Source organism: Streptomyces sp. CLV115, from assembly GCF_038448545.1.
GTDB classification, from domain to species: domain Bacteria; phylum Actinomycetota; class Actinomycetes; order Streptomycetales; family Streptomycetaceae; genus Streptomyces; species Streptomyces sanglieri.
Map to the genome: position 1 here is coordinate 1 of NZ_JBCEWQ010000035.1, position 57,671 is coordinate 57,671.

The window sequence follows — 57,671 nt, forward strand, 5'->3', positions numbered from 1 at the left end:
GGGCCCGTCCGGTCCGGCCAGGGCGGTCTCCCGGACCCAGCAGCGCAGCAGATTCTCCGCGCCCGCCGTGTCGGCGGCCCGCTCGTCCTGGAGCAGTCCACCGTGCCGCGCCAGATGACGGCACCGCACGACGAGTGCCGCATCACGAAGTCCACGGCCACCGGCGGGGCACCGGACGACCCGCTCGACCATCCGGACCCGCTGCGGGCCGCCGACACGGCGGGCGCGGAGAATCTGCTGCGCTGCTGGGTCCGGGAGACCGCCCTGGCCGGACCGGACGGGCCCACACTCCGCATCCCCCTCCCCGCCAGCGGCACGGCCCTGCTCGTCCCCGTCCTCTACTGGTCGGCCACGGGCTGGCACCGCTTCGGCCCGGCGGCCCTGGAGGGAGCACCCGAGGGGGCACCGCCCGCCGACGCCGTCACCATCGCCGCCCTGCTGGGCCGCGAGGCCGGCCGGGACGAGGGGGCCGACATGGTGGCCCGGGTGGCCGACTCGGTGCGCCGTACCGCCGGATTCATCGCCGAGCGGCGCCGCGCCCCGCACGCCCCGGCCGGAGCGGACCTCTTCCTCACCGCCGAGCAGTCGCTGCTGCTCGGTCATCCGCAACACCCCACCCCCAAGAGCCGCGAGGGGCTCTCCGACGCCGAATCGCGCCTCTACTCGCCCGAGTCGCACGGCTCCTTCGCGCTGCACTGGATGGCCGTCGACCGGTCCGTGCTGGCCACCGACTCCGCCTGGACCGACGGAGGCCGTCCGGTGCCGGCCACGGAGCTGGTCACCGCGCACGCCCCGGGGCTGCGTCTTCCCGACAACACCGCACCGATTCCGCTCCACCCCTGGCAGGCCCGCGAACTCGTACACCGTCCCGAAGTCGCCGCGCTGCTCGACGCCGGACTCCTCCACGACCTGGGACCGCACGGCGAACGCTGGCACCCCACCTCATCCGTTCGCACCGTGCACCGGCCCGGTGCCGATGTCATGCTGAAGCTCTCCCTCGGCGTTCGCATCACCAACTCCCGCCGGGAGAACCTCCGCAAGGAACTCCACCGCGGAGTGGAGGTCCACCGGCTGCTCCGCAGCGGGCTCGCCACCCAGTGGCACGCCGCCCGTCCGGGCTTCGACATCGTCCGCGACCCCGCCTGGCTGGCCGTCGACGGCCCGGACGGCCGACCCGTCCGGGGTCTCGATGTGATGCTCCGCCACAATCCGTTCGGGCCGCACGACGACGCGGTCTGCATCGCGGCGCTGACCGCCCCCCGCCCCTGGCCGGGCCGGGCGGGCATGCACTCACGCCTCGCCGAGATCGTGCTCTCCCTGGCCGCGGCCACCGGGCGGACCGTGGGTGCCGTCGCCGCCGAGTGGTTCCTGCGCTACCTGGACCGCGTCGTGGGCCCCGTGCTCTGGCTCGACGCCCACGCGGGCGTGGCCCTCGAAGCGCACCAGCAGAACACCCTGGTGATGCTCGGCCCCGACGGCTGGCCCGTCGGCGGCCGGTACCGCGACAACCAGGGCTACTACTTCCGTGAGTCCCACCGCGCGGCGCTGGAACAGCGGCTCGCCGGCATCGGATCGGTCAGCGACACCTTCGTCTCCGACGAGGTCACCGACGAACGCTTCGCCTACTACCTGGGCATCAACAATGTGTTCGGTCTGATCGGGGCGTTCGGCGCCCAGCACCTCGCCGACGAGCGCGTGCTCATCGCGGCCTTCCGCCGATTCCTGGGCTCGGCCGCCGCAGCGGGTTCGCCGCTCCCCACGCACCTGCTGGAGAAGACCCACCTGCGGTGCAAGGCCAATCTGCTGACCCGGATGCACGGCCTCGACGAACTGGTCGGCCCCGTCGACACCCAGTCCGTCTACGTCACCATCGCCAACCCCCTTTGTGCCTGAAGGAACATGACTACCGCCTGAACCGCCGAGAGGAGAGCAACACCGTGGCTCCCGCCGATGCGCACACCGACGCCGGGACCGGCCCTGCTCCGCAGGCCGACACAGCTGCCGAGGACACCCTGGACCTGGAGCTCTCCGAAGAAATCCTCGCGCTGCTCGGGGAGGACCCCCCGGCCGGCGAGGCGATGCGCCCGCTGCCCGGCGCGCCCGCGTCACCCGCGTCGTCCCCTCCGGGCGGCGCGGGCCCGGCGGCGGGCACCGGGCCGGTCATGAGCAGGGCGGCCGTCTCCGATCTGCTCGACCACCCGGCCGACTGGCGACCGGTCACCACTGCGGCCGGAGTCTTCCAGCTCGTCCCCGTACGGCTCGAACGCGATCTCGCCGTACTGACCCGCTGGATGAACGACCCCGCCGTCGCGGCCTTCTGGGAGCTCGCCGGACCCGAAGCCGTCACGGCCGCCCATCTGCGCCCCCAGCTGGAGGGCGACGGACGCAGCGTCCCCTGCCTCGGCGTGCTGGCGGGCATCCCCATGAGCTACTGGGAGATCTACCGCGCGGATCTCGACCCGCTGGCACGCCACTACCCGGCCCGCCCGCAGGACACCGGGATCCACCTGCTCATCGGCGGCGTGCACAACCGCGGACAAGGCGTCGGCACCACTCTGCTGCGCGCCGTCGCCGACCTCGTACTCGACAACCGCCCCCGGTGCGCGCGCGTGGTCGCGGAGCCCGATCTGCGTAATACCCCGTCCGTCTCAGCCTTTCTGAGTGCCGGATTCCGCTTCTCCGCGGAACTCGAACTCCCGGACAAGCGAGCTGCCCTGATGGTCCGCGAACGAATCCACCGTGCCCAACTGTGAACGAACTGCTGCCCAATTCACCCCGCTCGAACCCCATCGGTTCCACCCCGAGGAGTCCCCGTGCCGAAATATCCCGCGAGCCATGATTCAGCGGAGCCCGCCGAGCCGCTCAGCACACCAGAACTGAACCCGGAGGTCTGGGACAGGGCCGCCGCCCGGCTGCTCGCGAAGATGCTCGGTCAATTCGCCTACGAGGAAGTCGTCGAGCCGGTCGCCCAGGCCGGTCCGGGCAATGCCTACACCCTCGGACTCGACGACGGGAAATCCCTCGCCTTCACGGCCCGGCGGGGCGTGTACGGGAGTTGGCACATCGCCCCCGACTCGATTCTGGAGGTGCCCGGGAAGGATTCCGGGACGCCGGACGGCGATCCGGGTCCGGACTCCGAGCCGGACGCCGGAGCCGTGCCCTTCCGCGATCCGCTCCAGTTCCTCGTCCGCGCCCGTCGTCTCCTCGACATCGACGGCGCCACCCTCGGACACCTGATCCGAGAGATCACCACCACCCTCACCGCCGACGCCCGGCTCGACCACACCGCGCTCCCCGCGGCCCGGCTGGCCGACCTCGACTACGCCGAGCTGGAGGGCCACCAGACCGGCCACCCCTGGCTCGTCGCCAACAAGGGCCGCCTCGGTTTCTCCGCCGCCGACGCCGCCCGCCACACCCCCGAGGCCCGCACGCCCCTCACGCTGCCGTGGATCGCGGTCTCCACGAGGATCGCCGCCTACCGCGGAGTGGCCACGCTGGCAGGCCCGGAGCGGCTGTACGCGCAGGAGCTCGACCCCGAGGTCCGCGACTCCTTCGACGGCGTGCTCCGTGCCCGCGGCCTCGATCCCGACAGCTACCTCTTCCTTCCCGTGCATCCCTGGCAGTGGGACGAATGGATCGTTCCGGTCTTCGCCCCCGCCATCGCCGCCGGCGACATCGTTCCGCTCCACCCCGACGCGGACCTCCGGCTCGCCCAGCAGTCCATCCGCACCTTCAGCAACGTGGCCCGCCCCGACCGGCACACCGTCAAGCTGCCGCTGTCGATCCTCAACACACTGGTCTGGCGCGGACTGCCCACCGAGCGCACCCTCGCGGCCCCCGCCGTCACCGCCTGGGTCCACGGGCTCCGCGACCAGGACGCGTTCCTGCGCGACACCTGCGGGGTCGTCCTGCTCGGGGAGGTGGCCTCGGTGACCGTCGAGCACCCGCTCTACGACCACCTTCCCGAGGCCCCGTACCAGTTCAAGGAGATCCTCGGCGCGATCTGGCGCGAACCCCTCCAGCCCCGGCTCGCACCCGGCGAACGGGCCCGGACGCTCGCCTCGCTGCTGCACACCGACCCGCAGGGCCGTGCCTTCACGGCCGAGCTCGTCGCCCGCTCCGGACTGACGCCCACCGCCTGGCTGACCCATCTGTTCGCCGCGCTGCTGCCGCCGCTGCTGCACTTCCTCTACCGCTACGGCACGGTCTTCTCCCCGCACGGCGAGAACGCCATCGTGGTCTTCGACGAGCACGACGTACCGGTGCGCCTGGCGATCAAGGACTTCGTCGACGATGTGAACGTCAGCGCCCGCCCGCTGCCCGAGCACGAGTCGATGCCCGAGGACGTACGCCGGACGCTGCTCACCGAGGAGCCCTCCTTCCTCATCCAGTTCATCCACTCCGGACTCTTCGTCGGAGTGTTCCGCTTCCTCTCCCCGCTCTGCGAGGAACAGCTGGGCGTCCCGGAAGCCGATTTCTGGTCACTCGTCCGGGCCGAGATCCTGCGCCACCACGCCCGCTTCCCCGAGCTCAAGGAGCGGTTCGAGATGTTCGACCTGCTGACACCCCGCATCGAACGCCTCTGTCTGAACCGCAACCGCCTGCACGTCGACGGCTACCGGGACCGCCCCCAGCGTCCGCACGCGGCCATCCACGGGACCGTTCCCAACCCGCTCCACCCCGCCACCGGTGTCCGGGAGTGACTCTGTTGTCAGTGGCGCCCCGTACGCTGGTCGGGCTATGACGAAGCCATCCCTCCCCGAGCTCCTGCACGCCGCCGTGACCGCCGTCGGCGGTACGGAACGACCTGGTCAGGCCGCCATGGCCGGGGCCGTCGCAGAGGCCGTCGACGACAATTCCCATCTGCTGGTCCAGGCCGGTACCGGCACGGGCAAGTCCCTCGGCTACCTGGTGCCCGCGCTGGCGCACGGGGAGCGGGTCGTGGTGGCCACGGCGACGCTGGCGCTCCAGCGCCAGCTCGTGGAGCGCGACCTTCCGCGCACGGTCGACGCACTGCATCCCCTGCTGCGGCGGCGCCCGGATTTCGCCATGCTCAAGGGGCGGTCCAACTACCTCTGTCTGCACCGGCTCCATGAAGGGGTGCCGCAGGACGAGGAGGAGGGGCTCTTCGACCAGTTCGAGGCCGCCGCCCCGTCGAGCAAGCTCGGCCAGGACCTGCTGCGGCTGCGCGACTGGTCGGACGACACCGAGTCCGGTGATCGCGACGACCTCACCCCCGGGGTCTCCGACCGTGCCTGGGCACAGGTCTCCGTCTCCTCCCGCGAATGTCTGGGCGCCAGTAAGTGCGCCTACGGCGCGGAGTGCTTCGCCGAGCTCGCCCGGGAGCGGGCCAAGCTCGCCGATGTCGTCGTCACCAATCACGCCCTCCTGGCCATCGACGCCATCGAGGGCGCGCCGGTGCTCCCGCAGCACGAGGTGCTGATCGTCGACGAGGCCCATGAGCTGGTCTCCAGGGTCACCGGGGTGGCCACCGGCGAGCTCACCCCCGGCCAGGTCAACCGTGCGGTGCGCCGAGCGGCGAAGCTGGTGAACGAGAAGGCCGCCGACGCGCTGCAGACCGCGTCGGAGGGGTTCGAGCGGGTCATGGAGCTGGCGCTCCCCGGCCGTCTGGAAGAGGTCCCCGAGGACCTCGGCTACGCACTGCTGGCGCTGCGCGACGCAGCGCGCACCGTGATCTCGGCCATCGGCGCCACGCGCGACAAGTCCGTGCAGGACGAGGACGCGGTGCGCAAGCAGGCCCTGGCAGCGGTGGAGACGATCCACGGCGTCGCCGAGCGCATCACTCAGGGCTCGGAGTACGACGTCGTCTGGTACGAGCGCCACGACCGCTTCGGTGCCTCCCTGCGGGTCGCGCCGCTCTCCGTCTCGGGGCTGCTGCGCGAGAAGCTCTTCACCGAGCGGTCCGTCGTCCTGACCTCGGCCACGCTCAAGCTCGGCGGAGATTTCAACGGGGTGGGGGCCTCGCTCGGCCTGGCCCCCGAGGGCACCGCGGGCGACGACCTTCCGCAGTGGAAGGGGCTCGACGTCGGCTCGCCCTTCGACTACCCGAAGCAGGGCATCCTGTACGTCGCGCGGCATCTGGCCACGCCGGGGCGGGAGGGTTCCCGCACCGACATGCTGGACGAGCTCACCGAGCTGGTGGAGGCGGCGGGCGGGCGCACCCTCGGGCTGTTCTCCTCCATGCGGGCGGCCCAGGCCGCCGCGGAGGAGCTGCGGGGCAGGCTGGACAAGCCGATCCTGCTCCAGGGCGAGGAGACGCTCGGCGAGCTGATCAAGAACTTCGCCGCCGACCCCGAGACCTGTCTCTTCGGCACGCTGTCGCTCTGGCAGGGCGTCGATGTGCCCGGACCCAGCTGCCAGCTGGTGATCATGGACCGGATCCCGTTCCCGCGCCCCGACGATCCGCTGATGAGCGCGCGCCAGAAGGCGGTCGAAGAGGCGGGCGGCAACGGGTTCATGGCCGTCGCGGCGACGCATGCCGCGCTGCTGATGGCTCAGGGGGCCGGCCGGCTGGTCCGGGCCACCGGTGACAAGGGCGTGGTCGCCGTGCTCGACCCGCGTCTGGCCAATGCCCGGTACGGCAGCTATCTGCGCGCCTCGCTGCCCGACTTCTGGTACACCACCGACCGGAATCAGGCGCGCCGCTCCCTCGCGGCGATCGACGCGGCGGCCAAGGCCGACGGGAAGTAGTCCGCCACGGGCGCTCGGTGACATGCCGGGCGCACGGGGACATGGGCAGGGCCCCGGGATCGGCGCAGTGGATCCCGGGGCCCGGTCAGAACCGGCGAGCTTCACACCCGCCGCAGCACCGCCACCACCTTGCCGAGGATCGTCGCCTCGTCGCCCGGGATCGGCTGGTATGCGGAGTTGTGCGGGAGGAGCCATACATGGCCGTCCTCCCGCTTGAAACGCTTGACCGTGGCCTCGCCGTCCAGCATGGCCGCCACGATGTCGCCGTTCTCCGCGACGGGCTGGCGGCGCACGGTGACCCAGTCGCCGTCGCAGATCGCCGCCTCGATCATCGAGTCACCGACGACCTTGAGCACAAAGAGCTCGCCGTCACCGACGAGCTGCCGGGGGAGCGGGAAGACGTCCTCGACCGACTCCTCCGCGAGGATCGGGCCGCCGGCGGCGATCCGGCCGACCAGCGGGACGTACGACGCGGCGGGCTTGCCGGTCGTGTCGGTGGGCTGCGAGCTGGGCTGGTCCGAACCCCGGACCTCGTACGCCCGCGGGCGGTGCGGGTCGCGGCGCAGGAACCCCTTGCGCTCCAGGGCCATCAGCTGATGGGCGACGGAGGACGTGCTGGACAGGCCCACCGCCTGACCGATCTCCCGCATCGAGGGCGGATATCCACGCCGCTGCACGGAATCCCGGATCACCTCGATCACTCGCCGCTGCCGGTCCGTGAGCCCCGAGCTGTCCGCCCGGATTCCAGGAGGTCGACCGGGCAATGAGCGCGCTGGACGCGCGGGCTCTGGCCCCTCCATGTTCGTGACTGAGTCATTCATGGCATGCACCGGCTCGAATCGGCTCTGGGAGCGGTCCTGGGCAGTGATGGTGGCACTGTCAGCGGTGGTGGTCACGTCGGCCCCTCTCGAATGGTCTCCCTAGCTGGACAACGGTAGTAGCTTTCGAAAGGTTGCGCCAAACACACGTTCGAGTGAAAAACAAATAAAAGTCTGCCGTGTGTTCTCTGCCGGGTGTATGTGCGATGACCGAGGGGTCTGGGCCGCGCCGAGGGGGCTCCGCAATTCGGGCTTTTACGGTAGCGGCCGTCGGTGCGCCGCCGCCATGCGGGGTGGCCGTCGGGCCGTTGTTCGAGTCCGACAATCGGGGCCCCGTAATCCTGGCGGCCGGACCGTTCCCGTAACCTCGTACGCGGCCGTACGCTGCCTGCCGGTCGCTCGTGATGCGCGACACGCGGTAGGGCCGAATGCGCACCCAAACCCAAGATCTAGTGGTTGGATTGCTCCGGCCGCCCAGAAGTTGTGGTCCCCGGTCCGCCGGGGGTGTGGCCATCGCCTATGCTTGTGACAGCTTCGAGGGGCCCCGGCGGGCCCTGAAGAGGCTATTCAGTCGTGCTGTGAAGGAGGGTTGGGAGCCATGCACTGCCCCTTCTGCAGGCACCCCGACAGCCGGGTCGTCGACAGTCGCACCACCGACGACGGCACGTCGATCCGACGCCGCCGCCAGTGCCCCGACTGCTCCCGCCGTTTCACGACGGTGGAGACCTGCTCGCTGATGGTGGTGAAGCGCAGCGGGGTGACCGAACCCTTCAGCCGCACCAAGGTCATCTCCGGCGTGCGCAAGGCGTGTCAGGGCCGGCCGGTCACCGAGGACGCCCTCGCCAAACTCGGCCAGCGGGTCGAGGAGGCGGTGCGCGCCACCGGCAGTGCCGAGCTGACCACTCATGACGTGGGCCTGGCGATCCTCGGCCCCCTGCAGGAACTCGACCTCGTCGCGTACCTGCGCTTCGCGTCCGTGTACCGGGCGTTCGACACACTCGAAGACTTCGAGGCGGCCATCGCGGAACTCCGTGAGCGGCGGCCTCGCGTGGAAGGACGCGGGAGCGGAGAGATCCTTGAGGTCCCCGTTCCCGCCGTCGCCGCCGACTGATCGGCACCGGCCGACCGACACGGTTCCGTGGATCGGCGGCAGGGCGGCTTCATAGACCTGCTCCGGGCGCTCTGCGTGGCGTCCGAGGCATCAGAGACAGACTGTGCCCCGGGAAGTTCTGGGCACTTCAGGGTGTTTTTGCCCACATATGGGAGGCGGCATGACAGAGACGGCGAGCGGCCCGGCACGAGGTTCCCGCGCCAAGGGAGCCAAGTCGAGCAAGGGTCTGCGCATCGACCGCATCCACACCACTCCCGGCGTACATCCGTACGACGAGGTGGCGTGGGAGCGCCGTGACGTCGTCATGACCAACTGGCGCGACGGTTCGATCAACTTCGAGCAGCGTGGCGTCGAGTTCCCCGACTTCTGGTCGGTGAACGCGGTCAACATCGTCACCAGCAAGTACTTCCGCGGGGCCGTCGGCACCCCGCAGCGCGAGACCGGTCTGCGACAGCTGATCGACCGGATCGTGAAGACGTACCGCAAGGCCGGTGAGGACCACGGCTACTTCGCCTCTCCCGCGGACGCCGAGATCTTCGAGCACGAGCTGGCGTACGCCCTCCTGCACCAGATCTTCAGCTTCAACTCGCCGGTCTGGTTCAACGTCGGCACGCCCCAGCCGCAGCAGGTCTCCGCCTGCTTCATCCTGGCCGTCGACGACTCCATGGAGTCGATCCTCGACTGGTACAAGGAAGAGGGAATGATCTTCAAGGGCGGCTCCGGCGCCGGCCTGAACCTCTCCCGTATCCGCTCCTCCAAGGAGCTGCTCTCCTCCGGCGGCAACGCCTCCGGCCCGGTCTCCTTCATGCGCGGCGCCGACGCCTCCGCCGGAACGATCAAGTCCGGTGGCGCCACCCGCCGCGCGGCCAAGATGGTCATCCTCGACGTCGACCACCCCGACATCGAGAACTTCATCGAGACCAAGGTGAAGGAGGAGGAGAAGATCCGCGCCCTGCGCGACGCGGGCTTCGACATGGACCTGGGTGGCGACGACATCACGTCCGTCCAGTACCAGAACGCCAACAACTCGGTCCGTGTGAACGACGAGTTCATGAAGGCCGTCGAGGCCGGCGGCAAGTTCGGGCTGCGCGCCCGGATGACCGGCGACGTCATCGAAGAGGTCGAGGCGAAGTCCCTCTTCCGCAAGATGGCCGAGGCGGCCTGGGCCTGCGCCGACCCGGGCATCCAGTACGACGACACCATCAACGCCTGGCACACCTGCCCGGAGTCCGGCCGGATCAACGGCTCGAACCCGTGCAGCGAGTACATGCACCTGGACAACACCTCGTGCAACCTCGCCTCGCTGAACCTGATGAAGTTCCTCAAGGACGACGGCAAGGGCAACCAGTCCTTCGAGTCCGAGCGCTTCGCCAAGGTCGTCGAGCTGGTCATCACCGCGATGGACATCTCCATCTGCTTCGCGGACTTCCCGACCCAGAAGATCGGCGAGAACACCCGCGCCTTCCGCCAGCTCGGCATCGGCTACGCCAACCTCGGCGCCCTGCTGATGGCGACCGGCCACGCCTACGACAGCGACGGCGGCCGCGCCCTCGCCGGTGCCATCACCTCGCTGATGACCGGCACCTCGTACAAGCGCTCCGCCGAGCTCGCCGCGGTCGTCGGCGCGTACGACGGCTACGCCCGCAACGCCGAGCCGCACCAGCGCGTCATGAAGCAGCACGCCGACGCCAACGCCGCGGCCGTCCACATGGACGACCTGGACAACCCGATCTGGGCCGCCGCGACGGAGGCCTGGCAGGACGTGATCCGGCTCGGCGCGAAGAACGGTTTCCGCAACGCGCAGGCCTCGGTCATCGCGCCCACCGGCACCATCGGTCTCGCGATGTCCTGCGACACCACCGGCCTCGAACCCGACCTCGCCCTGGTCAAGTTCAAGAAGCTGGTCGGCGGCGGCTCGATGCAGATCGTCAACGGCACGGTCCCGCAGGCCCTGCGCCGCCTGGGCTACCACGAGGAGCAGATCGAGGCGATCGTCGCCCACATCGCCGAGCACGGCAACGTGATCGACGCCCCCGGCCTGAAGACCGAGCACTACGAGGTCTTCGACTGCGCGATGGGCGAGCGTTCCATCTCCGCGATGGGCCACGTGCGCATGATGGCCGCGATCCAGCCGTGGATCTCCGGCGCGCTCTCCAAGACGGTGAACCTGCCGGAGACGGCCACCGTCGAGGACGTCGAAGAGGTCTACTTCGAGGCGTGGAAGATGGGCGTCAAGGCGCTCGCGATCTACCGCGACAACTGCAAGGTCGGCCAGCCCCTCTCCGCGAAGACCAAGGAGAAGGAGAAGGAGGCGGTCACCGCCAAGGCCGAGGAGACCATCCGGACCGCGGTCGAGAAGGTCGTCGAGTACCGCCCGGTCCGCAAGCGTCTGCCCAAGGGCCGTCCCGGCATCACCACCTCCTTCACGGTGGGCGGCGCCGAGGGCTACATGACCGCCAACTCCTACCCGGACGACGGTCTCGGCGAGGTCTTCCTGAAGATGTCCAAGCAGGGCTCCACCCTCGCGGGCATGATGGACGCCTTCTCCATCGCTGTCTCGGTCGGTCTGCAGTACGGCGTCCCGCTGGAGACGTACGTCTCGAAGTTCACCAACATGCGCTTCGAGCCGGCCGGCATGACGGACGACCCGGACGTGCGGATGGCACAGTCGATCGTCGACTACATCTTCCGCCGCCTCGCGCTGGACTTCCTGCCCTTCGAGACCCGCTCGGCGCTCGGCATCCACTCGGCCGAGGAGCGTCAGCGCCACCTCGACACCGGTTCGTACGAGCCCTCCCTGGAGGACGAGGAACTGGACGTCGAGACCCTGGCCCAGTCCGCCCCGGTGCGGACGGAGCCGCTGAAGGCGGTGGCCGCGGTGCAGGAGGCGGAGAAGCCCGCCCCGAAGACCGCGCACACCTCGGCGGAGCTCGTCGAGATGCAGCTGGGCATCAGCGCGGACGCGCCGCTCTGCTTCTCCTGCGGCACGAAGATGCAGCGCGCCGGTTCCTGCTACATCTGCGAGGGCTGCGGCTCGACCAGCGGTTGCAGCTGACCGCCCGCGTGATCAGGCCGGTCGCGCCGTTGCGCATGATGTGTCCGGGTGGCTGAACCACAGCCCGGGGAGGGCGTCGACTTCCGGTCGGCGCCCTTCCGGCGTGCTCCGGGCCGGACCGCGCAGCGTGCCGTCCGGTCTGCGTGCGGCGGTTCCCGCGGTGTGGCACGATCTTGCAGATGACCAGCAGACCCGATGAGGCGCAGCGCCTGCGCGACCTTGCGCGGTTGCGTCGCGTCCGTGACCGGATGGACCGGGAGTTCGACCAGCCGCTGGACGTCGAGGCGCTCGCCCGTGGCGTGCACATGTCGGCGGGGCATCTGAGCCGCGCGTTCCGGCAGGCGTACGGCGAGTCTCCGTACGGCTACCTGATGACGCGGCGCATCGAGCGGGCGATGGCGCTGTTGCGGCGCGGTGATCTCAGCGTCACCGAGGTCTGTTTCACGGTCGGCTGCTCCTCACTGGGTACCTTCAGCACACGCTTCACCGAGCTGGTCGGCATGCCGCCCAGCGCCTACCGCCGCGAGGCCGAGCGGGCCACCGCGGGCCTGCCGTCCTGTGTCGCGAAGCAGGTGACCAGACCGATCAGGAATCGAGAAGCACGGCCTCCGGGCCACGATTAGCGTGACGTTCATGGACCTCACGATTCACACGAGCTTCCTTCCGCACGACGACCCGGACGCCTCGCTGGCCTTCTACCGCGACATCCTGGGCTTCGAGATCCGCAACGACGTCGGCTTCGGCGGGATGCGCTGGATCACGGTCGGCCCCGCCGGCCGGCCCGGCACGTCGATCGTCCTGCAGCCGCCCGCCGCCGACCCCGGTGTCACCGAGGACGAGCGGCGTACCATCGCCGAGATGATGGCCAAGGGCACCTACGCGGCCGTCACCCTGGCCACCTCCGACCTCGACGGCACCTTCGACCGGCTGCAGGCCGGCGGTGCCGAGGTCGTCCAGGAGCCGACCGAGCAGCCGTACGGGGTCCGCGACTGCGCCTTCCGCGATCCCGCGGGCAACCTCATCCGCATCAACGAGGCGCGCTGAACCGTTCGGCGACCGCGGCCAGGACCCACGCGGGCCGCCGCACGACGGGGCGTCGGCCGGACCGGCGCCCCGTTCCCACGCCGCACGAAGCCGGTGACGAGGCCGGTGGGATCCGGTGGCATCCGGTGACGAAACCGCTGACGAAACCGCTGACGAAACCGCTGACTACGAGCCGGGCGACGCAGACGGGGACCGCGACGGCGGCTCCGCCCGACAGATGGAGAGAAGATGAGCATGGCCAAGACGGACCCGCAGTCGCCTGCGCCGCACGCCGCCGACAGCCACGACCTGATCCGCGTGCACGGCGCGCGCGTGAACAACCTCAAGGACGTCAGCATCGAGATCCCGAAGCGCCGGCTGACGGTGTTCACCGGAGTCTCCGGTTCGGGCAAGAGCTCACTGGTGTTCGGCACCATCGCCGCGGAGTCGCAGCGGTTGATCAACGAGACGTACAGCGCCTTCGTGCAGGGCTTCATGCCGACCCTGGCGCGGCCCGAGGTCGATGTGCTCGACGGCCTGACCACCGTGATCACCGTCGACCAGCAGCGCCTCGGCGCCGACCCCCGCTCCACGGTCGGCACCGCCACCGACGCCAACGCGATGCTGCGCATCCTCTTCAGCCGGCTGGGCAAGCCGCACATCGGCTCGCCCCAGGCGTTCTCCTTCAATGTCGCCTCGGTCCAGGCGAGCGGCGCGTTCAAGGTAGACCGGGGTGCCGACCGGACCAGGACCGTGAAGCGGACCTTCACCCGCACCGGCGGCATGTGCACGCGTTGCGAGGGCCGGGGCACGGTCTCGGACATCGACCTCACCCAGCTCTACGACGACTCCAAGTCGCTCTCCGAGGGCGCTTTCACCATTCCCGGCTGGAAGTCGGACAGCTTCTGGACCGTGCGGGTCTACGCCGAGTCCGGGCTTCTCGACCCGGACAAGCCGATCCGCAGGTTCACCAAGAAGGAGATGCAGGACTTCCTCTACCGGGAGCCGACCAAGGTGAAGGTCGAGGGCGTCAATCTCACGTACGAGGGACTGATCCCCAAGATCCAGAAGTCGTTCCTCTCCAAGGACAAGGAGGCGTTGCAGCCGCACATCCGGGAGTTCGTGGAGCGAGCGGTCACCTTCACCACCTGCCCCGACTGCGACGGCAGCCGGCTCAGCGCGGAAGCCCGGTCGTCGAAGATCGCGAAGCTGAACATCGCGGACGCCTGCGCGATGCAGATCAGCGACCTGGCCGAGTGGGTACGCGGCCTGGACGACCCCTCCGTGGCCCCGCTGCTCGCCGCGCTGCAGCGGACCCTCGACTCGTTCGTCGAGATCGGACTCGGCTATCTCTCGCTCGACCGTCCGTCGGGCACGCTGTCGGGCGGCGAGGCGCAGCGCGTCAAGATGATCCGCCACCTCGGCTCCTCGCTCACCGATGTCACCTATGTCTTCGACGAGCCCACCATCGGCCTGCACCCCCATGACATCCAGCGGATGAACGACCTGCTGCTGCGGCTGCGGGACAAGGGCAACACGGTGCTGGTCGTGGAGCACAAGCCGCAGACGATCGCGATCGCCGACCACGTCGTCGACCTCGGTCCCGGCGCGGGCACGGCGGGCGGCACCGTCTGCTTCGAAGGCACCGTGGAGGGGCTGCGCGCCGGCGACACCGTCACCGGCCGCCACCTCGACGACCGGGCGGCCGTCAAGAAGACGGTGCGCAAGCCCGCCGGGGCGCTGGAGATCCGCGGGGCGAGCGCACACAACCTTCAGGGCGTCGACGTCGACATCCCGCTCGGAGTGCTGACCGTCGTCACCGGAGTCGCGGGCTCCGGCAAGAGCTCGCTGGTGCACGGATCGATCCCCGCGGGCGCGGAGGTGATCTCGGTCGACCAGGGCGCCATCCGCGGTTCGCGGCGGAGCAACCCGGCGACGTACACCGGACTGCTCGACCCGATCCGCAAGGCGTTCGCGAAGGCCAACGGAGTGAAGCCGGCACTGTTCAGCCCCAACTCCGAGGGGGCCTGCCCGACCTGCAACGGCGCGGGTGTCATCTACACCGATCTGGCGATGATGGCGGGTGTCGCCACCACCTGCGAGGAGTGCGAGGGAAGGCGGTTCCAGGCCTCGGTGCTCGACCACCGCTTCGGGGGCCGCGACATCAGCGAGGTGCTGGCGATGTCGGTGGCCGAGGCCGAGGAGTTCTTCGGCGCCGGCGAGGCGCGCACACCGGCCGCGCACCGGATCCTGGAGCGGCTCGCCGACGTCGGCCTCGGCTACCTCAGCCTCGGCCAGCCGCTCACCACACTGTCCGGCGGCGAGCGTCAGCGGCTGAAGCTGGCGACCCACATGGCCGACAAGGGCGGTGTGTACGTCCTGGACGAGCCGACCACCGGGCTTCACCTCGCCGACGTCGAGCAACTGCTCGGACTGCTCGACCGGCTCGTCGACTCCGGCAAGTCGGTCGTCGTCGTCGAGCACCACCAGGCGGTCATGGCGCACGCCGACTGGATCATCGACCTGGGCCCCGGTGCCGGTCACGACGGCGGCCGGGTCGTCTTCGAGGGCACCCCCGCCGACCTCGTGGCCGCCCGCTCCACCCTCACCGGCGAGCACCTCGCGGCGTACGTGGGCTCCTGACCGGGTCCGTGCGACGGGGCTTCGTGGCAGGAGTCCCGCGGCGCGGCTCCGTGGTGCGGCTTCGTGGTGCGGTTTCATGCGGGTGTCTCGCGGCGCACGTCGGTTCGTACCGGGGCCTCGCGCGGACATGTGACATGACCGCGCGAGGCCCGAAGTGGCCGTGCTCCCGCAGCATTCGGACGGGACCGGATGTCGTGACGTGTCACATGCCGGGCATACGGCTTCCCATCTTCGCGGCGAACGAATCGGGGTCGCCGTCGAAGCCCCGGACCGTGCCGTGGAACTCCCAGACCCCGGAGGCGGCCCGGACGAATTCGGCCACGGTCGCCGCGGTGGCCCAGCCGACCGCGGAGAAGTCGTCCTCCGACAGGTTCGTATAGCCCTCCCGGACCTGAACCGCGGTGCTCTCTATCCCGGCGAAGGTCTTGTAGCCGTCGCGCTGCTGGATGGCGACCCCGACGACGACCCGTGAGTAGGCGGTCGAGAGCCGGTTCAGTTCCAGCGTCATCACCTCGTCGAAGCCGAAGCCCTGACCGGTCCTGCTGTCGCGGTCGAGCGTGATGGTGCCGTCCGGCGAGCGGCTGTCGAAGTGCACGAGGTACGCAGGGCTGCCGTACGGCGCTTCGGCCGGGTAGGTCGCCGCGATTATGTCGAGGTCATGGGGCGGAGCACCATGAGGGCTGGGATCCCATTTGAGTCTGACTTCGACCTTCTCGATGTCTTTGTTGGGCGTGCTCATCGGACTTGCCTCCCTGGCTTTCCGCTGGGCCGTCGGGCCGTTGACATCACCCGATCATGTCCGTAACCGGGCGTGGATCCAACCGGCTTGGATTTCGCCGATGGATTCGGGCCATCGATGGGCCGGTCGACTCGGACCACCGGTCCGCCTGTCTGCCGGTTCACAGGTTCACCGGTCCGGCCGTTGGGCGTTCGGGCCGGGTTCAGTGAGGGATGCGGCGCGGCGGTCGCTGCCGGACCTCGTCCCGGAAGTTCTCGATGGCGCTGCTGACCTGACGGATCAGATGGGTGTGCTCGATCCGGTCGAGATAGCGGCAGTTGCGGGCCACTCCGTCCAGCTCGAACGCGAAGCAGAGGGTCATCAAGGGATTGATGAAAAGTTCGCTGCCACGGGTGCGCGACGTGAACTGGGCGTCACCGAAGGCGCCTTGGACGGCGGCGGCTATCGATCCGTTCACGATGCTGGGGTGGTCGGCCGTGTGGTGCTGGGCGTGCGCCACGGCATCGACGAAGAGCGCGCCCTCGCGCGTCGTACGGGACACGGAGAACGCGCCGAGGAAGGAACCGTCGCGTTCGAGCGCGGCGATGTTCTCCAGTACGAGACCGTGACTCACCCCGTGGTACGCGTCGATGCCGAAGCCGATGGACACGACGAGGCGTTCCGGAACGTCGAGCGCGGCGAGCGCGGCCACACTGGCCAGATCCTCCTCCGGGGTGCCGAGGCCGGATTCGTCCCCGCGCATCAGGATGTCCGTGCCGCCGTCGACCAGGACGACCGCGTCGATGTCGTACTTCTCGATCAACGCCCGGTAGGCCGCGCGCAGCGGCTGTACGCCGACCCGGGAGAAGGCGTGAACCGTGTTCGGGTAGCCGTGCAGCCCGAGCCACTGGGCGAGCGTCCGCTCCGGGAAGTACGCCTGGTGGAGGGCTGTTTCCGGGGTGATGACGGCGACGTCCGGGGCGAGCCAGGAATCGAGCGGCAGCCCTTCGAGGGCGCTGAACGACAGATTGGCCAGCTGTACGTGCTTGCCCTGGTGGAAGAGGGAGAGCGCGATGGGGAGTCCGGCGTAGATGTCGAAGCCGCCGCCGGCGCCCGTGACGAGGACACGTTCCGCGGATTCGAGCCGGGCGAACAGGGGGTTGATGTGCAGCGGGGCCATGGGATCATTCTGCCGTCAACGGCGTTCGCTCCGGGCGCACTTCACCGGACCCCGCCGGCACGTGACCCGCGCCGTGCCCGGCACCGTACGATGGCGCGGTGCTGGTCAAGTGGATTCGTTGCACCGTGGTGGACCGTCGAGGTTTTGAACGGGGGCAGCGGAAATGGGCGGAGCTGCCGGATGCGCCCGGGTTCAAGGGGCAGGGCGGCGGGTGGAGCCGCGAGCATCCGGACGTGGCCCACATCTTCGCCTTCTGGGAGAACCGGGTCTTCTACGACTCGTTCATGGCGCGTTCCCACGACGGACTGGCAGCCGCGCAGTCCGGTACGTACAGCGGCATCCAGGTCAAGCTGTTCGACTACCGCTTCGATGTGAAGACGGGCTTCGAACCACGCTTCACCGATGCGGACGTCGTCCGGGTGGCGCACAGCAAGGTGCGCGAGGACCGGGTGGAACACTTCGCGTTGATGCAGGAGCGGGTGTGGAATCCGGCGATGGCCGGATCGCCCGGCATGCTGCGCGGGGTGTTCGGGGAATCGCCGGGCCATGAGTTCCTGGTGTTGTCGATGTGGCAGTCGAGCGCCGAGCGTGGCAAGTACCGGGCGGGGAGCATCGAGCGGTTGTCGCAACGTACGCAGATCGACCACGACGTGGCGGAACTGGCCGGGGACGTCGTGCAGTTGGAGCCGTCGTGGACGGTCTGACCGGCCCGGCCGGACGGGTACGGCCTGAGGGCTGATCCCGAGCGCTGAGCGCTGAGTGTTGAGCCGGGGCCGGGGCCGATGGCCGGCGGTCTGCCCCCTGAACCGGGAGCCCTTGGCCGGGATCGCCGAGCCGGGTATGCCGAGCCTGGGTGGCTCAGGGCGGCCGATCAGGCGGACTCCGCCGGGGTGTCGAAAACTCCGGCGCGGGCGGCAGCCAGTGCCGCGTCGGCGGCGCGGTCGGCCAGCATCTCCTCCATGGGTTCGCGGGTGATGAACAGCCTGAAGAACAGGGGCGAGACCACGGCCCTGATGAGCGCTCCGGCGTCCGTGCGCCGGTCCAGCTCGTGCCGGGACACGGCGCGCGCGACCATGACCTCGCAGCGGGCGAACCGCACTGCGTAGAAGGCGCTCAGTGCCTCCGCGGCGCGCTCGGAATGGAAGGCCGCAGCGATGAACGCGGTCGGTGCGGCCGCTGCGGCGGGATCCTCGAACGACACGGCCGTCGTGTGCGCCAGAGCTCTCAGATCTCCTTGCAGGCTTCCGGTGTCGGGCGGTGTCCAGCTGTCCTCCCCGGCCAGGTCCAGGGCATCCGCGAGGAGTCCTTCGAGGTTGCCCCAGCGGCGGTAGAGGGTGGTCTTGTGGACGCCGGAATGCTCCGCGACGTAGTCGATGGTGAGGCCGGGGTAGCCCTGCTCCGCCAGGCCGGTGAGGACGGCGTCACGGACCGCCGCACGGGTACGTGCGGTCCTGCCGCCCGGACGGCGGGTGCCGGGAGCGAGCGGGGACGTCGGCAAGTCGGTCTCCGGTGCGACCCTCTGTCCAGTCAATTGCTACTCCTGTTGCGTTAGTGGACTTCAGTGTGCCACACTCGCCTTAATGCGACAACGAGAGCGTTAAGTAGCTTTCGCTCGACCTGACTCGGAGACGCCCTTGCCCACACAGATCACTCTGCGCGGCGTGACCATGTCCCGTGGCGACCGGCTGTTGCTCGACGATGTCTCGCTCACCGTGCGTCCGGGGGAGCGGATCGGCATCGTGGGGGAGAACGGTGCGGGGAAGACGACCCTGCTCCGGCTGCTCGCGGGGCTCGAACAGCCCGACTCCGGCAGCGTGTTCACAGCTGCCGACCGCGGCATCGGCCTGCTGGCCCAGACCCCACGGCTGCCGCCGGAAAGCACGGTTCAGGACACGATCGACGACGCGCTGGCGGAACTGCGCGCGATGGAGAGGGAATTGCGGGAGACCGAGGCGGACCTCGGCACGGCCGACGAAGCCTCGCTCGCCGCCTACGGAGAGCTGCTCACGGAGTTCGAGCTGCGCGGCGGATACGAGGCGGACGCCCGCATCGACAAGGCGATGCACGGTCTCGGCCTCGCCCGTACAGAACCGGACAGGAGGCTCGGCAGTCTCTCCGGCGGCGAGCAGGCCAGACTGGGCCTTGCCTGCCTGATCGCGGCGTCTCCCGAGGTGATGCTGCTCGACGAACCCACCAACCACCTGGACGAAGCCGCGCTCGACTGGCTGGAGAGCGCCCTCCGGTCCCACCCCGGCACCGTGATCGCCGTGTCCCACGACCGGATCTTCCTGGAGCGTGTCGCCACCGCGGTGCTGGAGGTCGACGCCGACCGGCGCACGGTCGTGCGCTACGGGGGCGGCTACGCGGGATTCCGGGCCGAGCAGAGCGCCGCACGGCAGCGCTGGGAGCAGTCCTACGTCGAGTGGTGCGAGGAGACCGCGCAGCTGGAGGAGTACACGGCGACCACCGCCCACGGCGTCGCCGCCGGCCGTGCCATCAAGGACAACAACAAAATGGCGTACGACCGGGCTGCGGGCCGGGTCCAGGCCTCCGTGTCCGGCCGGGTCCGCAACGCGCGCAAGCGGCTGGAGCGGCTGCGGGCGGAGCCCGTCCCCAGACCGCCGGACCCGCTGCGCTTCGCCGCCCTGCCCAGAAGCGGCGAGACCGGGGGAGAGCTGGTGTCCCTGACCGGCATGCGCGTCGGTGACCGGCTCTCCGTCGACCGGCTCACCGTGGCGGCAGCCGACAGACTGCTCATCCACGGCGGCAACGGGGCGGGGAAGTCCACCCTGCTCCGGGTCATGGCAGGCGTGCTCGAACCGGACGAGGGGCGCGTCGTGCGGCGCGGCGGAATCGGCTACCTCGCCCAGGAGGTGCCGGTGCACCGCCCGACGGAGTGCGTGCTCACGGCATTCGGCCGAGGGCTGCCGCTCACCGAGGACGAGCAGGAGGAACTGCTGCTCTCGTACGGACTGTTCCGTTCCCGGGACCTCCGGGTACCGGTCGGATCCCTTTCGGCGGGGCAGCGCAGACGGCTCGCCCTCGCCCGTCTCCTCGCGCGTCCCGCGGACCTGCTGCTGCTCGACGAGCCGGCGAATCACCTGGCACTCGGACTCGTACAGGAGCTGGAGGAGGCGCTGGCCCGCTGGCGGGGTGCGCTGGTCGTGGTCTCGCACGACCGGCTGCTGCGTCGCCGTTTCACCGGTGACATACGTCGGCTGGAGGCCGGACAACTGCTCGAATGAGCCGCAGCCGATCTAGGGTCGGTACATGGCACGACCGCAACGCATCGTCCTCGTCCGGCACGGGGAGTCCGAGGGAAACGCCGACGACACGGTCTACGAGCGCGAGCCGGACCACGCTCTGCGGCTCACCGCGAGAGGCCTGAGACAGGCCAGGGAGACGGGCGTGCGGCTGCGCGAGCTGTTCGACGGCGAGCGGGTCAGCGTGTACGTCTCGCCCTACCGCCGCACCCACGAGACATTCAGGTCCCTCGGCCTGGACCTGGAGAACGTACGCGTGCGCGAGGAGCCGCGGCTGCGCGAGCAGGACTGGGGGAACTGGCAGGACCGCGACGACGTGCGTCTGCAGAAGGCCTACCGGGACGCGTACGGCCACTTCTTCTACCGCTTCGCGCAGGGGGAGTCCGGAGCCGATGTGTACGACAGGGTCGGGGCCTTCCTGGAGAGCCTGTACCGGAGTTTCGAGGATCCCGGCCATCCGCAGAACGTCCTGCTGGTCACGCACGGACTGACCATGCGTTTGTTCTGCATGCGCTGGTTCCACTGGTCGGTGGCCGAGTTCGAGTCACTGTCCAACCCGGGCAACGGGGAGACCCGCACGCTGATACTCGGAGCGGACGGCCGCTACACCCTTGACCGGCCGTTCGAGCGCTGGCGTACCCCTGAGCCGTACGGCATCACCGGATAGAGTGGAAGGGCGATGACAACCGCTGACTCTGCTTCCGGCCAACGGGCCCTGCGCGCCCTGTCCAGCCTGCGCGGGCTCTCCGTGGGAGACGCACTGGGCTCCCAGTTCTTTGTGCCCGTCAACTATCCGCTGCTGAAGCGGCGTGAGCTCCCACCCGGCTCCTGGCAGTGGACGGACGACACCGAGATGGCGTGTTCGGTGCTGGCCGTGCTGGTGGAGCACGAGCGGATCGACCAGGACGCGCTCGCCCACTCCTTCGCCGGCCACCACGACTTCGACCGCGGTTACGGCCCCGCCGTGAACCGGCTGCTCAGACTGGTCCGGGAGGGCGGTGACTGGCGGGAGCTGGCATCCGCCCTGTTCCAGGGCCAGGGATCCTGGGGCAACGGCTCGGCGATGCGGATCGCACCGCTCGGCGCCTGGTACGCGGACGATCCGGAGCAGGCCACCCACCAGGCCGAGATCTCCTCGTACACCACGCACCAGCACCGCGAGGCGGTCGTGGGCGCGATGGCCGTCGCGGCGGCGGCCTCACTCGCCGCGGCGACGACCGGGCCGCCCACCCCGGCGGAACTGCTCGACGGCGTCATCGCACTCGTACCCCGCAGCGCCGTCGGTGCCGGGCTGCGCCGTGCCCGAGACATGCTCGACTACGGCGACGCCGGGACGGTCGCGGCGGTCCTCGGCAACGGCCGGCGTACCAGCGCACACGACACCGTTCCGTTCGCCCTCTGGTCGGCGGCGCGGAGCCTCGGCGACTTCGAGCAGGCCTTCTGGGTGACCGCCCAGGCGGGCGGCGACGTCGACACGACGTGCGCGATCGTCGGCGGGATCGTCGCGGCGGGCAGGACGGGTGCGCCACCGGCCCACTGGACGGCGCGCACGGAGGAGCTGCCGGACTGGCTCCCGCAGCGGGACGGCGGCAGCTGAGCCACCGACGAGCGGAGCGCAGGACCGGGCCGGCCGGACTGTCACGGTACTGACACAGCTCCCTCCCGCACGGCTCGCAACAGCGAGCGGAAGCTACTCTTTCGGCCACGCCGCCGTTGATGATCATTCAGACGGGCGCGCGCCGAAAATGAGACGCCGGAGTGCCTCGACCGCCGCCCTGCGGGCGGTGTACGCGGACCTCGGTGGGGGAGGGGTCCCATGTCCGATCACATGTCAGAAATACCCCGGCCGACGGATGGACCGCAGCCGTCCGAGCCGTCGGGGCAGCCCGGAACGTCCGAGCGGACCGCATCGTCGAAGGCGGTGCCCCCGGAGCCCCGCGACACCGCTCCCGAGCCGCCGAAAGTGCCCGGCTACGCGCAGCACGGCGGGCAGCATCCGCCCAACCCCTGGCGGCAGGGCAGCTCGCAGCAGACCTCCGCGCTGTCCGCACTGCGCCCGGCGGCGCCCGCCGCCATCCATGGCGCGACGCTCTGCTGCGTCGTCGTCACGGCGATACTGAGCGCCCTGCTGCTGGGCGACGGCCTCGGCGTGAACGCGCTGATCGTCGCGGTCCCCGCGACGCTCGGGGCCTGCTTCGCCGCACGGACGGCCGGCCGCCGCCTCCGCCCGTGGACGGCGCTGTGGGCGCTCGGCGGGCTGGGGCTCCTCGCCGTCCCGGCCCTTCGGGACGCGGGCTGGCCCGTCTTCCTGGCCGTCGTGTCCGCCATCGCGCTGGGATCACTCGCCCTGCACGGCAACCGCAGCTGGCTCGGGGTGTTCCTGGGATCGCTGGGCCTGTTCAGCGCCATCGCGGACGGTCTGGCCTGGGGCGGGCGGGGCGTTCGCGCCCGGATGACGGGCTCCCGCGGCCGGTTGGGGGTCGTTGTCCGCAGCGTCGCGGTGGCGGTCGTCCTGCTCATCGTGTTCGGAGCACTGTTCGCGAGCGCCGACGCCGCCTTCGCCGACGTGCTCGGCGACCTGATGCCCGATGTCTCGCTCACCGGCAGCCCGTGGCGGTTCTTCCTCTTCCTCGTCGGTCTGGTCGGCGCGCTCGCCGCCGCGTACGCCGCAGCCGCCCCGATCCGCTGGGACGGCCTCACGGTCCGTCAGGGGAAGGCCCGCGGGCGGCTGGAATGGGCCCTGCCGCTCATCGTGCTGAACCTGCTGTTCGCCGTCTTCATCGCCGTCCAGCTCACCGTGCTGCTCGGCGGATACGACAAGGTGATGGCCGAGACCGACCTCAGCTACTCCGCATACGCCCGACAGGGGTTCTGGCAGCTTCTCTGGGCCACGGTCCTCACCCTGCTGGTGATCGCGCTCGCCCTGCGCTGGGCCCCCCGCGGACGGGACGGCGACCGCACCCTCGTCCGGAGCGTGCTCGGCGCGCTGTGCCTGCTCACCCTGATCGTCGTGGCGTCCGCACTGAGGCGGATGGACCTCTACGTCGACGCGTACGGTCTGACCCGGCTGCGGTTGTCCGTGGCGGCCATGGAGCTCTGGCTGGGCGTGGTGCTCGTACTGATCATGGCCGCCGGGGTGTTCGGCGCCCGTATGCTGCCGCGTGCCGTGGCCGCGAGCGCGGCCGTCGGCGTCCTCGCGTTCGGGCTGATCTCGCCCGACGGCCTGATCGCGGAGCAGAACGTCCAGCGGTACCGCGACGACCACTCGATCGACATCGACTACCTCAAGGACCTGTCGGCCGACGCCGTACCGGCCCTGGACACGTTGCCCGAACCGTTGCGCTCCTGCGCCCTCACGGACATCGAACGGTCACTGCGCACCGACGACGCTCCCTGGTACGCCACCAGCTGGGGCGAGGCACGGGCCCGAGACATCCTGAAGCGGAATCCGGCCGGTCGGACGCAGTCCTGCACCGGATCGCGCACGGGCGTCGGCGGCAGCGACCGCGACGGTGACGAAAGCGATCCGTACGACCCGTACTGACCGGACCGGAGCCACGTACGAACGGGCGCACCGGCCTCGTGCACCGACGACGCACCGGCGTTGCCCACCGGCCTCATAAGCGCCCTCCGAGGCGCCGCGCCATATGGAAACGTCGGCCTCCACGGCCGCGCCGCGACCCTCGCCGGGGCCGTGTCGCAACTGCGTGGCGGCCGACGGGCGCCCCGGGGTGTTGCGGGCCGCCCCATCGGCGTACGCTGACAGGCGCCATGCCGTACGAACCACCCACGCACACCGTCGAGCGCTCACTGCGCGCCACCACCGGTGCCAGGACCGTCGCCGGCGTCGACGAGGTCGGACGCGGAGCGTGGGCGGGACCAGTCACCGTGTGCGCAGCCGTCACCGGCCTCCGCAGACCTCCCGCCGGACTCACCGACTCCAAGCTGATCAGCCCCAAGCGCCGCGCGGAGCTCGCGCCGTTGCTGGAGCGCTGGGTCACCGCATTCGGTCTCGGCGACGCCTCCCCGCAGGAGATCGACGAGCTCGGGATGACGGCCGCGCTGCGCCTCGCCGCAGTACGTGCCCTCGAAGCCCTGCCGGTACGGCCGGACGCGGTGATACTCGACGGCAAGCACGACTACCTGGGACAGCCCTGGCAGGTCCGCACTGTGATCAAGGGCGACCAGTCCTGTATCGCGGTCGCGGCCGCCTCGGTGATCGCGAAGGTCCACCGGGACACGATGATGGCCGAACTGGGCGCGGATTCCGGCGAGTACGCCGAATTCGCCTTCGGGGCCAACGCCGGTTACCCCTCGCCCGTACACAGGGCCGCGCTGGAGGAGTGGGGACCGACACCCCACCACCGTCTGTCGTGGTCCTACCTCGACGCGCTGCCCAGGTGGCAGCACCTCAAGAAGGTCCGAATCTCCGCCGAGGCGGCTGCACTGGAAAGCGGGGGCCAGCTCGGCTTCGACTTCTGATCGCGCACATGTACCCACCCGCCGACGCCCCGAGCGCCGACGTTTGATAGACAACCACCCATGCCTCTCATCCCCGAGGAGCCTCAGATTCACGAGAGCGCCCAGGGTCCCCGCGTCACTCCGGCCGCCGGCCGCACCGCGTCGACCCCCCGTCCCGTACCCGGCCCGCGTTCAGCGGCCACGCCGCGCCCCGGTCGCCCCGGGCCCGGCCCCGCGAGGCCCGCGCCCCCGGCGCAGCGCCCGCACCCCACTCCCGGCCGTTCCCGGACGGAAACGCCGGAGAATCGTTCCGCACCGCAGATCCAGCTGATCCCCGCCTCGGCGGCCGGCGCGCTCGACGCCGCCGACGAAGCGGTGGACCTGCTGCTCGACTCCGGCCGCGCACCGGGCGACATCCTGGTGCTCACCACCGGGGAGCAGCACCCGTGGGCCGCGCATGAACTCTCCTTCGGCGAGGCCGCCTACTGGGCGCAGCACGAGGCCGGCGAAGACGTCTTCTTCGCCGGTGCCGAAGCCGCGGACCGGGTGCGGACCCGTCCGGTGGTGATCGTCGCGGTCAACGGTGGCGACACCGTCGCCGGCGTGCTGACCGGCGCGCGGGAGCGCGCCGGAGCACTGCTGATCGTGTGCGGGGATCCGCAGCGGATCAACGCAGTGCTCGGTGCCGCGGCCTGATCCGCACGGCACCCACGACCGTGGCCGCTGGCCCGGCTGTCCGACAGGGCGGCCGGGTCGGCGGTTCGTGGGTCAGCGTGCCGCGGTGTGCCGAAGCGCCTGCGAGGCTCCGCCGCCGGTGCGCAGCGGAGCAGGATCCTGGTCCAGCGAGGCGTCGGCGAGAGCGGCCGGCCGCGACATGGAGTGGGGGCTGCGCCCGCCGCGGCCCTCGCCCAGTACCTGCCAACCACCGCGGGTCAGCGTGATGTACGCGCCGCATCGCAGTCCGTGCAGCGTGCAGGCGTCCCGCAGGCCCCACATCCACGCCCCGTCCTCCTCCGTCCAGGGCTCGTCGCCCTCACGGCAGTAGAGAAGCACCGCGGTACGGACGGGAGTGCGGCGGCGAAGGTCGTGCGGGATGACCCGGCGCAGATGCGCCAGCAACGCGTTGCGGAACTCCCAGCCGTCCGCGGCGATGGAGCGCCGGGGGAACGAAGCGCTGGCCGCGAGGCGTTCCTCGTGGTCGAGCACGGCGATCACAGCGGTCGCCGGGGTCGGCCGGTGCCGGGAGTGCAGGCCGCTGACGACCTCACGGGGGCTGCGCAGCAGCGGTATCCCCGCTTCGGCCCACTCGGCGGGTTCGAGCATCCTGGCGAGACGGTTGGCCGAGTCGGCGGACGCCGGCATCGAAGTGGCTGCGGACGGAGCGAATCCGAAGGTCACGATCCTCCCTTCGCATACGCGCCCATGGTGCGGGCAGGGTCGAGTGAGGGCGCACCGCGGCACAACCCTTCCGGGCCGCGAAAGGGACTGTGCGGGGAGCGATCCCAATTCTTCCTGGCCTATCGGCGGGCGGCAACGAGCAATTGGCACAGGTGACGGGAATCAGCCGAAATGACTCTGATATCCCTGCCCACGCAGTGCACGGATGATGCCTCCCCTCACATGTGAACGGCGAGGACCAGCGGAAACACCGATCCGAGCCGCTCGGCAGCCCGTCGGAACGCGGATGATCCCCGAGCGCTCCCCGTGCCCGGGAACACTTGGCCGACCGGTCCCCTGTGAGCTGTGTGTCACGTGGGGTGAAGTCGTCGATTGTCCGAGCCATCGGGTTGCATGGGGGCATGGAAACCCTGGAACTCCGCGCCGAAGCAGATGCCATCCTTGCCGAGCTCGTGGGTGCCCCAGGGGGTTCGGCGCGGTTGCGGGAGGACCAGTGGCAGGCCGTGGCCGCGTTGGTGGAGGAGCGCCGGCGCGCGCTGGTGGTTCAGCGCACGGGCTGGGGCAAGTCCGCGGTGTACTTCGTCGCCACCGCTCTGCTGCGCCGGCGCGGCGCCGGGCCCACGGTGATCGTCTCGCCGCTGCTGGCCCTGATGCGCAACCAGGTCGACTCGGCGGCCCGGGCCGGCATCCGGGCGCGCACCATCAACTCGGCCAACCCCGAGGAGTGGGACACCATCTACGAGGAGGTCGAGCGCGGCGACACCGACGTTCTCCTCGTGAGTCCGGAGCGCCTCAACTCGGTGGACTTCCGCGATCAGGTGCTGCCCAGGCTCGCGGCCACCACCGGTCTGCTGGTGGTGGACGAGGCACACTGCATCTCCGACTGGGGCCATGACTTCCGCCCCGACTACCGCAGGCTGCGGGCCATGCTCGCCGAGCTGGCCCCCGGCGTTCCGGTACTGGCCACCACGGCGACCGCGAACGCGAGGGTTACCGCGGACGTGGCCGACCAGCTGGGTACCGGAGCCGGCGAGGCCCTGGTGCTGCGCGGCCCGCTGGAGCGGGAGAGCCTGCGGCTGGGTGTGGTCCGGCTGCCGGACGCCGCGCACCGCCTGGCCTGGCTCGCCGAGCACCTGGACGACCTGCAGGGCTCGGGGATCGTCTACACCCTCACGGTCGCGGCGGCCGAGGAGGCCACCGCCTTCCTGCGCCAGCGCGGTTTCCGCGTGGCCTCGTACACCGGGAAGACGGAGAACGCCGACCGGCTGCAGGCCGAGGTCGACCTCCAGGAGAACCGGGTCAAGGCGCTGGTCGCGACCTCGGCCCTGGGCATGGGCTTCGACAAGCCGGACCTGGGCTTCGTGGTGCATCTCGGCTCGCCGTCCTCGCCGATCGCCTACTACCAGCAGGTGGGGCGTGCGGGGCGCGGTGTCGCACACGCCGATGTGCTGCTGCTGCCGGGCAAGGAGGACGAGGCGATCTGGCGCTACTTCGCCGATACCGCCTTCCCGCCCGAGGCTCAGGTCCGGCAGACGCTCTCGGCCCTCGCCGGCGCGGGACGGCCACTGTCCGTGCCGGCGCTGGAAGCCGTGGTGGATCTGCGGCGCACCCGCCTGGAGTCGATGCTGAAGGTGCTGGACGTCGACGGCGCGGTCAAGCGGGTGAAGGGCGGCTGGACGGCCACGGGAGCCGAGTGGGTGTATGACGCCGAGCGCTACGCGTGGGTGGCGCGGCAGCGGGCCGCCGAGCAGCAGGCCATGCGCGACTACGCGAGCACGTCCCGGTGCCGGATGGAGTTCTTGCGCCTGCAGCTGGACGACGAAGGGGCGGCCCCGTGCGGCCGCTGTGACAACTGCGCGGGGGCCTGGGCCGATTCGGCCGTCTCGGCGGACACCCTGATGGGCGCGGCCAAGGAGCTGGACCGGCCGGGAGTGGAGATCGAGCCGCGCCGGATGTGGCCTACGGGGATGCCCGCTCTGGGCATCGAGCTCAAGGGCCGTATCCCGGCCAAGGAGCAGTGCTCCACCGGTCGCGCCCTGGGCCGGCTCTCGGACATCGGCTGGGGCAACCGGCTGCGTCCGCTGCTGGCCGAGAACGCGCCCGACGGACCGGTCCCCGACGACGTCCTGCAGGCCGCGGTGGCGGTCCTCGCCGACTGGGCGCGCTCCGCGGGCGGCTGGGCGCCGAGTGTCCCGGACGCCACTGCCCGGCCGGTCGGGATCGTCGCCGTACCGTCCCTGACCCGCCCGCAACTGGTCGGCTCCCTCGCCCAGGGGGTCGCGACGATCGGCCGCCTTCCCTTCCTCGGCACCCTGACGTACACCGGACCGGACGGCGCGCACACGGCACGCCGCAGCAACTCCGCCCAACGCCTCCGGGCGCTCTCCGGGGCGTTCGCCGTCCCCGAGACGCTGGCCGACGCCCTGGCGCGCACTCCCGGTCCCGTCCTGCTCGTGGACGACTGCACCGAATCCGGCTGGACCCTCGCGGTCGCCGCCCGGCTACTGCGCCGGGCCGGCAGCGACCAGGTTCTTCCGCTGGTCCTTGCCGCAGCAGGCTGAGGCCCTCTGGCTGAGGCCCTCTGGCTGAGGCCCTCTGCCGGTATGCGCGACGGGTGGGGCACATACGGAACCGAGGAGGCACTGAGAGCTGCGCGGGTCGAGTGCGTCATGCCTCCATGCAACCCGCCGGGTACGGCTGACCGCCAGCACCCCGTGCCCCCTGTGGACAAGTTATCCACAGGGGGTCGCGAGATTCGGCTTCTCGCGGGACGGTCATGCCATGAACCAGCACCACGAATCCACCGGTCCGGCCGACGAGCAGCAGATCACCCTCCGAGGGCCTGCCGAACTCGCCGATGCTCTCCCCTACCTCATGGGGTTCCACCCGAACGACAGCGTGATCATGGTCGCCCTGCACGGCGGCAGGGGCCGCTTCGGCGGAAGGCTCAGGCTCGGCATCCCGCAATCGCCCCAGGAGTGGGCGCCCGTCGCCGAGCAGCTCGCCGAGTGCCTGGTCAAGGGAAGCGAGCGGCGTGGTGAACGCCCCGACGCGATCGTCATTTTCCTCTGCCAGGACCCCGCCGAGGGCGAGTCCGGCAGTCAGATCATGGAGCGGCTGCGGCCCTTCGCCCAGCGCCTGCGCACGGCCTGCGGTGAACTGGACGTGCCGGTGCTCGAAGCACTCTGCATCTCCGACGGCCGGTACTGGTCCTACTGCTGTCCGGACGGGCGTTGCTGCCCGACGGAAGGAAACCAACTGGCCATGCCCGGCACTTCGGTGATGGCGGCCGCTGCCGCGTACGCGGGCATTCAAGTGCGGGGAACACTGCGGGAGATGGAGGCGAGGCTCGCTCCTCTGACCACCTCGGCGGCCGCGGGCCAGCAACGCGCGCTCGACTCGGCGGGTGCCGAGCTGGTGCCCAAACTCCTCGACGAGGAGGGCCGCGAGGATGTGGCACGGGAGACCCTGGACCTGGCCCGGCAGCTCATGAAACGACTCGGGGAGGCGCCGGTGACGACGCCCTCCGCCTCGGACATCGGTGATGACGGGCTGATCAGTCATGACGAGGCAGCCGCCGTGATTCTCGGCCTGCAGGACCGGGAAACCCGCGACAGGGCGGCGGAATGGATGGAGGGCCCGGAAGCCGATTCGGCGCTGCGGCTCTGGCGCGCACTGTCCCGTCGCTGCGTGGCGCCGTACGAGGAGCACGCCGCGGCGCCACTGACCCTGGCCGGATGGGTCTCGTGGTCGACGGGCGACGAGCCGGGCGCGCGGGTCGCGCTGGGCCTCGCCCTGCGGATCGATCCCATGTACACCTTCGCCCAACTGCTTCATGAGGCGTGCAATCAGGGCCTCGACCCGGAGACCCTGCGCCGATGCCTGCGCGGGGAGCGCAGGGTACGAGCGGGGCGGCGCGGGCACCGGCCGGACCGGAGCGCGCGGCAGCGCACGGCCCGGTCGGCCGCCACACGCCGGAAGAAGACCCCTTCCGGCTCCGCCCGTCCCGAATCGGCGGCCACCCGGCGCCGATCCGGGACGGGCACCCCCGGACGGCGTGTGTCCCAGGACGATGGATGACTCGCATGCCCCGCAGCTCCGCGGAACCTCGGACCACTGCCGCGTACCGGGCGTCCGTGTTGGGGCCCGCGCGGTGCCGTGGTGGCATGCCTCCCGGCGTCGTGCCGGGGCGCGGTGCGGGCATCCGTCCCCGGAGGAGCCGCTCCCGGAACAGCCGATGGATGAGTACGGAGAAGGGAGTGTTTATCGTCAGGCAGACGACTATGATCACCGCATGCCGCCCTACGACCCGTCGACCTTCCCGCCCTTCGCTGTCACCGTCGACCTGGTCGTGCTCACGGTGCGCCGCCACGCGCTCTGTGCGCTGGTGGTACGCCGTGGTGAGCCACCGTTCCAGGGGCGATGGGCGCTGCCCGGCGGGTTCGTCAAAGCCGATGAGGATCTCGGAGCCGCAGCAGCGCGCGAACTGGTCGAGGAGACCGGCCTGTGCGCCCAGGACCCGTCGGCCCCGGCGGTCGGTAACGGTGCCCACCTCGAACAGCTCGCCACCTACGGCGACCCCGGGCGTGACCCGAGGATGCGAGTCGTCAGCGTCGCCCACCTCGCCCTGGCGCCCGATCTGCCGGCCCCACGGGCCGGCGGCGATGCGAACAGTGCGCGATGGGCGTCCGTCGACGACCTGCTCGGAGCGGACGGGAGCTTCGGCCACGAGGGAGACAGCCAGACCCCGCTGGCCTTCGACCACGCGCAGATCCTTGCCGACGGGGTCGAACGCGCTCGCTCCAAGATCGAGTACTCCTCCCTGGCCACCGCCTTCTGCCCCCAGGAGTTCACGGTCGGCGAGCTCCGAAGGGTGTACGAGGCGGTGTGGGGGGTGGTTCTCGACCCGCGGAACTTCCATCGCAAGGTCACCGGCACTCCGGGCTTCCTGGTCCCCACCGGGGGTACGACCACGCGCCAGGGCGGTCGCCCGGCCCAGCTCTTCCGGGCCGGGGCCGCCACCGTGCTCAACCCTCCGATGCTGAGGCCGGAAATCTGACCTCGCGGAACACCCACCGGGCTGGGGCTGCGCAAAAAGTCGGATATGTCGGGTTATCTTTCCCTGGTACCCGCACTGCCGTCGAGCGGTCTCACCTTCCGCGAGGGAAGCGATGCTCCAGGCCATCGGACTCACCAGCACCCCCCGCCGCGGCCTTCGGGCCGCCGTGGACGATCTCACCTTCGAAGCCCGGCCCGGCCACGTCACCGCTCTTCTGGGCGCCCCGGGCTCGGGCAAGACGGCGGCCCTCCGCCTCATGCTGGAGCTCGACCCGGGGCGGGGGATCACCTACTTCCGGGGCAGGCCGATGCATCGGATCCCGCACCCCGCGCGTGAGGTGGGTGTGCTGCTCGGAAACGTACCGGGTCATCCGGCCCGGACCGCCCGCGGCCAGCTCCGGATGCTCTGCGCCGCCGCGGGCGTACCCGCGGCACGGGCCGATGAGCTGCTCGATCTCGTAGGCCTGGCCGGGCTCGGTGACCAGCGCATCGGCGCCCTCTCCCTCGGCATGGACCGACGCCTCGCTCTCGCTTCGGCGCTGCTGGGCGATCCGCACACGCTCGTTCTCGACGATCCGACGGAGGGCCTGGCTCCGCGCGAGGGCTCTTGGCTGCACGGGTTGCTCCAGGCCCGCGCGGCCCGGGGCGGGACCGTTCTCTACTCCACGGCGGACCCCAGGGAGGCTGCCCGGACCGCCGACCGAGTGGTCACCATCGACGGCGGTCGACTGGTCGCCGACCAGGACGGCGGCGACTTCTCCCGCACCCGTCTCCGCCCCCGGGTCGCGGTCCGGACCCCGCACGCGGCCCGCCTCGCGGCCGTGGTCAGCCGCGAGGCCCGGGCGGCCCGGCGCTCGGTCGAGGTGGTCACCGAAGCTGGCGGCCGTCTCGCCGTGTACGGCTCCACCTGCGCGGAGATCGGCGACACGGCGTTCCGGCACGGGCTTCCGGTGCATCAGCTGGCCGACGAGATCGGCGACACCGGCCCCGCGGCGCCCGGGAGCTCACCCGGGGACTCGACGGATCCAGGAGCCTCCAGAAGCCCGGCGGATCCCGCAGGTCCCGCAGACCCCGGCCCCGCAGAGCCCGCCGGACGAGGCGGCGGCGCGGGGGCCGAAGGTCCGCGACCGGTCGCGCGAGGGTCGGTGCCGGAGTCGGCGCCTCGCATCCGGCGTCGCTCGGCCAGGGGCCCGATTCGGCCGCTGCGATACGAGTTGCGCCGGCTGTTCGGCGTCAGGACAACCACCCTGATCATGGCCGTTGTCCTGGTCGCCTCCGTCGGGCTCTCCGTGCTCCTCGCCCGCAATCCCCATGCGCCCCTGCCGAAAGTGCTGGCGGCCTGGCCGTCGCTGCTGCCGCTGCCGCCCGTGGCGGTCGGCGCCGGACTGCTCGGTGCCCTCTCGTTCGGCGACGAATTCCGCTACCCGGCCCTCGCGGCGGGCCGCGGCACGGTCCCCCGCCGCCTGGGGCTGCTTCTGGCCAAGCTGGTGGTGTCCGCAGGCGTCGCGGTGGTGCTCGCCCTGGCCGTCGTCCTGGTCTCCGGGGAAACCCTTCGCCTCGTGTACGGCCATGACTGGATCCACGTACCGCCGAATTCCGTTTCGCTGGGCGTGAGTTGGGTGGCGCTGACCGTGGGCTGCGCCTGGGCGGGCCTCCTGGCCGCCGGAGTCTTCAGGGTGACCACGGCCGGTGTCGCCGCGGTACTTGCCGTCCCCGTGCTGGTCGTGCCGCTTGTCCAGTTGGTGCTGACGGGGCCCGCGGTCCGTCCGGTCGCCGGGCTTCCGGTCAGGCTCCGCGGACTGATGTGGCCGCGCTGGCCGCACGAGACGGACCGCTGGATCGCACTGGTCGTGGGTGTCTTGGCGCATCCGGTGGGAACCGCGATGGCGCTCTCGCTGTCGGTTCTGGTCTGCGCCTATCTGCTCACCGGCCTTCACGGCAGGGCCCGTTGGCGGTCGCAGAGGGCGGCCGGGTCGAGCCAAGCGTCATAACCCTGTTGAACGTGCCCGGTTTATACCAGTAAAGCGTCAATTGGGGGGCTGGCGCCGATCACCCTTTCGTGTGCTTTTCACCAAAGACCTCAAGAGCCGAGTGAGCTGCGCCGACAAATGATGCGTGAGTACCCTTGCGCACACCATGATGACCGCCGCCCGCTCCGCCGATTCCGGCCTCGCCGGCCCGGGTGAAATCGATCGCTACCCGTACGCGGAGGCGCCTGCCGGCGAGCGGGCCGCTCTTCGTTCCTGGGACGGCCCCGACGCCGACCTCGGTCGGGTGAGCCGGCGGGGCTCGGCCAGTCGGGGCCGCGGCCTCCACGGCCAACTCGTTCAGCAGCTGGGTCAGATGATCGTCTCCGGCGACCTGGGTGCCGACCGTCCCCTCGTACCGGAGGAGATCGGCCAGCGTTTCGAGGTCTCCCGCACCGTCGTACGTGAATCGCTGCGTGTACTGGAGGCCAAAGGCCTGGTCAGTGCCCGGCCCAACGTGGGTACCCGGGTCCGTCCCGTCAGCGACTGGAACCTGCTGGACCCCGACATCATCGAATGGCGCGCCTTCGGCCCCCAGCGCGAGGACCAGCGCCGCGAGCTCGGAGAGCTCCGCTGGACGATCGAGCCCCTTGCGGCTCGTCTCGCCGCGGGTCACGGCCGCGAGGACATTCAGCAGCGCCTCGGCGACATGGTCGAGATCATGGGGCACGCGGTCGGGCAGGGCGACGCGATCACCTGTTCCCGGGCCGACGCGGAGTTCCACTCCCTGCTCATCCAGGCGGCGGGCAACCGCATGCTGGAGCACCTCTCCGGCATCGTCTCCGCGGCGCTGCAGGTCTCGGGTGGCCCAGTCACGGGCTGTGACCGCCCCGGCGAGGCCTCCCTCGGCCACCACGCCCGGATCGTCGACGCCCTTGCGTCCGGTGACGCCGCGGGTGCGGAATCGGCCATGCGGCAGCTGCTCGTCGTACACCCCGAGGTGGAGCGTGTGGTGCCCGCGCCCCGCGAGCACTGAGCGCAACACGGCCGGGGTCTGTGAACCGCGTGTCGCCGGGCCGCCACGGTCCGGCGACACAGTTGTGGGGAATTCGCACCCTTGGTGAGGTTCATCGCAAATGAGGTGTGACTCGGGCCACGCGGATTGGGCGTAACACTCCTCGAAACAGTGCGATGACTTAAGAGGTGACCGCCGCGGAAGGAATACAGCAGCCATGAAGTGCGCTGTGCAGTTCTGAGGCCAAACCCGCGCCGCCGGTACATTCCCAGCCCGGCGGTCGTCGGCTCCAGTCCTCTCCAGGACAGGGCCGGAAGCCGTTTCCATCGTTCCGAGAGGTTGTTCGTGTCGGCCAGCACATCCCGTACGCTCCCGCCGGAGATCGCCGAGTCCGAGTCTGTGATGGCGCTCATCGAGCGGGGAAAGGCTGATGGGCAGATCGCCGGCGATGACGTGCGTCGGGCCTTCGAGGCTGACCAGATTCCGCCAACCCAGTGGAAGAATGTTCTGCGCAGCCTCAACCAGATCCTCGAGGAAGAGGGTGTGACGCTGATGGTCAGTGCCGCGGAGCCGTCCAAACGTGCCCGCAAGAGCGTCGCAGCGAAGAGCCCGGTCAAGCGCACCGCCACCAAGACTGTCGCGGCCAAGACAACCGTGACCAGGACGGTCGCGGCCACTGCCGCCCCGTCGGCAGAGACCGTGGACGTGGTGGCCGATGACGCTGCCACGGCCGGCCCTGCGAAGAAGGCGGCAGCCAAGAAGACGGCTGCCAAGAAGACCGCCGTGAAGAAGACGGCGGCCAAGAAGACGGCATCGAAGAAGTCCGGAAAGCAGGACGACGAGCTCCTCGACGGCGACGAGGCGGTCGAGGAAGTAAAGGCCGGCAAGGGCGAGGAAGAGGAGGGCGAGGGCGAGAACAAGGGCTTCGTCCTCTCCGACGACGACGAGGACGACGCACCTGCGCAGCAGGTCGCCGTCGCCGGCGCCACCGCCGACCCGGTCAAGGACTACCTGAAGCAGATCGGCAAGGTTCCCCTCCTCAACGCCGAGCAGGAGGTCGAGCTCGCCAAGCGCATCGAGGCCGGTCTGTTCGCCGAGGACAAGCTGGCGAACTCCGACAAGCTCGCTCCGAAGCTCAAGCGCGAGCTGGAGATCATCGCCGAGGACGGCCGCCGCGCCAAGAACCACCTGCTGGAGGCCAACCTCCGTCTCGTGGTGTCGCTGGCCAAGCGCTACACCGGCCGCGGCATGCTCTTCCTGGACCTCATCCAGGAGGGCAACCTCGGTCTGATCCGCGCGGTCGAGAAGTTCGACTACACCAAGGGCTACAAGTTCTCCACGTACGCCACCTGGTGGATCCGTCAGGCGATCACCCGCGCCATGGCCGACCAGGCCCGCACCATCCGTATTCCGGTGCACATGGTCGAGGTCATCAACAAGCTCGCCCGTGTGCAGCGCCAGATGCTCCAGGACCTGGGCCGCGAGCCCACGCCGGAGGAGCTGGCCAAGGAACTCGACATGACCCCGGAGAAGGTCATCGAGGTCCAGAAGTACGGTCGTGAGCCGATCTCCCTCCACACCCCGCTGGGTGAGGACGGGGACAGCGAGTTCGGTGACCTGATCGAGGACTCCGAGGCGGTCGTCCCGGCCGACGCGGTCAGCTTCACGCTCCTCCAGGAGCAGCTGCACTCGGTCCTCGACACGCTCTCCGAGCGTGAGGCCGGTGTGGTCTCGATGCGCTTCGGCCTCACCGACGGTCAGCCGAAGACCCTGGACGAGATCGGCAAGGTCTACGGCGTGACGCGCGAGCGCATCCGTCAGATCGAGTCGAAGACCATGTCGAAGCTGCGCCACCCGTCGCGCTCGCAGGTGCTGCGCGACTACCTCGACTAGGTCGCAGGAGTACACGGACCGAGGGCCCGGATCCCATTGGGGAGCCGGGCCCTCGGCCTATCAACGCGTGCGGTCGGCGACCGGCGGCATGACTCTGGGTGGGAATGGTTCACCACAGAGTCAGGAGTCCGCATGTCCCGTACCGTCTTCCGCACTCTGACCGGGGCGCTCGCCCTGGTCGCCGCCACGGCCCTGATACCGCTCGGATCTCCCGCCAGGGCGGCCGAGGACGGCATAGTCATCGGTGGTCAGCCGGCACACGTCAAGGACAGCCCCTGGGTCGTGGCGCTCTCCAGCCGTGACCGGTTCGGGGATGCGCGCGCCGGCCAGTTCTGCGGCGGTGTCGTGGTGGCGCCGAAGAAGGTGCTGACCGCTGCGCACTGCCTGAGCCGCGAGGCGCTCGGCGTCGATGTCGGCAGTGTGCGCGATCTGAGGATCATCGCGGGCCGCGACGCTCTGCGCGGGACAGGGGGGCAGGAGATACCCGTGCGGGAGACCTGGACCAATCCGGGATTCAACCCCGCCACGAACGCGGGGGATCTGGCCGTGCTCACCCTCGCCGACGCGCTTCCCGGGAACAGCGTGATCCCGATGGCCGAAACAGGCGACGAGGCGTACGCGCCGGGCACCGCGGCTGTCGTGTACGGATGGGGCGACACAACGGGCAACGGCGACTACGCGCCGTCGCTGCGGTCCGCGGAAGTGAGCGTTCTGCCCGACACCATGTGCGCGCAGGCCTACCCGGGCGGCAGGAACGGCACGTACGACGCCTCAGCGATGCTCTGCGCGGGCGAACTGCTCGGCGGGTACGACGCATGCCAGGGCGACAGCGGCGGGCCGCTGGTGGCCCGTGGGAGGCTCATCGGACTGGTGTCCTGGGGGAACGGCTGCGCCAGGGCGGGCAGCCCCGGGGTGTACACGCGGATCTCCGCAGCGATCGACTGGATGCCGGACGGCAGCTGAACGTCACCACCACGAAGGCACGAGAACGGGCGGCCCCCCTCGGGGGAGCCGCCCGTCGGCAGGTCCGGGACCTGGCCCTTGCTCGTCGTGGATGCGAGGTGTCAGTGTTGTTCCTCTTCGGCGGCTTGGGCCTGCACAGCCGTGAGCCGGTCCGTCTCATCCTGTATTTCCGCGGCGATCTTCTTGAGTTCCGGCTCGAACTTGCGACCGTGGTGGGCGCAGAAGAGCAGTTCACCGCCGCTGATCAGGACGACGCGCAGATATGCCTGGGCGCCGCAACGGTCACAGCGGTCTGCTGCGGTCAGCGGGCTCGCGGGGGTCAGAACAGTAGTCACGTCGCCTCTTCTCTAGCTCGACGAGCTGTCGTACCAGGGTCAACATCCAACCAGGCCGAAAACGTTCCCGCTCGTGGCTTTTCTTCGAAACTTCTTGTCGAGATGGCTGTCTGTTGCCGGTTGGCGGCGAATGTGCCGTATTGCGGAGCGCTACGGTTTCGCGTTGCTTGTCTTGGTGGGATCCTCCCGGCTGGCTTGCCGGTTCGTTCATGAGGACGTGCCCGGAGCCTAAATGGTTCATGCCTGGAAGGGAACGTGATGTTCGCGTCACTCCTGCGAGGGATCGAACGTGTATGCGAGGCTGGACTAGTGTGAGGGTTGTCGGAGGGTGGCGGTACAACCGCTCTACCAGGCCTCGGTACCCTCTCAGCGGCGACCGAAGCCGAGCCCGTTACCCACTGGGCCCTAAATGAAATTCAGCGAGGAGCGAACCGCGTGACCGCCGATACGTCCGTGCCGTCCACTGCGCTGCTGACCGGAGCAGACCGAGACGGTTCCAACTACACCGCGCGGCATCTGCTCGTACTCGAGGGGCTCGAAGCGGTTCGCAAGCGCCCCGGGATGTACATCGGGTCCACCGACAGCCGCGGTCTCATGCACTGCCTCTGGGAGATCATCGACAACTCCGTCGACGAGGCCCTGGGCGGTTACTGCGATCACATCGAGGTGATCCTTCACGACGACAATTCCGTGGAGGTCCGGGACAACGGGCGGGGCATCCCCGTCGACGTCGAGCCCAAGACGGGCCTGTCCGGCGTCGAGGTCGTGATGACCAAGCTGCACGCCGGCGGAAAGTTCGGCGGCGGCTCCTACGCGGCGTCCGGCGGTCTGCACGGCGTCGGCGCCTCCGTCGTCAACGCGCTCTCCGCCCGGCTCGACGTCGAGGTCGACCGCAGCAGTGCGACGCACTCGATCAGCTTCCGGCGCGGAGTCCCGGGGATCTTCACCGAGCAGGGGCCGGACAGCCCGTTCGACCCGGCCAACGGCCTGCTCAAGGGCAAGCGGGTACCGAAGACGCGCACCGGCACCAGGGTGCGCTACTGGGCGGACCGGCAGATCTTCCTCAAGGACGCCAGGCTCAACCTGGAGACGCTCCACCAGCGGGCACGGCAGACGGCCTTCCTCGTTCCGGGGCTCACGATCGTCGTCCGCGACGAGCGCGGGCTCGACGGCGAGGGCAAGACCGAGGAGACGTTCCGCTTCGACGGCGGCATCAGTGAGTTCTGCGAGTACCTCGCCCAGGACAAGGCGGTCTGCGACGTCCTGCGCCTGACCGGACAGGGCACTTTCAAGGAGACCGTGCCGGTCCTGGACGAGCGCGGTCACATGACGGCGACCGAGGTCACGCGTGAGCTCGCGGTCGACATCGCCCTGCGCTGGGGCACCGGGTACGACACCAACCTCAAGTCGTTCGTCAACATCATCGCCACTCCCAAGGGCGGCACGCATGTGACCGGATTCGAGCGCTCCGTGACCAAGACGGTCAACGAGGCGCTGCGCTCCGCCAAGCTGCTTCGCGTCGCCGAGGACGACATCGTCAAGGACGACGCGCTGGAGGGCCTCACCGCGGTGGTCACCGTCCGTCTGGCCGAGCCGCAGTTCGAGGGCCAGACCAAGGAGGTACTCGGTACCTCGGCGGCCAACCGGATCGTCGCCAACGTCGTGGCCAAGGAGCTCAAGGCGTTCCTGACCTCGACGAAGCGCGACGCCAAGGCCCAGGCCAGGGCCGTCCTGGACAAGGCCGTCGCGGCCGCACGGACCCGCATCGCGGCCCGCCAGCACAAGGACGCCCAGCGTCGCAAGACGGCACTTGAGTCCTCCTCGCTGCCGGCGAAGCTCGCCGACTGCCGCAGCGACGACGTGGACCGCAGCGAGCTCTTCATCGTCGAAGGAGACTCCGCGCTCGGTACGGCCAAGCTCGCCCGGAACAGCGAGTTCCAGGCGCTGCTGCCGATCCGGGGCAAGATCCTCAATGTCCAGAAGGCCTCCGTCTCGGACATGCTGAAGAACGCCGAGTGCGGCGCGATCATCCAGGTCATAGGAGCCGGGTCCGGTCGGACCTTCGACATCGACGCGGCCCGCTACGGGAAGATCGTGCTGCTGGTGGACGCCGATGTCGACGGCGCGCACATCCGCATTCTGCTGCTGACGCTCTTCCAGCGGTACATGCGTCCCATGGTCGAGGCCGGACGGGTCTTCGCCGCGGTGCCGCCGCTGCACCGGATCGAGCTGGTCCAGCCGAAGAAGGGCCAGGACAAGTACATCTACACGTACTCGGACAACGAGCTGCGCCAGCGCCTGCTGGAGCTCCAGCGCAAGAACGTCCGGTACAAGGAATCGATCCAGCGTTACAAGGGCCTGGGCGAGATGGACGCCGACCAGTTGGCGGAGACCACGATGGATCCGCGCCACCGCACCCTGCGGAGGATCAACATCGGAGACCTTGAGGCGTCCGAGCAGGTCTTCGATCTGCTGATGGGCAATGAGGTGGCGCCGCGCAAGGAGTTCATCACCAGCTCCGCCGCCACGCTGGACCGCTCGCGCATCGACGTCTGAGCGATGCCGTCTCCACCCACGGGTGGAGACGGCATCTCCACCCGTGATCAACCCCTGAGCCGATGCTCCGGTCCGGCCGCTTCCGTAGCGTCGAAGGCGTTCACCTTCCCGCACATCGGAGGCACCCATGTCAGGGCTCGTCAACGTCCTGGTGATCGGCGCAGTGATAGCTGTCGTCGTCTTCCGCCAGTGCTCGGCACAGCAGATCACGGACGACCGGCGCTGGTGGGTCCTGCCGGGAATACTCCTTGTCCTGTCGCTGCGCGAGCCCGGGTTGGTGGATCCTCATCACGCTGCGCTGTCCGCAGCGGTCCTGGGCGCCGAGATGGTGGTGGGGCTCGTGACGGGCGCCGGCTGGGCCTGGACCACCCGGCTGTGGCGCGAGGCGGACAGCTCGCTGTGGAGCAAGGGCACCAAGGCCACCGCCTTCGTCCTGGTAGGTGGTCTGGCGCTGCGGGCGGCCCTCTACGGGGCTGCCGCGCTGATGGGTATACATCAGGGCACCGCGGCCCTGCTGGCGGCACTCGCGGTGACGCTGGCGGCGCGTGGTGGTGCGCTGATGTGGCGGGCCGGGCAGATGCGTCCGGCGCACGGTGGCTCCATGCGCGGCGACTTCATGCGCGGTGACTCCACGCATGGTGGCTCCGCATACGGCGGCTCTGTGCATGGCGAATCCCCGTACGGTGGCTCCGGCGACGGGGCGACGTCGCGGTCGGCGTGGAAGGACCGCGTGTGACGACGCGTACGACCTGGACCAGTTGGCCGTCCTGGGAAGCCCTGTCGGGAACGAGCCGTACGCGTCCGCGAAAGCTGATCACCTGGTCCGTCCGGGTGGGGCTGCTCACCGCGATGCTCTGGGGCACGTTCAGCGGTGGACAGTTCGGGCCCTGGGAGATCGTGCTCGGCCTGGTGGGCGTACTGGCCTGTGCGTTCACTGCCTGGGCGTTCTTCCGGACCAGCCTGGAACACCGGCTGTGGCCCTCGATGGGGCTGCTGGCGCTGTTGATGCTGGTGGCGTTCGGGGCGCAGCAGGCCGGTGCCGATGTGCCCGCGGTGATCCTCTGGAGCGGTTGCGCGATCGCTGCGCTGGAGCGGTTGCCACTCACCGCGGGCCTCCCGGCCACGGCCGTCGCCCTCGGCGCGTACGCCGTGGTCAACACGGATGGCTGGCTCTCCACCGCCATGTCCACAGCGGGTCTCTCGCTGGCGGGCTACGTGCTCCGGCTGGATGCCGAGGCCCGGGGGAATGCCCAGCGGCTCCTGGTGCAGGAGCGTGCGGCACGCAAGGCCGAGGCCGAGACGGCCGCGCTGGACGAGCGGGCCAGGATCGCCCGGGAGATACACGATGTGCTCGCGCACAGCCTCTCCGCTCAGCTGGTGCATCTGGAGGCGGCGCGGCTGCTGATCGAGCGGGAGCCCGCGGGGGAGTTCCGGGACCAGGTGCTGGAACGGGTGGTGGCAGCGCGTGCCATGGCGCGTGAGGGGCTCTCGGAGACCAGGCAGGCCCTCTCCGCGCTCCGGGGGGAGGTGTCTCCGGTGGAAGAGTTCCTGCAGCAGTTGGTGGCCACGGATCCGGCGCGGGTCAGTGTGGAGGGAGAGCAACGGACGCTGACTGCCGAGGCGTCACAGACGGTCCGGAGGGTGGCGCAGGAGGCCCTGACCAATGTGCGCAAGCACGCACCGGGGGCCAGGGTTCTCGTGAGGCTGGAGTATCTGCCGGACGAAGTCGCCCTGGAGGTAAGCGATTCGGGTGGACGAAGACCCGGAGGAGAGCTGTCCGGCAGTGGCTCCGGATACGGTCTGCTCGGGATGAGGGAACGGGCCGAGCTGATGGGCGGGACGCTGGAGGCCGGCCCCGGCGAGGAGGGTTTTGTGGTGAGTCTGCGGGTGCCCGCGTGAACGCACGGGTCGTGGTCGCCGACGACCAGTCGGTGGTGCGTGAGGGGATTGTGATGCTGCTGGGGCTGTTGCCCGGGATCGAGGTGGTGGGGTCGGCGAAGGACGGGGAGGAGGCCGTGGAGCTCGTGGCCGAACTGGCCCCCGATGTCGTTCTGATGGATCTGCGGATGCCCCGGTGTGACGGGGCCGAGGCGACACGGCGGATCCGCAGGGACCATCCGGGGACCCAGGTGGTGGTGCTCACGACTTTCGCGGACGACGACTCGCTCTTCCCCGCGCTGCAGGCCGGAGCCCGCGGCTATCTCACCAAGGACGCCGGGGGCGAGGAGATCGTACGGGCCGTCCAGGCCGTGCTGTCCGGCGAGGCCGGCCTCTCGCCGAGCGTGCAGCGTCGTCTGCTGGAGCGAGTGACCGCGGGCCCGCCGTCACTGCCGACGGCATCGGATCCGCAGCTGCCCGACGGCCTGACGCCACGTGAGCTGGAGGTGCTGGTGCTGATCGCGGAGGGCCTGTCCAATCTGGAGATCGCCCGCAGTCTGAACATCTCGCAGGCCACCGTGAAGAGCCACATCAACAACCTCTTCGCCAAGGCCGGGGTGCGCGACCGGGCACAGGCCGTTCGCTACGCGTATGTTCGGGGCCTCGCACAGCCGCCCGGATGAGCCATCACCTGAAGAGGTGAAGACCGGCGAATGAAGCGCCCGGGATCTTCCCGATCTGCCCATTCTTGGGTACACGGCCGAAGTGGTCCGTGGACAAGGGGAGTTGTTCCGTGGAGAAGGAAGCAGGGCGCGAGGCCGCAGCGATGCGACTCGACGACCCGTGGTACGACGCGCCGGCCTCCGGATGGGGTGAGCTGGACGGTGCGGGGGGCTTCGCTCCCGCCGGACCACCCGGGCCCGTGGACCCGCGGCGCGGCCACAGCGCGGCCGACATCTATCTGGAGGTGCAGCGCAGCGAGGCGTTCCAGGAAGTGCGCCGCCGGTACCGGCGGTTCGTCGTCCCCGCCAGCCTCGCCTTCCTCGCCTGGTACCTGGTCTATGTCGTCGCCGCGATCACCGCGCCCGGGCTGATGGCCCGTCCGGTGGCGGGGGCGGTCAATGTGGCGATGGTCGCGGGGCTCGGACAGTTCCTCACGACCTTCCTCCTCACCGGCGCGTACGCCCGCCACGCGCGGCTGCGCCGCGACCGGGCCGCACTCGAACTGCGCTGGGAGACACAGGAGATGACGAGGGGAGCCGGACGTTGAACGGGAACCATCAGACGCTGGCGCTCCTGCTGTTCAGCGCCTTCATCGCGGTGACGCTCGCCATCACCACCTGGGTGAGCCGTAACCGCCACGGTTCGGCCGAGGAGTTCTACGCGGGCGGCCGTCTGTTCTCCCCCATGGAGAACGGTTTCGCCATCGCGGGCGACTACATGTCGGCCGCCTCCTTCCTCGGCATCTCCGGTCTGATCGCCCTCTTCGGCTACGACGGCATGCTCTACTCGGTCGGCTTCCTCGTCGCCTGGCTCGTCGTGCTGCTGCTCGTCGCGGAACTGGTCCGCAACTGCGGCCGGTTCACGCTCGCCGACGTGGTGGCGGCGAGGATGGCGGAGCGTCCGGTCCGGATCGCGGCGGGCACTTCGTCCGTCACCGTCTCCGTGCTCTATCTGGTGGCGCAGATGGTGGGTGCGGGCAGCCTGGTCGCGCTGCTTCTCGGCGGTACGAGCGGCGCCGCCCGTTCCTGGACGGTCATCGGCGTCGGGGCACTCATGGTCATCTATGTGTTGCTCGGCGGGATGCGCGCCACCACCTGGATCCAGATCGTCAAGGCCGTTCTGCTGATGGCGGGAGCGGTCGTGCTCACCGTTCTCGTCCTGCTCCGCTTCCACGGCGATTTCAACGCCCTGCTCAACTCCGCCGCCGAACGGAGCGGGCACGGCAGCCGGTTCCTGGCGCCGGGTCTCCGGTACGGCGGATCGTGGACCGCGCGCATCGACTTCGTCAGCCTGGGGCTGGCCCTGGTGCTCGGTACCGCTGGGCTGCCGCACATCCTGTCGCGCTTCTACACCGTGCCCACCGCACGTGCGGCCCGTCGTTCGGTCGTCTGGTCGATCGGGCTCATCGGCAGCTTCTACCTGATGACGATCGCCCTCGGGTTCGGGGCGGCCGCCCTGGTCGGTTCCGCCGATGTGCGGGCGTCCAACGCCGCGGGCAACACCGCGATCCCACTGCTGGCCATGGAGCTGGGCGGCGGCGAGGGGTCCACCGGGGGAGCGATTCTGTTCGCCGTGGTCGCCGCGGTCGCCTTCGCGACCATCCTCGCGGTCGTCGCGGGAATCACCCTCGCCTCGTCCGCCTCCGTGGCCCACGACCTCTACGCCTCGATCAGGCGTCCGGGCTCCAAGCAGTACAGCGAGGTCGCCGTGGCCAGGGTGGCCGCGGCCGCGATCGGGGTGGCCGCCATCGGGCTCGGGCTGATCGCCCAGAATCTGAATGTGGCGTTCCTGGTGGGACTCGCTTTCGCCGTCGCCGCCTCGGCCAACCTTCCGGTGCTCCTGTACTCCCTGTTCTGGCGGAACTTCACCACCCGGGGAGCGGTCTGGTCCGTCTACGGCGGACTGATTCCGGCCGTGCTGCTCGTGCTGCTCTCCCCGGTCGTCTCCGGCAGTCCCGCCTCGCTCTTCCCGGGCGTCGACTTCCAGTTCTTCCCGCTGGAGAACCCCGGACTGGTCTCCATCCCCCTGGGCTTCCTGGCCGGCTGGGTCGGAACGGTCACCTCCATCGATCCGCCCGACGAGGCCAAGCACGCGGAGACCGAGGTCCGCGCACTGACCGGCGCGGGCGCGGTGTAGGCCCTGTCCGGCGGATCGTGCGACCGTCCGGGCGAGGGCACGACCACCCGGCGGTGACCAACGGGGAGACTGTCCAGGCCGAGGTCCGATTCCGACGCTTCGAATCCACCGGCCCTGCGACCCGCCCCGGGCCAGTGGGGCGACGCCCCGGTTCCGGTGCCGGTTTCTGCCCCGGGCGGCAACTGCCGGAACCGCGAGCAGAATCCAGCTCACGGATAGCCGCGGCCCCGGTGAGGGACCGCGGTGAACAACCATGAACCGCCGGACACCCCCTGGCCGGGCGGTGTCAGCTCTGTGTGCCGGTGGACCAGGTGTAGCGGTGTTCCGGGCGGCCCGTCTCGCCGTACCGCAGCGTCAGCCGCACCCTGCCGGTCCGCTCCAGCAGCTTCAGATAGCGCTGGGCGGTCTGCCTGCTCATGCCGGCGCTCTCCGCGATCTCCTGCGCGGACAGCGGGCCGTCCGCGCTGCGGAGCGCCTGTCTGACCAGTTCCGCCGTGGTCGGCGAGTGGCCCTTGGGCAGATCGGGCTCGCCCGCCGCCCACAGGGCGCCGAAGAGCCGGTCCACCTCGCCCTGTTCGGCCTCGCCGCCGCGTTCCAGGGTGTGGCGCAGCGTCGCGTACGCCTCCAGCTTGGTGCGCAGCCCCGCGTACGTGAACGGCTTCACCAGGTACTGCAGTGCGCCGTGCCGCATGGCCTCCTGCACGGTGGCGACATCGCGTGCCGCCGTCACCATGATCACGTCGGTGTGGTGTCCGCGCCGGCGCAGCTCGCGCACCATGGCGAGGCCGCTGCGGTCGGGCATGTAGTGGTCCAGCAGCACCAGGTCCACGGGCCGGCTCTCGATCGTGGCGAGGGCTTCGGCGGCGGAGTGCGCCTGGGCGGCCACCCGGAACCCCGGCACCCTGGCGACATAGGCCGCGTTGACCTTCGCGACCCGGATGTCGTCGTCCACGACCAGGACCTCGATCACTGAGCTTCTCCCGCGATGCCGGTATTCGATTCGGTCATTTCCACCGTGTCGGTGAGGGCCTCCGGCAGTACGACGGTGAACTCGGCGCCGCCGTTCACGGCCTCGTCGACGCCGACGCTGCCACCCTGCCGTTGTGCCAGCCGCCGCACCAGGGCGAGGCCCAGACCGCGCTTGCCGTGCGCCGGGACCTCCTTCGTCGACCAGCCCTCCGTGAAGATCGATTCACGCCGACCGGGTGGCACCCCGGGGCCGTTGTCGCCGACCCGCAGCACCACCGTACGGCCCTCGGCGCGCAGCCCCACCTCGACCAGCGCACCGTCCGCCCCGGCCGTCGCGTCCAGCGCGTTGTCCACCAGGTTGCCGACGACCGTGACCAGCCCGCGAGGATCGACCAGACGGTCCGGGAGCAGCGTCCCCGGAGCCAGGCGCAGTGCGGCACCGCGCTCCGCCGCCACGGTCGCCTTGCCGACCAGGAGCGCGGCCAGCAGTGGATCGTGCACCTTCTCGGTGACCTGCTCGGCGGTCGCCCGGTGGACGCCCACGATCTCGGTGACGTACTCCATGGCGTCCTCGTGCATGTCCAGTTCCAGCAGTCCCAGGAGCGTGTGCATCCGGTTGGCGTGCTCGTGGTCCTGGGCCCGCAGCGCGTCGATCAGGCCGCGCGTCGAGTCGAGCTCGCGGCCCAGGTGTTCGAGTTCGGTGCGGTCGCGGAGGGTGGCGACGGCGCCGCCGTCGTCGGTCGGCATCCGGTTGGCGAGCAGGACCCGGGCGCCCTGCACCGTCAGCAGATCGTCGCCGAGCACCCGGCCCGCCAGCACATCGGCCGTCCGGCCCGTGCCGAGCACCGCGTCCAGCGGACGGCCCGCCGCATCGGGACCGAGCCCGAGCAGCCGCTGCGCCTCGTCGTTGAGCAGCCGGATCCGGCCCGTCCGGTCGAGCGCGACGACCCCCTCCCGGATGCCGTGCAGCATCGCCTCGCGCTCCGTGAGCAGCGCGGAGATGTCCGAGAACGCGAGGTCGTGGGTCTGCCGCTGAAGACGCCGGGAGATCAGCCAGGCGGCCAGCGCCCCGACGGCCAGCGCGCCGCCCGCGTAGGCGAACAGCCCGGGGATCGCGGCGAGGAGCCGGGCGCGCACACTGTCGTACGCGATCCCGACGGAGACCGCGCCCACGACGTGCCGCGACTCGTCGCGCAGCGGCACCTTCCCACGGGCGGAGCGGCCGAGCGTCCCGCTGTCGATCTCCATGACGTCGCGGCCCGCGAGGGCGTCGCTCGGGTCGGTGGAGACGACCTTTCCGATCTCGTCGGCGTCGGTGTGCGACCAGCGCACCCCGCGCCGGTCCATGACGACGACGTACTCGGCGCCGGTGGCACGCCTGACCCGCTCGGCCGCGGACTGCACGGGACCGTTGGGGGAGGGGTCCGTGGCGAGCAGGGCTTCGGTGAGCTGCGGCTCGGCCGCGGTGCTCTGTGCGATGGCCAGGGCGCGGCGCATCGCCTGGTCGTCGAGCTGGGCGCTGAGCGGTGCCAGGAAGAGGCCGGTGGCGAGCACGGCGACACCGGTGGCGACGGCCAGCTGCATCAGTAGGACCTGGGAGAAGACCCGCTGCGGCCAGACGGACCGGCGTGCTCTCCTGGCGGTGGGCGGTGGGGCGCTCATCGTATGAACGGTAAAGGGCATTCCGGTGCTTTCCGAAATGCCCCTCGTGCGGACTCCCCTCGCGCGAACTCCTCTTGCGTGAATTCCCCACGCCCGCTGGCGCTGCCGACGTTCTAACCCGGCGGCTCGCCCGTGGCGGCGGGCAGCGGCTGCGGCGGCCGGGGGCCGGCGTACTGGCCGCTGGGGCGCATCCGCAGGGGCCGTTCGCCGTACTCCTCCAGGGCATGGGCGATCCAGCCGGCCGTGCGGGACACCGCGAACACCGTCTCGCCGGCCTCCGCGGACATGCCGCAGGAGACCGAGAGCACGGCGAGCGCCAGGTCGACATTGGCGTGCAGGGGAGTGTGCCGGGCCGTCGTGGCGACCACGTCGCGTGCCGCGGCGAGCGCCGCTGCCGCCTGTGGCACCTGTGCGAGCAGGGCGAACAGCGCCCGCGCCCGCGGATCCTCGGCGGTGTAGAGCCGGTGGCCGAGTCCGGGCACCCTGCGTCCGGTACGCAGATGGTCCGCGACCACCGGTACGGCGCTGCCCCGCTCCAGGACCTCGGCCAGCATCCGGTGCGCCAGCCCGCTCGCCGCCCCGTGCAACTGGCCCTCCAGGACGCCGAGGCCCGCGGAGACCACCGCGTACGGATGGGCACGGGCGGACGCGGCGACCCTGGCGGCCAGCGTCGAAGCCGCGAGGTCGTGGTCGATCAGCAGGGCGAGGGCGGCGTCCAGCACGGCGATCGACGGTTCATCGGCCGGTCGGGAGGTGAGTTTCGGCCACAGCCTCCGGGCCAGCCCGGCATCGCCCGCCTCCGCACGCTCCTCGGCTCGCCCGGCCGTCGACGGTGCGTCCGCGGCCGGAGGAAGTGCGCCGACCAGGGTCGGGACGAGGCTCCGCGCGGCGGCGAGCACCGCCTCGTGCGAGAGGTCGAACCGGAGCGGATCGGCGGTGGACGAGGCGACCACCGCCACCCGCAACCGGTCCGTCGAGCCACTGTGAACGGGCAGTGCGCCGACCGCCCGGCGTGCCGCGGCCAGCGTCTCGGCCGGCGCCGTGAAGCGGACGCCGGGCCGCAGCTCGCCGGTCCAGAGCCACTCGGCGACCTCCTCGTAGGCGTACCGCCGGGCCAGCTCGACCGCGTCGACCCCGCGGAAGTAGTAGGCGTTGTCCTCGATCAGCGTGATGCCGGTACGGAAGGCCAGGTCACCGGCAGCGGCGGGGGCGGGGGTCCGGCGGCCCGTGCGCCGGGCGAGCGCATCGACCTCGGCCGCGTCGAACGTGCTGCCGCGGCCGCCGGGGGCACGGCTGCTGCTCAGCTGGCCCCGGCTGACGTACGCGTACACCGTCTCCGGCTTCACTCCGAGGCGTTCGGCCGTCTCCCGGGTGCTGAGCCGCTGCGGAACCGTTGCCCCCGGACCGTCGCCGGGCGCTGCTTGATCCTTCATGTCGCAACCGTATCCATATTGATTCAATCAACGTTGACAGGATTACAGTCAAGCATAGAGAGTCTGAATCAATATCAATGAATCCACCGGAACACTCACGGAGGAAAAGATGCCGACCATGACCGGCGAAGCCCCGCTCGACGTACCCCGAGGTCTCGCGGGTGTCGTCGTCACCGACACGGCCCTCGGCGACGTCCGGGGGCGCGAGGGCTTCTACCACTACCGGCAGTACTCGGCGATCGAACTGGCCCGGACCCGCAGCTTCGAGGACGTCTGGTACCTGATGTCCGAGGGCGCGCTGCCCGACGCCGCGGCCCGTACCGAGTTCGCGGCCCGCACCGCCGCGCTGCGCCGGCTGCCCGCCGAGGTCCGCGACGCGCTGCCCGCTGTCGCACGCGCCGGCTCGGGTCCCCTGGCCGGTCTGCGCACGGCCCTCTCGCTCCTCGGCGCCTCGGCCGGTTTCCGGCCGGTGTACGACATCGACACCGACCGGCGCCGCGCCGACGCGCTGGCCGCCTGCGCCGCCGTCCCCACCGTGCTCACCGCCCTGCACCGCCTCGGCCGGGGCCTCGAACCGGTCGAACCGCGCGACGACCTGCCCCACGCCGCCAACTACCTCTACATGCTCACCGGCTCCGTACCGGACCCCGCCCGCGCCAGGGCCGTGGAGCAGTACCTGATCTCCACCGTCGACCACGGTTTCAACGCCTCGACGTTCACCGCCCGCGTCGTCGCCTCCACCGGCGCCGACGTGGCGGCCTGCCTGGTGGCGGCCGTGGGCGCGCTCTCCGGGCCGCTGCACGGCGGGGCCCCCAGCCGGGCGCTCGACACCCTGGACGCCATCGGCACCCCCGACCGCATCGACGGCTGGATCCGTGAGCGGGTGCTGGCGGGCGAGCGGATCATGGGCTTCGGACACCCCGTCTACCGCACCGAGGACCCCCGCTCACGGATGCTGCGGGGGATCGCCCAGGGCTTCGGCGGCCCGCTCGTCGACTTCGCCGTCGAGGTCGAGCGCCGGGTCGAGGCGATACTCGCCGAGCTCAAGCCGGGCCGGGAGCTGCACACCAACGTGGAGTTCTACGCCGGAGTCGTCATGGAGCTGTGCGGGCTGCCGCGCGAGATGTTCACGCCGACGTTCTGCGCGGCGCGGACGGTCGGCTGGAGCGCCAATATCCTGGAGCAGGCGGAGGACTCGAAGATCATCCGCCCGGCGGCCCGCTACGTCGGTACGCCCCCGCCCCAGCCGGTCCCCATGCCCTGAGGTCCCCGAGAGAGGTCTCCGTTGAACGCGTCGTCCCCGCCCCGCAAGCAGCAGATCCCGGTCATCGTCCTCGCGGGCTTCCTGGGGTCGGGCAAGACGACGCTGCTCAACCACCTCCTGCGCAACCGCGCGGGAAACCGGATCGGCGTGATCGTCAACGACTTCGGCGCCATCGAGATCGACGCCATGACGGTCTCCGGACAGGTCGGCTCCACGGTCTCGCTGGGCAACGGCTGCCTGTGCTGCGCGGTCGACGCGAGCGAACTCGACACCTTCCTGGAGACGCTGACCGGGCCCGCCGCCCGTCTCGACGTGATCGTGATCGAGGCCAGCGGACTGGCCGAGCCGCAGGAACTCGTACGCATGATCCTCGCCAGCGAGAATCCGCACATCGTGTACGGGGGACTGGTCGAGGTCGTCGACGCCGCCGAGTTCGACGCCACCCGGGACCGCCACCCCGAGATCGACCGCCACCTCGCCTTCGCCGACCTGGTCGTCCTGAACAAGACAGACCGGGCCGGGGGCGAGGAACAGGCCCGCATCCAGGACGTCATCGCCGCGGCGGGCGCCCCCGGCCGCCCCGGGGCGGCCGTCATCCGCGCCACGTACGGACGCATCGACCCGGAGCTGCTCTTCGACCCGGCACTTCGGCCGGACGGCGAGGAGAAGGTCCGGCAGCTCACCTTCGAGGATCTGCTCCGGGACCGGAGCGAGGAGGAGGCGGGCGACGGGCACGCGCACCACCTGCACGCCGCGTACGACAGCGTCTCCTTCACCGCGGACGTGCCCATGAACCCCCGCCGGCTGATGGCGTTCCTCGACTCCCGGCCGCAGGGCCTCTACCGGATCAAGGGATTCGTCGACTTCGGCGTGGGCGACCGGGCCAACAAGTACGCCCTGCACGCGGTCGGCAGGTTCCTGCGGTTCGACCCGCAGCCCTGGAGGCGCGACGAGCCACGCCGGACCCAGTTGGTGCTGATCGGCTCGGGCATCGCCCCCGACGCCCTGCACAAGGAGCTGGCCGACTGCCGCGAGAACGCCGCGCCGGCCCCGGACGCGACGCAGGACGCCGCACACGAGCGAAGCATGTGGGGCGTCCTGCGGTACGTACAACGGCCCGACGACGACGCGTAGCATCCCGCCACGCGTCGCCCGGCCGACCGGCTACACCGGTCCCGCGACCACCGCGACCGGCTTGATCAGCGGCGTTCCCGAACCGTCGCGCCGGGGGTCCGGCGCCGGCAGCTCGCTCGGCGTGCCGTTCTCCTGAGTGGCGCGGGCGGGCGTCTCACCCGCCCAGCCGAACACCAGCAGGTCCTCGCCCTTGAGGAACCGCTGGCAGCGCACCCCACCGGTGGCCCGGCCCTTGCGCGGGTACTGGTCGAACGGGGTGAGCTTGCACGTCAGCACCGAGTCGTCCAGCGTGCCGTGCGAGCCCGCGACGGTGAACACCACCGCGTCCGCGGCCGGATCCACCGCTGTGAACGAGATCACCTCGGCGCCCGCCGTGAGCTTGACCCCGGCCATGCCGCCGGCGGGACGGCCCTGCGGCCGCACCTGCGCCGCCGGGTAGCGCAGCAGCTGCGCGTCGGACGTGATGAAGACCAGATCCTCCTCGCCGGTCCGCAGCTCGGCGGCGCCGACGATCCGGTCACCGTCCTTGAGAGCGATGACCTCCAACTCGTCCTTGTTGGCCGGGTAGTCCGGCACCACTCGCTTCACGACACCCTGGAGGGTGCCGATCGCCAGGCCGGGGGAGGCCTCGTCGAGCGTGGTGAGACAGACGACGGACTCGTCGCTCTCCAGCGTGAGGAACTCCGCGATCATCGCCCCGCCCGACAGGTTGGGCGCCGCGTGGGTGTCCGGCAGCTGGGGCAGATCGATCACCGCGAGCCGCAGCAGCCGGCCCGTCGACGTCACCACGCCGACATCGCCGCGGGCCGTCGCCGGCACCGCCGAAACGATCACGTCGTGCTTGGCCCGCTTGGCGTCCTCGGCGAGCACGATCGGCTCGTCATTGGCGGTACGGGCCAGCAGACCGGTCGACGACAGCAGCACCCGGCACGGGTCGTCGGCGACCTCCAGCGGCACCGAGGCGACCTGCGAACCGGCCGACTCCAGCAGCACCGTGCGCCGGTCGGTGCCGAACTTCTTGGCGACCGCGGCCAGTTCCGAAGAGACCAGCTTGCGCAGCTCGGCGTCCGATTCGAGGATGGCGGTCAGCTCGTCGATCTCGCTGTTGAGCCGGTCCCGCTCGCTCTCCAGCTCGATCCGGTCGAACCGGGTCAGCCGGCGCAGCGGGGTGTCCAGGATGTACTGCGTCTGGATCTCGCTCAGCGAGAAGCGCTCGATGAGCCGCTCCTTCGCCTGCGCCGAATTGTCACTGGACCGGATGATCCGGATGACCTCGTCGATGTCGATCAGCGCGACGAGCAGGCCCTCGACCAGATGCAGCCGGTCGCGGCGCTTGCCCCGGCGGAACTCGCTGCGCCGGCGCACCACGTCGAAGCGGTGGTCGAGATAGACCTCCAGGAGCTCCTTGAGCCCCAGCGTGAGCGGCTGACCGTCGACCAGCGCCACGTTGTTGATGCCGAAGGACTCCTCCATCGGCGTCAGCTTGTAGAGCTGCTCCAGCACCGCCTCCGGCACGAAGCCGTTCTTCACCTCGATGACCAGGCGCAGGCCGTGCTCGCGGTCGGTCAGGTCCTTCACGTCCGCGATGCCCTGGAGCTTCTTGGCCGAGACCAGGTCCTTGATCTTGGAGATCACCTTCTCCGGGCCGACGGTGAAGGGCAGTTCGGTGACGACCAGACCCTTGCGGCGGGCCGTCACGTTCTCCACCGAGACGGTCGCGCGGATCTTGAACGTGCCGCGGCCGCGGGCGTACGCGTCCTTGATGCCGCCCAGGCCCACGATCCGGCCGCCGGTGGGCAGGTCGGGACCGGGCACGAACCGCATCAGGGTCTCCAGGTCCGCGCCCGGATGCTTGATCAGGTGCCGGGCGGCGGCGATGACCTCGCCCAGATTGTGCGGCGGCATGTTGGTCGCCATGCCGACCGCGATCCCGGACGACCCGTTGACCAGGAGGTTCGGGTACGCGGCGGGGAGAACGGTCGGTTCCGTCTCCTGGCCGTCGTAATTCGACTGGAAAGCGACGGTGTCCTCGTCGATCGACTCCGTCATCAGTGACGTCGCGTCGGCCATCCGGCACTCGGTGTACCGCATGGCGGCCGGCGGGTCGTCGTTTCCGAGCGAGCCGAAGTTGCCGTGGCCGTCGACCAGGGGGAGCCGCATGGAGAACGGCTGCGCCAGACGGACCAGCGCGTCGTAGATCGACGCGTCGCCGTGCGGGTGCAACTTACCCATGACCTCGCCGACGACGCGGGCGCACTTCACGAAGCCGCGATCGGGGCGCAGGCCCATCTCGTTCATCTGGTACACGATGCGGCGGTGCACCGGCTTCATGCCGTCGCGGGCGTCGGGCAGGGCCCGTGAGTAGATCACCGAGTACGCGTACTCAAGGAAGGAGCCCTGCATTTCGTCGACGACGTCGATGTCGAGGATCTTCTCCTCGAAGTCGTCCGGCGGCGGGGTCTTCGTGCTGCGGCGGGCCATCGCTGCTGCGACTCCTTCACGGATTCTGTTCGGGCAACCTCAGGTTCTGACGCGGACCATTGTGGACCGCCGCACTGACATCGCCGACCTCGACCCGTCCCAAGAGGCGTTCCGGGCCCCGGTCGAGGTGCTTTCGCGCCCCGCCGCGCGGGGGATGCGTCCCCCTTTCACGCGAACTTCCGGGTTACGGGAACTTCGCCACGCGCCCGTGCGCTTGCCTAAAGTGGCAGGTCTCGCAGGAAATCCAGTATCGCGATCGAAGGGACGTACATGCCCATGGGTCACACGGCCACCGCTCAGGCCGGCTCCGGCGGCTTGACAGCGACCGAGCACCGCCTGGCCAACGGCCTGCGCGTGGTGCTCTCCGAGGACCATCTGACCCCGGTCGCCGCGGTCTGCCTCTGGTACGACGTCGGCTCGCGCCACGAGGTCAAGGGACGCACCGGGCTGGCTCACCTCTTCGAGCACCTGATGTTCCAGGGCTCCGGCCAGGTCAAGGGGAACGGCCACTTCGAGCTGGTGCAGGGGGCCGGCGGCTCGCTCAACGGGACCACCAGCTTCGAGCGCACCAACTATTTCGAGACCATGCCCACGCACCAGCTGGAGCTGGCCCTGTGGCTGGAGGCCGACCGCATGGGCTCGCTGCTCGCCGCGCTCGACGAGGAGTCCATGGAGAACCAGCGCGACGTCGTCAAGAACGAGCGCCGCCAGCGCTACGACAACGTCCCGTACGGCACGGCGTTCGAGAAGCTGACGGCGCTGGCCTACCCCGAGGGCCACCCGTACCACCACACCCCGATCGGCTCGATGGCCGACCTGGACGCCGCGACCCTGGAGGACGCGCGCACCTTCTTCCGTACGTACTACGCGCCCAACAACGCGGTGCTCTCGGTGGTCGGCGACATCGACCCCGAGCAGACCCTCGCCTGGATCGAGAAGTACTTCGGCTCCATCCCGTCCCACGACGGCAAGCAGCCGCCGCGCGACGGCACGCTCCCGGAGGTCATCGGCGAGCAGCTGCGCGAGGAGGTGCGCGAGGAGGTCCCGGCGCGGGCGCTGATGGCCGCCTACCGGCTGCCGCACGACGGCACCCGCGAGTGCGACGCGGCGGACCTGGCGCTGACCGTGCTCGGCGGCGGCGAGTCGTCGCGGCTGCACAACCGCCTGGTCCGCCGGGACCGCACGGCCGTGGCGGCCGGGTTCGGGCTGCTGCGGCTGGCCGGCGCGCCCTCGCTGGGCTGGCTGGACGTCAAGATGTCCGGCGGTGTCGAGGTGCCGCAGGTCGAGGCCGCGGTCGACGAGGAGCTCGCCCGGTTCGCCGCCGAGGGCCCCACGCCCGAGGAAATGGAGCGCGCGCAGGCCCAGTTGGAGCGCGAGTGGCTGGACCGCCTCGGTACGGTCGCCGGCCGCGCCGACGAACTGTGCCGGTTCGCCGTGCTGTTCGGTGACCCGCAGCTCGCCCTGACCGCCGTTCAGCGGGTGCTCGACGTCACGGCGCAGGAGGTGCAGGCGGCCGCCAAGGCCCAGCTGCGCCCCGACAACCGCGCGGTGCTGGTCTACGAGCCGGTCGAACCGGCCGAGCCCGCGGACGCGGCGGACACCGACGAGACCGACACCGACGCGCACGAAGGGGCGGACCAGTGACCGACGCTGCCGCGACTGGAGTTTCGATGCAGTACCACCCGCAGCCGGCCCCCGGCACCGCCCGCCCCTGGGCCTTTCCCGCGCCCGAGCGCGGCGCCCTGCCCAACGGCCTCACGGTGCTGCGCTGCCACCGCCCCGGCCAGCAGGTCGTGGCGGTCGAGATCTTCCTCGACGCCCCGCTGGACGCCGAGCCCGAGGGCCTCGACGGCGTGGCCACGATCATGTCGCGGGCGCTGAACGAGGGAACCGACAAGCACACCGCCGAGGAGTTCGCCGCCGAGCTGGAGCGCTGCGGCGCCACGCTCGACGCGCACGCCGACCACCCCGGCGTCCGGGTCTCCCTGGAGGTCCCCGCCTCCCGGCTGGCCAAGGCCCTCGCGCTGGTCGCCGAGGCGCTGCGGGCGCCGGCCTTCGCCGAGAGCGAGATCGAGCGGCTGGTACGCAACCGGCTCGACGAGATCCCGCACGAGCAGGCCAACCCGGCCCGGCGTGCCGCCAAGCAGCTCTCCAAGGAGCTGTTCCCGGCCACGGCGCGGATGTCGCGCCCGCGCCAGGGCACCGAGGAGACGGTGGAGCGGATCGACGCGGCGGCCGTGCGCGCCTTCTTCGACGCCCACATCAGGCCGTCCACGGCGACCGCCGTGGTGGTCGGGGACCTCACCGGCATCGACCTGGACGTCCTGCTCGCCGACACCCTCGGCGACTGGTCCGGAGACACCGCCGCCCCGCGCCCCGCCCCGCCGATCACCGCCGACGACACCGGCCGGGTGGTCATCGTCGACCGTCCGGGCGCGGTGCAGACCCAGCTGCTCATCGGCCGGATCGGCGCCGACCGGCACGACAGCGTGTGGCCGGCCCAGGTGCTCGGCACGTACTGCCTGGGCGGCACGCTCACCTCGCGGCTCGACCGGGTGCTGCGCGAGGAGAAGGGCTACACGTACGGCGTGCGGGCCTTCGCCCAGGTGCTTCGCTCCTCGGCCCCGGGCTCCGCCTCGGGGGCGACCGGTGCCGCGATGCTCGCCATCAGCGGCTCGGTGGACACCGAATCCACCGAGCCGGCGCTCAAGGACCTGTGGACGGTCCTGCGGACCCTGGCGGCCGAGGGCCTGACCGACGAGGAGCGCGAGACGGCCGTGCAGAACCTCGTGGGTGTGGCGCCCCTGAAGTTCGAGACGGCGGCCTCCGTCGCGGGCACCCTGGCCGACCAGGTCGAGCAGCACCTGCCGGACGACTACCAGGCCCAGCTGTACGCCCGGCTCGCGGAGACCGGCACGGTCGAGGCGACCGCGGCGGTCGTCAACGCCTTCCCGGGTGACCGGCTGGTCACGATCCTCGTCGGCGACGCGGCCCGGATCGAGGAGCCCGTCCGTGCCCTGGGCATCGGAGAAGTGTCGGTGGTCACCGGCTGACAATCAGCCCGCCACGGCATGTGCCGCCCGGCATTTCATTGCATATCGGTACATGGGGAAGGCCCTCGCGAGCGCGATCTCGCCGGGGTCTTCCTTTTTGTCCGTTCTGGGGGGAGGTTGCCTGTCTGCCCTGTGGGATGCGCTACAAAACGGCCTGTCCGTTTGGTGAATGAAAGCGGCCCCGCTTAGCGTCGGCTCGACTGCCCGTCACTCGTATGCCGCATCCGCGACGTACCGGACAGTCATCGCCGAGTCCCCGTCAGGCGCGAGCCCGGGGAGCCGGGGACCCACGCAGTCCCTGGGGTGAATCGGACGTCTGAGCCCGGATGGGGCCGGGGCGTCCGTAGGAGACCTTCCTGCTCCGAACCCGTCAGCTAACCCGGTAGGCGAGAAGGAAGGAAAGGACCAGCCACTTCATGGCGTTCACCCGTGCCACCGGGAAGCACCGTGCCCCGAGCCGACTGACGCGCGGCAGCGCGAAGGCCGTCGGCGTCGCGGCTCTGGCCACCACCGGCGTCATCGGCGGCCTGGCCGCTCCCGCCTTCGCGGCGGACTCCGGCGCCCCCTCCGTGAGCGATGCCGGCCTCAACCAGGTCATCGCCATCGACAAGACCCTTGCCGAGCGGATCGACGCCCAGGCCGACGTCCAGCAGCACCAGGCCGATGTCGCCGCGAAGGCCAAGGCCGAGGCCCACCGGAAGGCCGAGGCCAAGAAGAAGGCCGAGGCGAAGGCCAGGGCAGTGGCCGAGGCCGAGGCCGAGGCCAGGCGC

44 protein-coding genes and 1 riboswitch (1 of these 45 running past the window's edge) are annotated in these 57,671 nt (G+C 70.5%); of the genes, 34 read left to right on the top strand and 10 right to left on the bottom strand.

Annotated elements, in window-relative coordinates; translation table 11 throughout:
• Positions 1-114 precede the first annotated feature (114 nt).
• From AADR41_RS15025 to AADR41_RS15040, 4 genes are read left to right on the top strand one after another with little or no spacing between them, the layout of a single operon-like run.
• Positions 115-1,893 (top strand): IucA/IucC family protein, encoded by a 1,779-nt coding sequence (locus tag AADR41_RS15025; RefSeq protein WP_446751044.1) that lies wholly within the window; start codon positions 115-117, stop codon positions 1,891-1,893.
• A gap of 44 nt (positions 1,894-1,937) precedes the next feature.
• Positions 1,938-2,753: a GNAT family N-acetyltransferase gene (locus tag AADR41_RS15030; RefSeq protein ID WP_342281889.1), complete on the top strand. Its 816-nt coding sequence runs from the start codon at positions 1,938-1,940 to the stop codon at positions 2,751-2,753.
• 60 nt (positions 2,754-2,813) lie between these two features.
• Entirely contained in the window at positions 2,814-4,703 is a 1,890-nt protein-coding gene (locus tag AADR41_RS15035) for an IucA/IucC family protein (protein WP_342281890.1), read from the top strand.
• A gap of 37 nt (positions 4,704-4,740) precedes the next feature.
• On the top strand, positions 4,741-6,711 hold the full coding sequence (locus tag AADR41_RS15040) for an ATP-dependent DNA helicase (RefSeq protein WP_342281891.1): 1,971 nt from the start codon (positions 4,741-4,743) through the stop codon (positions 6,709-6,711).
• Between the two features lie 101 nt (positions 6,712-6,812).
• On the opposite strand, the gene lexA is transcribed toward AADR41_RS15040, so the two are convergent.
• Positions 6,813-7,607, bottom strand: a complete 795-nt coding sequence (lexA, locus tag AADR41_RS15045) for a transcriptional repressor LexA (RefSeq protein WP_072488421.1) — start codon at positions 7,605-7,607, stop codon at positions 6,813-6,815.
• A gap of 520 nt (positions 7,608-8,127) precedes the next feature.
• On the opposite strand from lexA, the gene nrdR reads away from it, so the two are divergent.
• The 5 genes from nrdR to AADR41_RS15070 all read left to right on the top strand — a co-directional run bounded on the left by nrdR (position 8,128) and on the right by AADR41_RS15070 (position 15,361).
• Positions 8,128-8,640 (top strand): transcriptional regulator NrdR, encoded by a 513-nt coding sequence (nrdR, locus tag AADR41_RS15050; RefSeq protein WP_266911355.1) that lies wholly within the window; start codon positions 8,128-8,130, stop codon positions 8,638-8,640.
• A gap of 160 nt (positions 8,641-8,800) precedes the next feature.
• On the top strand, positions 8,801-11,695 hold the full coding sequence (locus tag AADR41_RS15055; RefSeq protein ID WP_342281892.1) for a vitamin B12-dependent ribonucleotide reductase: 2,895 nt from the start codon (positions 8,801-8,803) through the stop codon (positions 11,693-11,695).
• A gap of 179 nt (positions 11,696-11,874) precedes the next feature.
• Complete coding sequence (locus AADR41_RS15060) at positions 11,875-12,318, top strand: helix-turn-helix transcriptional regulator (RefSeq protein ID WP_266621715.1); 444 nt, start codon at positions 11,875-11,877, stop codon at positions 12,316-12,318.
• 10 nt (positions 12,319-12,328) lie between these two features.
• Positions 12,329-12,739 carry a VOC family protein gene (locus AADR41_RS15065; protein ID WP_342281893.1) on the top strand — a complete coding sequence of 137 codons (411 nt, stop codon included), beginning with the start codon at positions 12,329-12,331 and terminating at the stop codon, positions 12,737-12,739.
• Positions 12,740-12,967: 228 nt separating this feature from the next.
• Entirely contained in the window at positions 12,968-15,361 is a 2,394-nt protein-coding gene (locus tag AADR41_RS15070) for an excinuclease ABC subunit UvrA (protein ID WP_342281894.1), read from the top strand.
• 202 nt (positions 15,362-15,563) lie between these two features.
• On the opposite strand, the gene AADR41_RS15075 is transcribed toward AADR41_RS15070, so the two are convergent.
• Both AADR41_RS15075 and AADR41_RS15080 read right to left on the bottom strand, forming a co-directional pair.
• Positions 15,564-16,100 (bottom strand): TerD family protein, encoded by a 537-nt coding sequence (locus AADR41_RS15075; RefSeq protein ID WP_342281895.1) that lies wholly within the window; start codon positions 16,098-16,100, stop codon positions 15,564-15,566.
• 202 nt (positions 16,101-16,302) lie between these two features.
• A complete protein-coding gene (locus tag AADR41_RS15080; RefSeq protein WP_342281896.1) occupies positions 16,303-17,259 on the bottom strand; it encodes a DUF1152 domain-containing protein in 957 nt (318 codons plus the stop codon).
• A 98-nt stretch (positions 17,260-17,357) separates the two neighbouring features.
• On the opposite strand from AADR41_RS15080, the gene AADR41_RS15085 reads away from it, so the two are divergent.
• Positions 17,358-17,963, top strand: coding sequence for a YdbC family protein (locus tag AADR41_RS15085; protein ID WP_342281897.1), 606 nt, complete (start codon positions 17,358-17,360; stop codon positions 17,961-17,963).
• Positions 17,964-18,130: 167 nt separating this feature from the next.
• Here the strand turns inward: AADR41_RS15085 and AADR41_RS15090 are convergent, their stop codons facing one another.
• Complete coding sequence (locus AADR41_RS15090) at positions 18,131-18,790, bottom strand: TetR/AcrR family transcriptional regulator (RefSeq protein WP_342281898.1); 660 nt, start codon at positions 18,788-18,790, stop codon at positions 18,131-18,133.
• Positions 18,791-18,893: 103 nt separating this feature from the next.
• Between AADR41_RS15090 and abc-f the strand changes: the two genes are divergently transcribed.
• The 6 genes from abc-f (at position 18,894) to AADR41_RS15120 (ending at position 25,679) form a co-directional block, all read left to right on the top strand.
• Positions 18,894-20,504 (top strand): ribosomal protection-like ABC-F family protein, encoded by a 1,611-nt coding sequence (gene abc-f / locus AADR41_RS15095; RefSeq protein WP_342281899.1) that lies wholly within the window; start codon positions 18,894-18,896, stop codon positions 20,502-20,504.
• Positions 20,505-20,529: 25 nt separating this feature from the next.
• Positions 20,530-21,189, top strand: coding sequence for a histidine phosphatase family protein (locus AADR41_RS15100; RefSeq protein WP_124720959.1), 660 nt, complete (start codon positions 20,530-20,532; stop codon positions 21,187-21,189).
• Positions 21,190-21,201: 12 nt separating this feature from the next.
• On the top strand, positions 21,202-22,119 hold the full coding sequence (locus tag AADR41_RS15105; RefSeq protein ID WP_342281900.1) for an ADP-ribosylglycohydrolase family protein: 918 nt from the start codon (positions 21,202-21,204) through the stop codon (positions 22,117-22,119).
• A 219-nt stretch (positions 22,120-22,338) separates the two neighbouring features.
• On the top strand, positions 22,339-24,066 hold the full coding sequence (locus tag AADR41_RS15110) for a DUF4153 domain-containing protein (RefSeq protein ID WP_342281901.1): 1,728 nt from the start codon (positions 22,339-22,341) through the stop codon (positions 24,064-24,066).
• A 227-nt stretch (positions 24,067-24,293) separates the two neighbouring features.
• The gene (locus tag AADR41_RS15115; protein ID WP_124720961.1) at positions 24,294-25,004 is read left to right on the top strand and encodes a ribonuclease HII; all 711 of its coding nucleotides are present in this window, start codon (positions 24,294-24,296) and stop codon (positions 25,002-25,004) included.
• A gap of 60 nt (positions 25,005-25,064) precedes the next feature.
• Complete coding sequence (locus AADR41_RS15120) at positions 25,065-25,679, top strand: hypothetical protein (RefSeq protein ID WP_342281902.1); 615 nt, start codon at positions 25,065-25,067, stop codon at positions 25,677-25,679.
• A 72-nt stretch (positions 25,680-25,751) separates the two neighbouring features.
• Here the strand turns inward: AADR41_RS15120 and AADR41_RS15125 are convergent, their stop codons facing one another.
• The gene (locus AADR41_RS15125) at positions 25,752-26,381 is read right to left on the bottom strand and encodes a hypothetical protein (protein ID WP_342281903.1); all 630 of its coding nucleotides are present in this window, start codon (positions 26,379-26,381) and stop codon (positions 25,752-25,754) included.
• A 401-nt stretch (positions 26,382-26,782) separates the two neighbouring features.
• Here AADR41_RS15125 and AADR41_RS15130 point away from each other — a divergent pair, with 401 nt between their 5' ends.
• The 7 genes from AADR41_RS15130 (at position 26,783) to AADR41_RS15160 (ending at position 37,277) form a co-directional block, all read left to right on the top strand.
• A complete protein-coding gene (locus tag AADR41_RS15130) occupies positions 26,783-28,942 on the top strand; it encodes a RecQ family ATP-dependent DNA helicase (RefSeq protein WP_342281904.1) in 2,160 nt (719 codons plus the stop codon).
• A gap of 220 nt (positions 28,943-29,162) precedes the next feature.
• Complete coding sequence (locus AADR41_RS15135) at positions 29,163-30,461, top strand: DUF4192 domain-containing protein (RefSeq protein ID WP_342281905.1); 1,299 nt, start codon at positions 29,163-29,165, stop codon at positions 30,459-30,461.
• A gap of 214 nt (positions 30,462-30,675) precedes the next feature.
• On the top strand, positions 30,676-31,440 hold the full coding sequence (locus AADR41_RS15140) for an NUDIX hydrolase (protein WP_342281906.1): 765 nt from the start codon (positions 30,676-30,678) through the stop codon (positions 31,438-31,440).
• Between the two features lie 112 nt (positions 31,441-31,552).
• Positions 31,553-33,430, top strand: coding sequence for an ATP-binding cassette domain-containing protein (locus tag AADR41_RS15145; RefSeq protein ID WP_342281907.1), 1,878 nt, complete (start codon positions 31,553-31,555; stop codon positions 33,428-33,430).
• A gap of 124 nt (positions 33,431-33,554) precedes the next feature.
• A complete protein-coding gene (locus AADR41_RS15150; protein WP_206433606.1) occupies positions 33,555-34,442 on the top strand; it encodes a FadR/GntR family transcriptional regulator in 888 nt (295 codons plus the stop codon).
• Positions 34,443-34,766: 324 nt separating this feature from the next.
• Positions 34,767-36,314, top strand: a complete 1,548-nt coding sequence (locus AADR41_RS15155; RefSeq protein WP_259933791.1) for an RNA polymerase sigma factor — start codon at positions 34,767-34,769, stop codon at positions 36,312-36,314.
• 132 nt (positions 36,315-36,446) lie between these two features.
• The gene (locus AADR41_RS15160) at positions 36,447-37,277 is read left to right on the top strand and encodes a S1 family peptidase (protein WP_342281908.1); all 831 of its coding nucleotides are present in this window, start codon (positions 36,447-36,449) and stop codon (positions 37,275-37,277) included.
• A gap of 101 nt (positions 37,278-37,378) precedes the next feature.
• Here AADR41_RS15160 and AADR41_RS15165 read toward each other — a convergent pair whose 3' ends face one another.
• Positions 37,379-37,612, bottom strand: a complete 234-nt coding sequence (locus AADR41_RS15165) for a DUF7455 domain-containing protein (protein ID WP_024489001.1) — start codon at positions 37,610-37,612, stop codon at positions 37,379-37,381.
• Positions 37,613-38,047: 435 nt separating this feature from the next.
• Here AADR41_RS15165 and AADR41_RS15170 point away from each other — a divergent pair, with 435 nt between their 5' ends.
• The 6 genes from AADR41_RS15170 to AADR41_RS15195 all read left to right on the top strand — a co-directional run bounded on the left by AADR41_RS15170 (position 38,048) and on the right by AADR41_RS15195 (position 44,905).
• A complete protein-coding gene (locus tag AADR41_RS15170) occupies positions 38,048-40,168 on the top strand; it encodes a DNA gyrase/topoisomerase IV subunit B (RefSeq protein WP_342281909.1) in 2,121 nt (706 codons plus the stop codon).
• Positions 40,169-40,295: 127 nt separating this feature from the next.
• Entirely contained in the window at positions 40,296-40,904 is a 609-nt protein-coding gene (locus tag AADR41_RS15175; RefSeq protein ID WP_342281910.1) for a DUF1453 domain-containing protein, read from the top strand.
• Entirely contained in the window at positions 40,901-42,067 is a 1,167-nt protein-coding gene (locus AADR41_RS15180; RefSeq protein WP_342281911.1) for a sensor histidine kinase, read from the top strand. Before AADR41_RS15175 ends, AADR41_RS15180 begins: the two co-directional genes overlap by 4 nt.
• On the top strand, positions 42,064-42,729 hold the full coding sequence (locus AADR41_RS15185; RefSeq protein ID WP_342281912.1) for a response regulator transcription factor: 666 nt from the start codon (positions 42,064-42,066) through the stop codon (positions 42,727-42,729). The genes AADR41_RS15180 and AADR41_RS15185 overlap by 4 nt, the downstream gene beginning before the upstream one ends.
• A gap of 143 nt (positions 42,730-42,872) precedes the next feature.
• Entirely contained in the window at positions 42,873-43,316 is a 444-nt protein-coding gene (locus tag AADR41_RS15190; protein WP_259933888.1) for a DUF485 domain-containing protein, read from the top strand.
• On the top strand, positions 43,313-44,905 hold the full coding sequence (locus AADR41_RS15195) for a solute symporter family protein (RefSeq protein WP_342281913.1): 1,593 nt from the start codon (positions 43,313-43,315) through the stop codon (positions 44,903-44,905). Before AADR41_RS15190 ends, AADR41_RS15195 begins: the two co-directional genes overlap by 4 nt.
• 286 nt (positions 44,906-45,191) lie before the next feature.
• On the opposite strand, the gene AADR41_RS15200 is transcribed toward AADR41_RS15195, so the two are convergent.
• The 3 genes from AADR41_RS15200 to AADR41_RS15210 form a co-directional block, all read right to left on the bottom strand.
• The gene (locus AADR41_RS15200) at positions 45,192-45,875 is read right to left on the bottom strand and encodes a DUF7342 family protein (RefSeq protein ID WP_342281914.1); all 684 of its coding nucleotides are present in this window, start codon (positions 45,873-45,875) and stop codon (positions 45,192-45,194) included.
• Positions 45,872-47,536 carry a sensor histidine kinase gene (locus AADR41_RS15205; RefSeq protein ID WP_342281915.1) on the bottom strand — a complete coding sequence of 555 codons (1,665 nt, stop codon included), beginning with the start codon at positions 47,534-47,536 and terminating at the stop codon, positions 45,872-45,874. The genes AADR41_RS15200 and AADR41_RS15205 overlap by 4 nt, the downstream gene beginning before the upstream one ends.
• Before the next feature lie 113 nt (positions 47,537-47,649).
• Positions 47,650-48,969 carry a citrate synthase gene (locus AADR41_RS15210; protein WP_342281916.1) on the bottom strand — a complete coding sequence of 440 codons (1,320 nt, stop codon included), beginning with the start codon at positions 48,967-48,969 and terminating at the stop codon, positions 47,650-47,652.
• A 109-nt stretch (positions 48,970-49,078) separates the two neighbouring features.
• On the opposite strand from AADR41_RS15210, the gene AADR41_RS15215 reads away from it, so the two are divergent.
• Together AADR41_RS15215 and AADR41_RS15220 are read left to right on the top strand one after the other, a co-directional pair.
• On the top strand, positions 49,079-50,233 hold the full coding sequence (locus tag AADR41_RS15215; RefSeq protein WP_342281917.1) for a citrate synthase/methylcitrate synthase: 1,155 nt from the start codon (positions 49,079-49,081) through the stop codon (positions 50,231-50,233).
• Between the two features lie 21 nt (positions 50,234-50,254).
• Positions 50,255-51,367 carry a CobW family GTP-binding protein gene (locus AADR41_RS15220; protein WP_342281918.1) on the top strand — a complete coding sequence of 371 codons (1,113 nt, stop codon included), beginning with the start codon at positions 50,255-50,257 and terminating at the stop codon, positions 51,365-51,367.
• Between the two features lie 30 nt (positions 51,368-51,397).
• On the opposite strand, the gene AADR41_RS15225 is transcribed toward AADR41_RS15220, so the two are convergent.
• Positions 51,398-53,848: a DNA gyrase/topoisomerase IV subunit A gene (locus AADR41_RS15225; protein ID WP_342281919.1), complete on the bottom strand. Its 2,451-nt coding sequence runs from the start codon at positions 53,846-53,848 to the stop codon at positions 51,398-51,400.
• A gap of 270 nt (positions 53,849-54,118) precedes the next feature.
• Between AADR41_RS15225 and AADR41_RS15230 the strand changes: the two genes are divergently transcribed.
• The 3 genes from AADR41_RS15230 to AADR41_RS15240 form a co-directional block, all read left to right on the top strand.
• Positions 54,119-55,492 (top strand): M16 family metallopeptidase, encoded by a 1,374-nt coding sequence (locus AADR41_RS15230; RefSeq protein ID WP_342281920.1) that lies wholly within the window; start codon positions 54,119-54,121, stop codon positions 55,490-55,492.
• 26 nt (positions 55,493-55,518) lie between these two features.
• The gene (locus AADR41_RS15235; protein WP_342281921.1) at positions 55,519-56,901 is read left to right on the top strand and encodes a M16 family metallopeptidase; all 1,383 of its coding nucleotides are present in this window, start codon (positions 55,519-55,521) and stop codon (positions 56,899-56,901) included.
• A 236-nt stretch (positions 56,902-57,137) separates the two neighbouring features.
• Positions 57,138-57,304, top strand: a riboswitch (cyclic di-AMP (ydaO/yuaA leader).
• Between the two features lie 13 nt (positions 57,305-57,317).
• Positions 57,318-57,671 carry the beginning of a M23 family metallopeptidase gene (locus AADR41_RS15240; RefSeq protein WP_342281922.1) on the top strand. 468 nt of this gene lie beyond the right edge of the window, so only the first 354 of its 822 coding nucleotides appear in the window; it begins with the start codon at positions 57,318-57,320; the stop codon falls past the right edge of the window.

Excerpts from the sequence above, each read along its gene's own strand:
- AADR41_RS15140 (WP_342281906.1), top strand. The coding sequence starts at position 30,676 with ATGCCGCCCTACGACCCGTCGACCTTCCCGCCCTTCGCTGTCACCGTC.
- AADR41_RS15145 (WP_342281907.1), top strand. The coding sequence starts at position 31,553 with ATGCTCCAGGCCATCGGACTCACCAGCACCCCCCGCCGCGGCCTTCGG.
- AADR41_RS15055 (WP_342281892.1), top strand. The coding sequence starts at position 8,801 with ATGACAGAGACGGCGAGCGGCCCGGCACGAGGTTCCCGCGCCAAGGGA.
- AADR41_RS15225 (WP_342281919.1), bottom strand. The coding sequence starts at position 53,848 with ATGGCCCGCCGCAGCACGAAGACCCCGCCGCCGGACGACTTCGAGGAG.
- AADR41_RS15075 (WP_342281895.1), bottom strand. The coding sequence starts at position 16,100 with ATGAGCACGCCCAACAAAGACATCGAGAAGGTCGAAGTCAGACTCAAA.
- AADR41_RS15040 (WP_342281891.1), top strand. The coding sequence starts at position 4,741 with ATGACGAAGCCATCCCTCCCCGAGCTCCTGCACGCCGCCGTGACCGCC.
- AADR41_RS15190 (WP_259933888.1), top strand. The coding sequence starts at position 42,873 with ATGCGACTCGACGACCCGTGGTACGACGCGCCGGCCTCCGGATGGGGT.
- AADR41_RS15105 (WP_342281900.1), top strand. The coding sequence starts at position 21,202 with ATGACAACCGCTGACTCTGCTTCCGGCCAACGGGCCCTGCGCGCCCTG.
- AADR41_RS15205 (WP_342281915.1), bottom strand. The coding sequence starts at position 47,536 with ATGAGCGCCCCACCGCCCACCGCCAGGAGAGCACGCCGGTCCGTCTGG.
- AADR41_RS15115 (WP_124720961.1), top strand. The coding sequence starts at position 24,294 with ATGCCGTACGAACCACCCACGCACACCGTCGAGCGCTCACTGCGCGCC.
- AADR41_RS15135 (WP_342281905.1), top strand. The coding sequence starts at position 29,163 with ATGAACCAGCACCACGAATCCACCGGTCCGGCCGACGAGCAGCAGATC.
- AADR41_RS15175 (WP_342281910.1), top strand. The coding sequence starts at position 40,296 with ATGTCAGGGCTCGTCAACGTCCTGGTGATCGGCGCAGTGATAGCTGTC.
- AADR41_RS15130 (WP_342281904.1), top strand. The coding sequence starts at position 26,783 with ATGGAAACCCTGGAACTCCGCGCCGAAGCAGATGCCATCCTTGCCGAG.
- AADR41_RS15025 (WP_446751044.1), top strand. The coding sequence starts at position 115 with ATGACGGCACCGCACGACGAGTGCCGCATCACGAAGTCCACGGCCACC.
- AADR41_RS15110 (WP_342281901.1), top strand. The coding sequence starts at position 22,339 with ATGTCCGATCACATGTCAGAAATACCCCGGCCGACGGATGGACCGCAG.
- AADR41_RS15230 (WP_342281920.1), top strand. The coding sequence starts at position 54,119 with ATGCCCATGGGTCACACGGCCACCGCTCAGGCCGGCTCCGGCGGCTTG.
- AADR41_RS15210 (WP_342281916.1), bottom strand. The coding sequence starts at position 48,969 with ATGAAGGATCAAGCAGCGCCCGGCGACGGTCCGGGGGCAACGGTTCCG.
- AADR41_RS15160 (WP_342281908.1), top strand. The coding sequence starts at position 36,447 with ATGTCCCGTACCGTCTTCCGCACTCTGACCGGGGCGCTCGCCCTGGTC.
- AADR41_RS15060 (WP_266621715.1), top strand. The coding sequence starts at position 11,875 with ATGACCAGCAGACCCGATGAGGCGCAGCGCCTGCGCGACCTTGCGCGG.
- nrdR (WP_266911355.1), top strand. The coding sequence starts at position 8,128 with ATGCACTGCCCCTTCTGCAGGCACCCCGACAGCCGGGTCGTCGACAGT.
- AADR41_RS15080 (WP_342281896.1), bottom strand. The coding sequence starts at position 17,259 with ATGGCCCCGCTGCACATCAACCCCCTGTTCGCCCGGCTCGAATCCGCG.
- AADR41_RS15235 (WP_342281921.1), top strand. The coding sequence starts at position 55,519 with ATGCAGTACCACCCGCAGCCGGCCCCCGGCACCGCCCGCCCCTGGGCC.
- AADR41_RS15100 (WP_124720959.1), top strand. The coding sequence starts at position 20,530 with ATGGCACGACCGCAACGCATCGTCCTCGTCCGGCACGGGGAGTCCGAG.
- AADR41_RS15120 (WP_342281902.1), top strand. The coding sequence starts at position 25,065 with ATGCCTCTCATCCCCGAGGAGCCTCAGATTCACGAGAGCGCCCAGGGT.
- AADR41_RS15065 (WP_342281893.1), top strand. The coding sequence starts at position 12,329 with ATGGACCTCACGATTCACACGAGCTTCCTTCCGCACGACGACCCGGAC.
- AADR41_RS15070 (WP_342281894.1), top strand. The coding sequence starts at position 12,968 with ATGAGCATGGCCAAGACGGACCCGCAGTCGCCTGCGCCGCACGCCGCC.
- AADR41_RS15215 (WP_342281917.1), top strand. The coding sequence starts at position 49,079 with ATGCCGACCATGACCGGCGAAGCCCCGCTCGACGTACCCCGAGGTCTC.